This window comes from Streptomyces sp. NPDC059832, from assembly GCF_042731715.1.
Classification (GTDB): domain Bacteria; phylum Actinomycetota; class Actinomycetes; order Streptomycetales; family Streptomycetaceae; genus Streptomyces.
Map to the genome: position 1 here is coordinate 1 of NZ_JBHWIY010000033.1, position 57,008 is coordinate 57,008.

Here is a 57,008-nt window from a genome sequence, read left to right on the forward strand (position 1 = left end):
CGGTCAGGGTGTCCCCCTTGACCGGCGCACTCGGAGCCAGGGTGTTCAGGGACACGTCGACCGTTTCGGACCCGGTGGGGGCCTTGCCGGTCCCGGCGGCCTGCGCCGCGGGTGCGGTCGGGCCGGCCAGCAGAGCTGCGACGAGCGGCGCCCCGATGATCAGGGCGGCTGTGCGCCGCAGCCACCGGCGGGCAGGAGAGGGATCGATCCCCTGAATGTCTGCCGGCTCGGCCACGCGCTTACCCGTCCCTCGTCGTCGTCAGCTGGTGTCGGTTGTTGCGTCCACGCATGGTAACGATGTGCGCGGGTGCCAAGTGCTGGGGAGTTCGCTACATGATCGGAAGAGTCTTGCAGGGCGGGACGAAACCAGGGCGACCGGGCCGGTCCGGGCACGTACCCTTTTCTGTTGTGTCGAACGCCAATGAAGACAGCTCCCGTGCCCTGACCCAGGTGCAGCACCGCGCAGTCAGTGAACTGCTGCGGGTGTCCCCGGTCGCCGACGACCTTGCTCGCCGTTTCCAGGACGCCGGGTTCGGTCTCGCCCTGGTCGGAGGCTCGGTCCGGGACGCGCTTCTCGGCAGGCTCGGGAACGACCTGGACTTCACGACGGACGCCCGCCCCGAGGCCGTACTGAAGATCGTCCGGCCCTGGGCCGACTCGGTGTGGGAGGTCGGGATCGCCTTCGGCACCGTGGGCGCCCAGAAGGACGGCTACCAGATCGAGGTCACCACATACAGGTCGGAGGCGTACGACAGGACCTCGCGCAAGCCCGAGGTGTCCTACGGCGACTCCATCGAGGAAGACCTCGTCCGCCGTGACTTCACGGTCAACGCGATGGCCGTCGCACTTCCGCAGAAGGAATTCATCGATCCGCACGGTGGTCTTGAGGACCTGGCGGAGCGCGTTCTGCGTACCCCCGGAACACCCGAGGAGTCGTTCTCCGACGATCCGCTGCGCATGCTGCGCGCTGCCCGTTTCGCGGCTCAGCTGGACTTCGATGTCGCCCCCGATGTGGTCACCGCGATGAGGGAGATGGCCGGGCGGATCGAGATCGTCTCCGCCGAGCGGGTCAGGGAGGAGCTCAACAAGCTGCTGCTCTCCACCCACCCCCGCAAGGGGCTGGCGCTGCTCGTCGACACGGGGCTGGCGCAGCAGGTGCTGCCGGAGCTTCCCGCGCTGCGTCTGGAAAGTGACGAGCATCACCGTCACAAGGACGTCTACGAGCATTCGCTGACCGTCCTGGAGCAGGCGATCGACCTGGAGGAGGACGGCCCCGATCTGGTTCTGCGCCTTGCCGCCCTCCTCCATGACATCGGCAAGCCGAGGACGCGACGCTTCGAGAAGGACGGGCGCGTCTCGTTCCACCACCATGAGGTGGTGGGCGCCAAGATGGTCAAGAAGCGGATGACCGAGCTCAAGTACTCCAACGACATGGTCAAGGACGTCTCGAAGCTGGTGGAGCTTCATCTGCGCTTCCACGGCTACGGCGACGGCGAGTGGACGGACTCCGCGGTCCGTCGGTATGTACGCGACGCCGGCCCCCTGCTGGAGCGGCTGCACAAGCTGACCCGCTCGGACTGCACCACGCGGAACAAGCGCAAGGCCGCCGCCCTCTCCCGGACCTATGACGGGCTGGAGGAGCGCATCGCGCAGTTGCAGGAGCAGGAGGAGCTGGATGCCATCCGCCCCGACCTGGACGGCAACGAGATCATGAAGACCCTGGGCGTCGGTCCCGGGCCGGTCATCGGCAAGGCGTACGCGTTCCTGCTGGAGCTGCGCCTGGAGCATGGCCCGATGGAGCACGACAGGGCGGTCGAGAAGCTCAAGGAGTGGTGGGCCGCGCAGGGCTGAGGCTGCTGGAGGCCAGCTCTGCCGACAGGGAAACGCGCTCATGTTTCACGTGAAACATGACCACCCTCCGGTACCGCGCTCCGAACTGACGAGGGGCGCTGTTTCACGTGAAACAGCGCCCCTCGCTTTGCTGAGCCTCCGGCGCTAGCGAGCCTCTCCGATGCGGTCCCATCGGAACAGCAGAACGGCGACGACCGCGTAGAGAACCGCCACTCCGATCACCACCACGGTCGACCGCCCGTCGGGAGGCAGCAGCAGCGCGGAGATCGCGGCGGCTCCCACGAAAGCAACGTTGAACAGCACGTCGTAGAGGGAGAAGACCCGGCCGCGGAAGGAATCCTCCACCGACGTCTGCACTACCGTGTCGGTCGCGATCTTTGCCCCCTGGGTGACCAGCCCGAGAACGAACGCCGCGACCAGCATCGGTACGGGGACGAACCACAGCCCCAGTGCGGGTTCGAGGACGGCGGCCCCCGCCGCGCACACCGCCATCCAGCGGAACCGGCCGAGCCGTCCCGCTGCCCAGGGCGTCAGCACGGCCGCCGCGAAGAACCCCGCACCGGAGACCCCCACGGCCAGTCCGAGAAGAGCCAGGCCTTCGGATTCGCTGTCGGTCCAGGCGTACCGGCACAGCATCAGCACCGTCACGGTCAGCGCTCCGTAGCAGAAGCGCATCACGGTCATGGCGGTCAGCACCCGGGTGGCCTGCTTCCGCTCCGCCAGATGGCGCAACCCGTCGGCCAGCCCCCGCGCGGTGGCGGCCAGGGCCTCCCTCAGTCCGATCCGGTGTCCGTCCGGATCCGGCCCGAGGAGTCCGGTGGCAAGGGTCAGGGAGGCCAGCGCCGAAGCGAGATAGAGCGTCGCGCCCAGCAGTACCACCGCGGCATCGGATTCCGCGAGCAGCAGTCGTACGGCGAAGGCGAGGCCGCCGCCCGCCGTGGCCGCGAGCGTCCCGGCAGTCGGCGAGAGCGAATTGGCCAGCACCAGCCGGTCGCTGTCGACGACACGCGGCAGCGCGGCCGAGAGGCCGGCCAGGACGAAGCGGTTGACCGCGGTGACACACAGCGCCGAGGCGTAGAAGAGCCAGTCGGGTACGGAACCGAGGATGAGGAGCGCCGTGCAGCAGGCGAGCGCGGCACGCAGCAGGTTTCCGTACAGAAAGACCTGGCGGCGCGGCCAGCGGTCCAGCAGAACGCCGGCAAAGGGGCCGATGAGCGAGTAGGGCAGCAGCAGCACCGCCATCGCGGAGGCGATGGCACCTGCCGAAGCCTGTTTCTCCGGCGAGAAGACGACGTGAGTCGCCAACGCCACCTGGAAAACACCGTCGGCCGACTGGGAGAGGAGTCGTACGGCCAGCAGACGACGGAAGTTCCGAAGGCGCAGAAGAACGCGCAGATCACCCACGACGGCCATGCGATCAAGAGTCACATACGTTGAGGGTCCCCGGGCAGATTGCCCGGGGACCCTCAACAGCGCGGGGAGGAAGGAGCGTTGCCGCTCAGTGCTCGGCCGCGTGGACGCACCGTGTCCGGCTGCGTCAGTTGGAGACCTCGCCCCTGATGAACTTCTCGACGTTCTCGCGGGCCTCGTCGTCGAAGTACTGGACCGGCGGGGACTTCATGAAGTACGAGGAAGCGGAGAGGATCGGGCCACCGATGCCGCGGTCCTTGGCGATCTTCGCGGCGCGGACGGCGTCGATGATGACACCGGCGGAGTTCGGGGAGTCCCAGACCTCGAGCTTGTACTCCAGGTTCAGCGGAACGTCACCGAAGGCGCGGCCCTCAAGACGCACGTACGCCCACTTGCGGTCGTCCAGCCAGGCCACGTAGTCCGACGGGCCGATGTGGACGTTGTCCGCACCGAGCTCGCGGTCACGGATCTGGGAGGTGACGGCCTGCGTCTTGGAGATCTTCTTGGACTCCAGGCGCTCACGCTCGAGCATGTTCTTGAAGTCCATGTTGCCGCCGACGTTCAGCTGCATCGTGCGGTCCAGGATGACGCCCCGGTCCTCGAAGAGCTTCGCCATCACGCGGTGCGTGATGGTGGCGCCGACCTGCGACTTGATGTCGTCGCCGACGATCGGGACACCGGCCTCGGTGAACTTGTCCGCCCACTCCTTGGTGCCGGCGATGAAGACCGGGAGAGCGTTGACGAACGCGACCTTGGCGTCGATGGCGCACTGCGCGTAGAACTTCGCAGCGACCTCGGAGCCGACCGGCAGGTAGCAGACGAGAACGTCGACCTTGCGGTCCTTCAGGATCTGGACGATGTCGACCGGGGCCTCGGCCGACTCCTCGATGGTCTGGCGGTAGTACTTGCCGAGACCGTCGTGGGTGTGGCCGCGCTGGACCGTGACGCCGGCGTTCGGCACGTCGCAGAGCTTGATGGTGTTGTTCTCGCTGGCACCGATGGCGTCCGCGAGGTCGAGACCGACCTTCTTCGCGTCGACGTCGAAGGCGGCGACGAACTCGACGTCCCGCACGTGGTACTCGCCGAACTGGACGTGCATCAGACCGGGCACCTTGCCGGCCGGATCGGCGTCCTTGTAGTACTCGACGCCCTGGACCAGCGAGGCGGCGCAGTTGCCCACGCCGACGATGGCTACGCGAACCGAACCCATTCCGGTTGCTCCCTGTGTGTTTTGGATGTTCCCGATGAAGGCCCCGCGGATCTGCGGGGACCTCACTTTGCGGTGTCGTCGGACGGATCCGGCGGGGTGTCACCCCTGCGCCGGGGCAGGCCGCCCGTCTCTCCTGCTGTGTTCTGCTGAGCTTCGCTCCCGGGCGAGGATCGTCGCTGATCCCGTCCCGACCGCTCGCTCTCGATGAGCTCGTTCAGCCAGCGCACTTCGCGCTCCACGGACTCCATGCCGTGTCGCTGCAGCTCAAGTGTGTAGTCGTCGAGGCGTTCGCGGGTGCGGGCCAGAGAGGCCCGCATCTTCTCCAGCCGCTCCTCCAGCCGGCTCCGCCGGCCTTCCAGCACGCGCATCCGCACCTCGTGCTCCGTCTGCCCGAAGAAGGCGAAGCGGGCTGCGAAGTGCTCGTCCTCCCAGGAGTCGGGGCCGGTGTGCGAGAGCAGCTCCTCGAAGTGCTCCTTACCTTCCGCTGTCAGCCGGTAGACGATCTTGGCGCGGCGCCCGGCCAGTGAGGAGGCGGGGGCGACCGCACGGCCGGGGGTGGGCGGAAGGTCGGCGGGGGCGGCCCCCGGCTCCTCGATCAACCAGCCGTTGGCGACCAGCGTCTTGAGGCAGGGATAGAGAGTGCCGTAGCTGAAGGCGCGGAAGATCCCCAACGAGGTGTTGAGGCGCTTGCGCAGCTCGTAGCCGTGCATCGGGGACTCGCGGAGCAGGCCGAGAACGGCGAATTCGAGGATGCCGGAGCGTCTGCTCAACTTCGCCTCCTCCTTCTCCGAGTGCTCCTGCGGGGCCCTGTGCCGGGCTGATGTACCGAGCTGATGTATCGACTCGATACATCACGACGATAGATCGGTCGTCGCGATGCGACAAGGGGGGCCATCGTGAACGGCGTCACATCGTGAATTCGTAGGCACCGACTTGCGTTGTTTGGGGTGAAGTTCGGCCCAAGGAGGGTTTTGACCGTGCGTAGTCTGTGCGGCATGCAGACCACCGGGAACCGTGCGACGCCCGCGCGCGTCAGTCTTCGCGGACCAGCCGGACGCATGGCGGACGAGCCTGTCGCAAGGCTTGTCCGTAATTCGGGGGGACCGGATCTCAACTGCCGCTTCCAGGCGCTCTCGCCTGCCCGAGGAGTAGTCGTTCGATGAGCGAGCACCGTCGCAAAACGCCGCAACCGCAAGGTGGTGGGCGCGCAGCGGCCAGACGAGCCGCCCAGCAGTCCTCAGGACGCCGCGCCGCTCCGTCACGCGGAGTAACTTCTGAGTCACCTTCCGGATCGCATGGTGGGGACAGCCCGTACGGCGGGCGTGCCGAGGCCAGACGAGCCGCCCAGCGCGGTGGCGCGGGCCGCGGCGGCGGTGCCGGTGGACGTCGCCGCGGTGGTGGTGGTGGCGACGGCGGTCAGGAGGGGCCTGGCAGGGGGCGGGGCCGCGCAGGCAAGCGCCCCGCGAAGAAGCGCTTCATCGACTACCCGAGGGCCGGGAAGTACGGCGTGCGGCGCTGGGTGCCGTCGTGGAAGCTGGTCTCCAGCCTCTGCATCGGCTTCCTCGGCCTGCTCATGGGCATCGCCGGCATCGCGTACGCGATGGTCGGCAAGCCCACGGTGAAGGATGCCGCGGAGGCTCAGAACAACGTCTACCTCTGGGACGACGGCTCGCAGATGGTCGCCACGGGCGGTGCGGTCAACCGCCAGATCATCAGCTTCGAGCAGATCCCCGAGGCGATGCGGAACGCCGTCATCTCGGCCGAGAACAAGTCCTTCGAGCACGACCGGGGCATCGACCCCATGGGTATCGCCCGAGCCCTGTTCAACATGGCGACCGGAGGCGAGACACAGGGTGGTTCGACGATCACCCAGCAGTACGTGAAGAACTCGCGTCTGTCCCAGGAACAGACCCTGAGCAGGAAGTTCCAGGAACTCTTCATCACGCTCAAGGTCAGCAATGACATGAAGAAGAACGACATCATCGCGGGCTACCTCAACGTCTCGTACTACGGACGAGGTGCTTCGGGGCTCCAGGCGGCGGCCCGTACGTACTACGGCAAGGACGCTGTCGATCTGAATCCGAGCGAGTGCGCGTTCCTGGCCACGCTGCTCAAGGGCGCGTCCTACTACGACCCGGCGGGTGCTACCGATGTCGACCCCAAGCAGGCGACGCCGAAGCTGAACACCGAGCGGGCCATCAAGCGCTGGCGGTGGATCCTCGACGAAGAGGTGAAGGACGGGCGCCTCGCGAAAGCGGAGCGCGACAAGTACACCAAGTTCCCGATGCCCCTCCAGCCGAAGAAGAACGCCCAGCTGAGCGGTCAGACCGGTTACCTGGTCGAACTCGCCAGGCAGTACTTCCTCAGCAACAACACCCAGGGCGTCACGGCGGAGATGCTGGCCCGGGGCGGCTACCAGATCCGCACCACCTTCAACAAGAAGAAGGTCAAGGAGCTCAACGCCGCGGTCAAGAAGGTCTACGACAGCAAGATCGAGCCGAAGCAGCGCCCCGAGACGGACACCCACGTCCAGTTCGGCGGCGGGTCGGTGGATCCCAAGACCGGGGCCATCGTGGCGATCTACGGCGGCCAGGACGCGACCAAGCACTTCACCAACAACGCCAACCCCACCGGTGCGCAGGTCGGTTCGACCTTCAAGCCGTTCGTGCTGGCGGCGGCGATGGAGTACGGCAAGCGGAACCCCGCGCTCGAGGAGGACCAGGAACCGTCGGAGCGCACCAAGGTCTCGCCGCTCAGCATCTACAACGCCGACGACAAGCTGAAGATCAAGAAGTACAACGGCGAGATCTGGACCGACGAGAACGGCAAGGAGTGGCTGCAGGCCAACGACGGCCATGAGTCGAAGGGCAACATCACCCTTCGCGAGGCGATGCAGTGGTCCGCCAACTCCCCGTACGTACAGCTCGGCATGGACGTCGGCACCGACAAGGTGAAGAAGATCGCCATGGCCGCGGGGCTCAAGGACGACGAACAGATGGCGGATTCGCATGTGCCGTCGTTCTCCATCGGTACGTCCTCGCCCAGCGCGATCCGCATGGCCGGCGCGTACGCGACCTTCGCCGCCAGCGGTATGCAGCGCGAGCCCTACTCGGTCTCCGAGGCGAAGAAGGGCGGCAAGACGATCTACCGGCACAAGGACGCCCCCAAGCGTGCCTTCGATTCCGCGATCGCCGACAACGTCACCGATGTCCTGAAGAACGTCGTCGAGAAGGGGACCGGTACCCCCGCGCAGCTCCCCGGCCGGGACGTGGCGGGCAAGACGGGTACGACGGACGACAACAAGTCGGCCTGGTTCGTCGGCTACACGCCGCAGCTGTCCACGGCCATCAGCATGTACCGGCTCGACGACGATGCGACGAACAAGAACCGCAAGTTCGAAAAGATGTACGGCACGGGTGGCGAGAAGACGATCCACGGTGCGTCGTTCCCGGCCCAGATCTGGCACGACTACATGCTGGGCGCGCTGAAGGGGAAGCCGGCCCTGACGTTCCCGGAGCCCGGCCCGATCGGTGACACGGTCTACGGCGGCGGTGCGCAGAGCCCCAGGCCGACGCCCACCGCGCCGACGACGCCGGCGCCGTCCAAGTCGGTGACCGAGTCGCCCTCGACGAGCACCACCCCGTCGCCGCCCGACCCCGGCGAGACCTGCGGCACGTGGGACTGGGACTGCCAGCACAACAACGGCGGGACCAGCACCGGCGCGAACGGCGGAGACACCGGTGGTGGCACCCCTCCGCCGACGACCCCCGACCCACCGACCGGAGGGAACGCGAACGGCGGCAACGGGAACGGCGGGAACAGCAACGGCGGGAACGGCAACGGCGGGAACGGCAACGGCGGATTCCTCGGCGGGCCGGGAGGATAGCGTCCGCACGGCCCGGTGGGCCGACCGGTCATGAGGGCCGCCGCACCACACGGTGCGGCGGCCCTCGTCGTTTCCACAACCCTGTACGGCAGGATGAGCGCATGCCAAGCGCAGAAGACACGAGTGTGCACCAGCAGCAGGAACGGTCCGTCGTGCGGCCCACGCACCAGGACGAGGTCGCCGCGGCCGGCAGCGAGCTGATCGGCGGGCGGTCGGGACGCTGGACACGGCTCGGCAGCACGGCGCTCACACCCGTGGCCGTTGTCGCGCTGGTGGCCCTCGGGATGTTCGCGCTGGGCATGGTGCAGAAGCTGCCCTGCTACAACTGGGCGTGGTTCAGGGGCGCGGGTTCGCAGTACACGCACGCCTGTTACTCGGACATTCCGCATCTCTTCGCCGCACGTGGCTTCTCCGACGGCCTCGTGCCGTACTTCGACCGGCTGCCCGGTGACATGCAGTACCTGGAGTACCCCGTCCTGACGGGGGTGTTCATGCAGGTCGCCTCCTGGCTGACGCCGGGCGGGTCCATTCAGCACCGCGAGCAGATGTACTGGATGGTCAACGCGGGCATGCTGATGATCTGCGCCGTGATCATCGCCGTCTGCGTCGCCCGTACGCACCGGCGCCGCCCCTGGGACGGACTGCTGGTCGCCCTCGCGCCGGCCTTCGCGCTCACCGCGACGATCAACTGGGACCTGCTGGCCGTCGCGCTGACGGCCGCGGCGATGCTCATGTGGTCCCGGGGGCGGGCACTGGCGTTCGGCGTCCTCATCGGACTCGCCACGGCCGCCAAGCTCTACCCCGTGTTCCTGCTGGGGCCGGTGTTCGTCCTGTGCTGGCGGGCGGGCAAATGGCGGGAGTTCGGCATGGCGACGCTCGGGGCCGTGGTGTCCTGGCTGGTGGTCAATCTGCCGGTGATGGCCTTGGCACCCGAGGGCTGGAAGAAGTTCTACACATTCAGCGAGGAACGGGGCATCGACTTCGGCTCCTTCTGGCTGATCATCACCCAGCGCACCGGCGAGAGCATCGAGGTGTCGACCGTCAACACCGTCTCGACCCTGACGACGGTCCTGCTGTGCGCGGGCATCGGCGCGCTCACCCTGATGGCGCCGCGCAGGCCGCGCTTCGCACAGCTCGCCCTGCTCGTCGTCGCGGCGTTCATCCTCGTCAACAAGGTCTACTCGCCGCAGTACGTGCTGTGGCTGATCCCCCTGGCCGCCCTGGCCAGGCCGCGCTGGCGCGACTTCCTGATCTGGCAGGCGTGCGAGGTCATGTACTTCCTGGGGATCTGGATGTACCTCGCGTACACGACGAGCGGGGACAAGCACCAGGGGCTGCCCACGGAGGGGTATCAGCTGGCGATCGCCCTTCATCTGCTGGGCACGCTGTACCTCTGCGCCGTGGTCGTACGGGACATCCTCATGCCGGAGCGGGACGTCGTACGGCGCGACGGGTCGGACGATCCGTCCGGCGGGGTGCTCGACGGGGCCCCGGACGTGTTCGTGCTGGGGCGGGCGGCGCATCCGTCGCAGCATGCCCACCCCGCGGTGGAAGGGCCGCGGGTGGAATGGGGCGCGGCGCGCGGACCGGTCGCCGACTGAGACCGGGGTCTCTCCCGTCCGGAGAGACCCCGACCCGCCGGAGGGGACCTAACGGTCGACGAGGCGGTCGAACTGGGTGGTCGTGTGGCGCAGATGGGCCACCAGCTCGTCGCCGACCTTCGGCTCCTGGGCGTCCGACGGGACGAACAGGATCGACACCTGCATGTGCGGCGGCTCGGCGAACCAGCGCTGCTTGCCCGCCCAGACGAACGGGGACAGGTTGCGGTTGACGGTGGCCAGGCCCGCGCGGGCGACCCCCTTGGCGCGCGGCATCACACCGTGCAGGGCCTTCGGGGCCTCCAGGCCCACGCCGTGCGACGTACCGCCGGCGACGACCACCAGCCAGCCGTCCGAGGCGGCCTTCTGCTGGCGGTAGCCGAAGCGGTCGCCCTTGGCCACGCGCGTGACGTCCAGGACGGCACCCCGGTACTCCGTCGCCTCGTGGTCGCCGAGCCACAGGCGGGTACCGATGCGGGCCCGGAAACGGGTCTGCGGGAACTGCTGCTGGAGCCGGCCCAGCTCCTCGGCGCGCAGATGGCTGACGAACATGGTGTGCAGCGGCAGCCGGGCCGCACGCAGCCGGTCCATCCAGCCGATGACCTCCTCGACCGCGTCCGAGCCGTCCGTGCGGTCCAGCGGCAGGTGCAGGGCGAAGCCTTCGAGCCGTACGTCCTCGATGGCGGCGTGCAGCTGCCCGAGCTCCTCCTCCTTGACGCCGTGGCGCTTCATCGAGCTCATGCACTCGATGACGACCCGTGCGCCCACCAGGGCGTGCACGCCGTCCACGGAGGACACGGAGCGGATGACCCGGTCGGGCAGCGGCACGGGCTCCTCGCCCCGGCGGAACGGGGTGAGGACCAGGAGGTCGCCGCTGAACCAGTCCTTGATGCGGGCCGCCTCGTAGGTGGTTCCGACGGCGAGCATGTCGGAGCCGAAGCGGATGGCCTCGTCGGCCAGCCGCTCGTGGCCGAAGCCGTAGCCGTTGCCCTTGCAGACCGGGACGAGGCCGGGGAACTGGTCGAGGACGGATTTCTGGTGCGCCCGCCAGCGCGCGGTGTCGACGTACAGGGAGAGCGCCATGGCCGGTCCGGAACCCTTCTGGTGGCTGCTGTGTGGGAGGTGTGTGGAGCCGAAGTCCCCATTGAAACCAATGAAGCCGGTTTCGTCAGCGGGGCGGTGCGTATCGGACTGCGTGTATCAGCGGCGCGACATGTAGATGTCGAGCGCCTTGTGCAGCAGCTTGTTGAGCGGGAAGTCCCACTCCCCGACGTACTCGGCCGCCTGCCCGCCGGTGCCGACCTTGAACTGGATCAGACCGAAGAGGTGGTCGGTCTCGTCCAGCGAGTCGGAGATGCCGCGCAGGTCGTAGACGGTGGCCCCCATGGCGTACGCGTCGCGCAGCATCCGCCACTGCATCGCGTTCGAGGGCCGGACCTCGCGCTTGTGGTTGGCGGACGCGCCGTAGGAGTACCAGACGTGCCCGCCGACGATCAGCATGGTCGCGGCCGCGACGTTCTCGCCCTCGTGCCGGGCGAAGTAGAGCCGCATCCGGTTGGGGTCCTCGTTGTTGAGGGCCGTCCACATGCGCTGGAAGTAGCCCAGCGGACGCGGCCGGAAGTGGTCGCGCTCCGCCGTGATCTCGTACAGCCGCTGCCACTCGTCGAGCTCGGCGTAACTTCCCTGGACGACCTCGACGCCGGCCTTCTCGGCCTTCTTGATGTTGCGTCGCCACAGCTGGTTGAAGCCCTTGTGGACGTCTTCGAGCGACCGGTTCGCCAGCGGCACCTGGTAGACGTAGCGGGGCTGTACGTCACCGAATCCGGCGCCGCCGTCCTCGCCCTGCTGCCAGCCCATCTTCCGCAGCCGGTCCGCCACTTCGAAGGCACGCGGCTCGATGTGGGTGGCCTCGACGTCGCGCAGGCGCTTCACTTCCGGGTCCTGGATGCCCGACTTGATGGCGGCCGCGTCCCAGCGACGGATGATGACCGGCGGGCCCATCTTCACGGAGAAGGCGCCCTGCTGCTTGAGATGCGCCAGCATCGGCCGCAGCCAGTCGTCCAGGTTCGGGGCGTACCAGTTGATGACCGGGCCCTCGGGCAGATAGGCGAGGTACCGCTTGATCTTGGGCAACTGCCGGTAGAGCACCAGGCCGGCGCCGACGAGCTGTCCGTTCCTGTCGAACCAGCCGAGGCTCTCCGAGCGCCACTCCGCCTTCACGTCCGCCCATGCCGGGACCTGCATGTGACTCGCCGCGGGCAGGCTCTGGATGTATGCCAGATGCTGCTCTCGGCTGATGGTCCTCAGGGTCAGGCTCATGCGGGGCGCTCCTCGGCAGGTGTGTCCCCATCGGTCAGGGGCTCCGGCTCTCGCGCCGAAGCCTACTGTGACCGACGAGCGGGCCGTCTGGCCCTATGGGACCTGGCGGCTCCGCCGCCGTCGCGACCCGGGGCGACGGGTCCTTGTACGAGGAACGGCGCGAGGCCCCTGTGTGGTTCCTCGCGCCGTCCGTCTGTCGTGTGCCGGTCGTGGATCACCTGCTGTCTGCAGTGCTCAGCCCACCACGCCGCCGAAGAGGCCGCCGTGGGCCATGCCCAGGAAGAAGCCGATGGCGGCTGCGCCCATGCCGATGATCAGCGGGAACCGTTCGCGCGTGGTCACCGAGATGTACTGCCCGTACGCACCCGTGAGGATCCCGATGAGTCCGGCCCACGAGCTGATCAGATGCAGGTTGTGGAACATCGCCGTCACGAAGGCAAGCACGCCGAGGATCAGCGTCACCGCGACCAGGGTCTCCTGGAGCGGGTGGGTCTTGCCGTCCGTGGCGAGAAGGGAAACGGGGGGACGGGGTCGTATTGCCTGTGCCATGGAGTACCTCCTGGCCGAAAGGGGCGCGCCGTGGCGCCGGTCACACCCGATGTGTCCAGATTGCGTCTCCTGGGCACCGGATTTCAACCGGAAGCCGGTGTGCGGGTACTCTGTACGGTCTGCACCGGTGTCTGCCCAGGCCAGCACATCAGCCCCCTCTCGATGGAGGGCGTTGTCAGTGGCGGCTGTTTTACTCGGAGACACTGTTGCTTACGCATCACGACCCTCCTGCCACGGAACGACCGTGGCCGCTGAGTCCAAAGGAGGTGGGTTCCACATGCGTCACTACGAGGTGATGGTCATCCTCGACCCCGATCTCGAGGAGCGCGCTGTCTCCCCGCTGATCGAGAACTTCCTCTCCGTCGTCCGTGAGGGCAACGGAAAGGTTGAGAAGGTCGACACCTGGGGCCGTCGTCGTCTCGCTTACGAGATCAAGAAGAAGCCCGAGGGCATCTACTCGGTCATCGATCTGCAGGCCGAGCCTGCGATCGTCAAGGAGCTCGACCGCCAGATGAACCTGAACGAGTCGGTCCTCCGGACCAAGGTCCTCCGTCCCGAGTCCCACTGAGCATCTAGCTCAGTGGTCATCGGGTTCGAGTAGCAGCAAGCAGCCAGAAGCAATCCCCGCCGAGAGGTTCATCCATGGCAGGCGAGACCGTCATCACGGTCGTCGGCAATCTCGTCGACGACCCCGAGCTGCGCTTCACCCCGTCCGGTGCGGCGGTCGCGAAGTTCCGTGTCGCGTCCACTCCCCGCATCTTCGACCGGCAGACCAATGAGTGGAAGGACGGCGAAGGCCTGTTCCTCACCTGCTCGGTCTGGCGGCAGGCGGCGGAGAACGTCGCCGAGTCGCTCCAGCGAGGCATGCGCGTCGTCGTGCAGGGCCGGCTGAAGCAGCGGTCGTACGAAGACCGCGAGGGCGTCAAGCGCACGGTCTACGAGCTGGATGTCGAGGAAGTCGGCCCCAGCCTGAAGAACGCCACGGCCAAGGTCACCAAGACCACCGGTCGCGGTGGTCAGGGCGGCCAGGGTGGATACGGCGGTGGCCAGCAGGGCGGCGGTAACTGGGGCGGCGGTCCCGGTGGCGGTGGCCAGCAGGGTGGTGGCGGCGCTCCCGCCGACGACCCGTGGGCCACGAGCGCGCCGTCCGGCGGTCAGCAGGGCGGGGGCCAGCAGGGCGGCGGAGGCGGCTGGGGCGGAAGCTCCGGCGGCTCCGGCGGCTCCGGCGGCGGCTACTCGGACGAGCCTCCCTTCTAGGGCAGCTCGTACCCCCACTTCTTGATCACACAGGAGAAACACCATGGCGAAGCCGCCTGTGCGCAAGCCTAAGAAGAAGGTCTGCGCGTTCTGCAAGGACAAGACCCAGTACGTGGACTACAAGGACACGAACATGCTGCGGAAGTTCATTTCCGACCGCGGCAAGATCCGTGCCCGCCGCGTGACCGGCAACTGCACGCAGCACCAGCGTGACGTCGCCACGGCAGTCAAGAACAGCCGTGAGATGGCGCTGCTGCCCTACACGTCCACCGCGCGATAAGGGAAGGGTGACCGAATCATGAAGATCATCCTCACCCACGAGGTCTCCGGCCTCGGTGCTGCGGGCGACGTCGTCGACGTCAAGGACGGGTACGCCCGTAACTACCTGGTTCCGCGTGGCTTTGCCATCCGCTGGACCAAGGGTGGCGAGAAGGACGTGGCGCAGATCCGCCGCGCCCGCAAGATCCACGAGATCGCCACGATCGAGCAGGCCAACGAGATCAAGACCAAGCTCGAGGCCGTGAAGGTCCGTCTGGCTGTTCGCTCCGGCGACGCCGGCCGTCTCTTCGGCTCCGTGACTCCGGCCGACATCGCCTCGGCGATCAAGGCCGCCGGTGGCCCCGACGTCGACAAGCGTCGCGTCGAGCTCGGCTCGCCGATCAAGACGCTCGGCGGACACCAGGTGTCCGTGCGTCTGCACCCCGAGGTCGCTGCGAACCTCGGCATCGAGGTCGTTGCTGCCTAAGGGCACAGCTCACCTGAGCAGCTGAAGGGCCGCACCCCGCGGGGTGCGGCCCTTCATCGTTTCGGGCTCCGCCGTCCTGGTCCGGCTTCCCGTGGCCCCGTTTCACGGTTTCACTGTTTCACGTGAAACGGGACCACGGCCGGTGGCCCGGCGAACGGATCACGGCCGGTGGCTCAACGGGTGGCACCGGTGACGATCCACTTGCCGGAGCGGGTGCGCAGCCAGAGCGTCACCATGCGGACGGTCATCGTCAGAGCCATTGCCCACCACAGTGTCGTCAGGCCGCCACCGATCACCGGCACCAGCAGAGCGACCGGGGCGAAGACCGCGAGAGTGACGAGCATGGCCCACGCCAGGTACCGCCCGTCTCCGGCTCCCATCAGCACTCCGTCCAGGACGAAGACCACGCCGGCGATCGGCTGGGACAGCGCCACCACCAGCAGCGCCGGGAGCAGAGTGTCCTGCACGGTCCGGTCGCTGGTGAACAAGGGCACGAACAGTGGGCGGGCAAGCACGATCAGCGCCCCGAACACCACCCCGGAAACGATGCCCCACTGCACCATGCGGCGGCATGCCTCGCGCGCGCCCTTGGCGTCATCGGCTCCCAGATAGCGGCCGATGATCGCCTGACCGGCGATGGCGATGGCGTCGAGAGCGAAGGCCATCAGGCTCCAGAGGGAGAGGATGATCTGGTGCGCGGCGATCTCGGTGTCGCCGAGGCGGGCGGCGACGGCTGTGGCGATCATCAGGACGGCACGGAGCGACAGCGTACGGACCAGCAGTGGAACGCCTGCCTGGGCGCTGGCCCTGATGCCGGCGGCATCGAGACGCAACGAGGCGCCGTGCCGTCGCGCCCCCCGTACCACCACGATCAGGTAGGCGACGGCCATCGAGATCTGCGCGATCACGGTGCCCCAGGCCGATCCGGCGATACCGAGACCGGCGCCGTAGACCAGTCCCGCGTTGAGGGCTCCGTTGGCCGCGAAGCCTCCGACGGCGACGTACAACGGTGTCCTGGTGTCCTGCAGGCCGCGGAGGACTCCGGTCGCGGCCATCACCACGAGCATGGCCGGGATGCCGAGGCTGGAGATCCTCAGATACGTGGTCGCGTAGGGGGCTGCCGTGTCGGAGGCTCCGAAGATGTCCACCAGCCAGGGGGCCGTGGGAAGAGCGACGGCGATGACGGCGATGCCCAGCAGGAGCGCCAGCCAGATGCCGTCCATGCCCTGTCGGATCGCGGAGGCCGGATCGCCCGCCCCGACCCGACGTGCCACCGCCGCGGTGGTGGCGTAGGCGAGGAAGACGAAGACGCTGACGGCGGTGGTCAGCAGAGCCGCGGCGACGGCCAGGCCGGCCAGCTGCGGGGTGCCGAGATGGCCGACGATCGCACTGTCGACCATCACGAAGAGCGGCTCGGCAACGAGCGCGCCGAAGGCAGGGACGGCGAGCGAGATGATCTCGCGGTCGTGCCGTCGGCGACTGGGCGGCGGGGGTGCCGGGGCCTGGATCATGGGGGTCAATCTAATCTTCCACAGGTAATGGATGCAATGGCCTAGTAGTCCTTACATTTACTGAGGGTCGGCGTTCTCCCGTGTGCCGTTTGTCGTGATCTTGTGCTGACTCGGAAAGTTTTTCTCCCCCACAGCCCGTGGATGGGGAAAGTCCAGGTCAGCGCGCTGATGATGTAGGTGCTATGAGTTTGTCCACAGTGCTGTCCCCTGCTCCGTGCACAGGTTCTGCAGAGTTCTCCACAGCATCTGGTCGGTCGTCCACATGCCCTGTGGATAACCAGATTGGCTGACGGTGCCGAGCGGCCTACCGTGGACCGGCGCCCGCACCCCGTTCTCGCCTTGGAACCAGCAGAACTCGACGCGCCGGAACCGGAGTCGGGCGTCTTGTTTGTCGGTGCTGTGCCGTAAGAAAGAGTGGCATGGCGAGGTCCGCGGAGCGGACGGGAGGAGGTGCCCGGTGAGCATTCCCGAGCCTTTGGACGACCCCTGGGCCGAGACCGGTCCCAGCGACCGTCTGCCCGTTTCCCGGCAGCGCCGCGGTGAAGGCCGGGACCGCGGCGAGCAGCACGATCGCGGCAGGGAGAGCGGCGGTTGGGAGGGCGGCTCTCCCGGTTTCGAGCGGGTGCCGCCCCAGGACCTCGATGCCGAGCAGTCGGTCCTCGGTGGCATGCTCCTGTCCAAGGACGCCATCGCCGATGTCGTGGAGATCATCAAGGGCCACGACTTCTACCGTCCCGCGCACGAGACCGTCTACCAGGCGATCCTCGACCTCTACGCCAAGGGCGAGCCGGCCGACCCGATCACGGTGGCTGCCGAGCTGGTCAAGCGCGGTGAGATCACCAAGGTGGGCGGAGCGCCGTATCTGCACACCCTCGTCCAGTCCGTGCCGACCGCGGCCAACGCTTCGTACTACGCGGAGATCGTCCACGAGCGGGCGGTCCTGAGGCGGCTCGTCGAAGCCGGTACGAAGATCACGCAGATGGGATACGCGGCCGACGGCGATGTCGACGACATCGTGAACTCCGCGCAGGCCGAGATCTACGCCGTCACCGAGCAGCGCACCAGCGAGGACTACCTCCCGCTCGGCGACATCATGGAGGGCGCGCTCGACGAGATCGAGGCGATCGGTTCGCGCAGCGGCGAGATGACCGGGGTGCCGACCGGCTTCACCGACCTCGACGCGCTGACGAACGGCCTGCACCCGGGCCAGATGGTCGTCATCGCCGCCCGTCCCGCCATGGGTAAGTCCACGCTGGCCCTCGACTTCGCGCGGGCCTGTTCGATCAAGAGCAACCTGCCCAGCGTGATCTTCTCCCTCGAAATGGGGCGCAACGAGATCGCGATGCGTCTGCTCTCCGCCGAGGCACGGGTGGCGCTGCACCACATGCGCTCCGGCACCATGACCGACGAGGACTGGACGCGGCTGGCCCGCCGCATGCCGGATGTCTCGGCCGCCCCGCTCTATATCGACGACTCCCCGAACCTCTCCATGATGGAGATCCGGGCGAAGTGCCGTCGTCTCAAGCAGCGCAACGACCTCAAGCTCGTGGTCATCGACTATCTGCAGCTGATGCAGTCCGGCGGCTCGAAGCGTGCCGAGAGCCGTCAGCAGGAAGTTTCGGACATGTCCCGAAACCTCAAGCTGCTGGCGAAGGAGCTTCAGCTCCCGGTCATCGCGCTCTCCCAGCTGAACCGTGGTCCAGAGCAGCGCACGGACAAGAAGCCGATGGTCTCCGACCTGCGTGAATCCGGATCCATCGAGCAGGACGCCGACATGGTGATCCTGCTGCACCGCGAGGACGCGTACGAGAAGGAGTCCCCCCGCGCCGGTGAGGCCGACCTGATCGTGGCCAAGCACCGTAACGGTCCGACGGCGACGATCACAGTGGCCTTCCAGGGCCACTACTCGCGCTTCGTGGACATGGCGCAGACCTGACGGCACCTTGTGTAGGTTCTCAAATCCCGTGTCATTTTCTCAGTCGCCGTGTCATCTGGATGTCAGGCCGTGAGAACGCCCAGGTCAGCGGCTTGCAACCTGCCGGGCCAGCAGAGGAAATGACACGGATCTGAGAACGCCGGCGGATGACAGGGCGTGAGACAGCGGAAGAACGCCCAGGTCACAGCGTCGGCAGATGACACCGGGATTGAGAACCTACACCTTGTAGGTTCTCAAATCCCGTGTCATTTTCTCGGTCGCTATGTCATGTGACTGACCGATCTGACACGGGATTGAGAATCGCTGGCCAATCCCATCACTCGTTCGGGTGACCTTGCTTCAGGTCCGGCGTGGGCGCCTCGCGCGGATGCGAACGTAGCGTTCGCAAAGGAGGCTGCCGACGATCCGGGGGTGACTCATGGTGGCAGGGCTGAGCGCGGCATCGATCACCGTGAGCCTGCGGAACGCGAACGGCGGCCTGGTCGAGAACCGGGAGTGGACCGCGTCATCGATCGACGGGCTTGCGGCAGCGGCACCCTGGCGGACCTTCCGCTGGTACAGGGGTCAGCGGCACTATTCGGGTACTTACTGGTCCGCCACGACGTGCGACCACATCATCTACGAGTCGCGCCTTGAACTGGCGCGGCTCCTCTTCGCTGATTTCGAGCCGTCCGTCCGTTCCATCGTGGCCCAGCCCTTTCTGCTCAAGGCCGAAGTGGACGGCGTTGTGCGCAAGCACATCCCGGACTACCTCCTGGTTACCGACGACGGGCCCGTGGTCGTGGATGTGAAGCCACTGCATCGGTTGTTCAAGTCGGAGGTGGCTTTCACATTCGACTGGACCCGTGAGGCTGTGGAGGTTCGTGGTTGGAGGTACGAGGTCTGGAGCGAGCCACCTTCGGTTGAGCTGGAGAACGTCCGGTTCCTGTCGGGCTACCGCACGGACTGGCTGTTCGGTCGTGGGCTCGTCGACGAGCTCCGAAGCGCTCAGCTCGACGGAGTCTCCTTGCGTCGTGCTGCGGGCAGCCTTCCCGAATATCCGGAGGAGCAAGTCCGGGCCGCGATCTATCACTTGCTGTGGACACAAGAGTTCACGATTGATCTCGGCCGACCGTTCAGCCCGGCGCACGTGCTGAGGAGGGCGGCGTGAGCAGGGCAGGGGCGCGGGTTGGCGTCGGTACACACTTCCGCTACGACGGGGAGACCGTCGAGGTGGTCGAGATGGCCGCCACCACGGCCGGCAACGAGGTCGTCCTCAAGGACCACCACGGCAGGATCTTGCGGCTGTCTTTGCGGGAACTGTTGTTTTCCGACCGAGCCACCCTTATCCCCGAGGGACCTGGACCGTCCTCGGACGATGCCGAGGAAATCGCCTCGGTGGTGCTGGGGCAGTTGGACGAGGACGACAGACGGCAGCTCCTGGAGCGGGCCGAGCACGTTCGGGAGCTTCTCACCGGATATCGGTCCGGCACTGCTGAAGTCGCGAGTGAAGGCGAACCGCAGGATCCGTACACGCCGACGCTGCCGCTGGAGGCACGCTATGCGGCGAAGGCTGCGGAACTCGGAGTCACCGATCGCACCATCCGACGGTGGGTTGCCGACTACCGCCGACACGGTGAGGCCGGTCTCATCCAGCGGACAAGTTCCCAGGCACGACCCTTCGGCAGGGCCGATGACCAATGGGTGGAGACCGCACTGGAAGTCATGGTCGAGCACACCGGTCAGTCGAAGCCGTCACGCAAGATGGTCATCGACCGGACCCAGGCCCGACTGATCGCACGGTTCGGTCCCGATGTCGTACCTCAGCCCAGCCAAGCCACGGCCTATCGGGTACTCACGGAGCTGGAGAGGCGGCACCCCCTGTTCCGGCTCAGCACCAAGCGGAACCGTGACATCGCCGATCGGCCGGACAGCGCTTATGGCAAGCTGCGGCCGACCAGGCCAGGCGAATACCTGCTGATGGACTCCACCCGGTTGGACGTCTTCGCGTTCGACCCGTTCACGCTGCGGTGGGTGCAGGCCGAGCTCTCGGTCGGTATGGACTGGTACACCCGTTGCATCACCGGGATCCGTGTCACGCCGGTGTCGACGAAGGCGGTGGATGTCAGCGCGGTGCTCTACCAGTCGTTCCGGCCTCGACCGGCGGGGGAGGACTGGCCGAGGCATGCGGTCTGGCCCGAGCACGGGATCCCCAGGACGGTACTGGTGGACGTCGGTGGGGCCAAAGGCCCAGGGCTCGCCTCGCCGGTGTTGGTCCCGGAGACGCTGGTGGTCGACCACGGCAAGGTCTATGTCTCGGAGCACTTGACCAGCGTCTGCCGCCGGATGGGCATCTCGATCCAGCCGGCGCGGCTGCGGACGGGCCGGGACAAGGGACCGGTCGAGCGGTTCTTCCGGACCATCCGGGAGGACCTCCTGCAGGCCCTGCCCGGCTACAAGGGGCCCGACATCCACTCTCGGGGCGAGAGGCCGGAGGGCGACGCGTTCTTCTTCCTCGACGAGTTGGAGGCGATCATCCGCGAGTGGACTGCGGTGGTCTACCACTGCCGGCCCCACTCGGGTCTCCTCGATCCGGGTCTGCCCGGGATGAGGATGTCCCCGGCGAAGATGTTCGAGCACGGCATGGCGCGGGCCGGCTATATCGAGGCCCCGCGGGATCCGAACCTCGCCTTCGAGTTCCTGCAGACCAAGTGGCGCACGATCCAGCACTACGGCGTCGAAATCGACCGCCGCCGCTACAACGGCGCTGCGCTCGACCCCTATCGCAACATCAAGAGCCCGTACAACAGCCCCGCCAAGGACGGCTGGCCGTTCCAGGTCGACCCCGACGACATCACCAGGATCTACTTCCGCGACCCTGACAGCCGCCACTGGCACACCTTGGTCTGGGAGCACGCTCCTGCCGCTCACATGCCGCTGAGCGAGGACGCCCTGGTCTTCGCACGGAAGCTGGCCGTCTCGAAGTACCGCTACCCGGACGACCGGCTCGCCGTCGCCGACCTGCTGGAACGGTGGAACCTCGGACTGGGCACGACGCTGGCCGAACGGCGCATGGCCCTGCGCCTCTCCCGTGAACAGGCAGCCATCGAACTGCCGGAGACCGAGGCCGAGACGGTCATCTCGCTTCCGTCCGTACGCCAGGCACTCGGAGCCGGCTCGGACCCGGTAGAGCCCGAGCGGCCGGAGCCTGGCGAAGTCGGCGATGACGACGAAGTCGATCTGGAAGACCTCGCCGGCGAGGACGACTTCTACGCGGACGCCCTGGAGGACGTGTGACGGGCACAACCAGCCTGCCCAGCCCGGCGAACCTGGCACTGTCCCGGAAGGAGGACTTCAAGGCATTCGCCGATGGTCCCCGCCGCACCCAACCCGAAGCGATGACACGCGCCCAGCACAAGGCCCTGGGCCGGCAGGAGCGTGCCGACCGTGACCTTCGCAGGCGTGAGTGGCACGCCAACCTGGGGCCGCTCCGGACGCCACAACTGGCCGAGCTGCACGAGGACTTGTGGGACATCATCGACAGCAACCTCCAGGACGGCGACAAGGCCAAGGGCGCCGTCGCAGTCGATGCCTTTCCCGGCCTGGGCAAGACCACCTCGGTGCTCGCATTCGCCCGTGAGTTCTACCGACGGGAGATAGCCGAGCAGGGGGAGTTCACCGCCCAGGGCGACGAACGGGTCCCTGTCTGCCGGGTCGGCCTGACCGGCAACACAGGAATGAAGGACCTCAACCGGGCCATGCTGGAGTTCTTCGGCCACCCGGGACGCAACCGCGGGACCACTGCCCAACTCGGCCAGCGAGCGTTGGACTGCGTCCTGTCCTGCGAGGTGCGTCTGCTCGTGCTGGACGATCTCCACTTCCTCAAATGGCGCCGGACCAACGGCATCGAGGTCAGCAACCACCTCAAGTGGATCGCCAACGAGTTCCCGGTGACGCTGCTGATGGTCGGCGTCGGGCTCGCTGACAAAGGGTTGTTCAGCGAGGGCGGGACAAGGGGCGGTGCGGTCATGGCCCAGACGGGGCGCCGCACCACACGGCTCGGCATGCGGCCCTTCACGATCGAGACCGAGAAGAATCGCCAGGAGTGGCGGAAGATGCTGCTGGCCCTCGAACAGCGCCTGGTCCTGGCCGACAAGCACCCGGGCATGCTCGCGGACGACCTGTCCGACTACCTCTTCGCCCGGAGCACCGGACACATCGGCTCCCTGATGACGCTGATCAACCGCGGCTGCCAGCGGGCCGTCCGGAACGGGGAGGAGAGGCTCAGCCGGAGCCTGTTGGACGAGGTGAAGAACGACGAAGCGTCGGAGAAGGCGCGTCAGGAACTCGAAGCCGCTCTGGAGAAGCGGCGCTTGACCAGCCGGCCCCAGCGTGCAGTCAGGCAATCCGCGTGACACGCCTCCCGAGGATGCTGCCGATCCGGCTCGATCCCCTGCCCGGCGAGGCCCTCGACTCGTGGCTGGAGGCACTCGCCCACCGGTTGTGCACGCCGTTGGGTGATGTGACGTCCCATCTCGGCTTCCCGGTCCGGGCGCGCTCCGGAAACCACCTCCACGACATCCCGTCGGACTGGACCATCGCGTTGCGCGAGCACGAAGCCGCAGCCGTCGCATACGCGAGCGGCGTACCGCCGGCGGTCATCACGGCCATGACACTGGCCCACTACGACCAGCGTGCCCTTCGCATCGACCCGGTCCGTCGGCACGTCGACCGCCGGGTGCTCTGGGGTCGTGGAAGGGGATCGCGGTTCTGCCCGGACTGCCTGACCGACTCAGGCGGCCGCTGGCAGCTTTTCTGGCGTCTGGGGTGGGCCTTCGCCTGCACCCGGCATCAGCGTCTGCTCGCCGACTGCTGTCCGAACTGCGGACGTGTCCAACGACAGAGGCCCCACTCCGGACGCGTCACACCCCAACCGTCCCTCTGCGGCAATCCACCCTCCCAGCCCGGCAGGCCCCCCTTCGGGGGCTGCGGTTTCGACCTGGCCGGCACCAAGACACTGCGACTTCCGGGCGGTCACCCGGCTTTGACGGCCCAGCACCGTCTTCTGGAAACCATCGAGTCGGACATCACGTCCTTCGGCGCCTACGCTGCTCTTCCTCAGCCGAGACTTGGCGCCCTCACAGATATCCGAGCCATCGCCGGCAGGGTTCTGGCCGATCTTCCCGCCGCCTTCATCAACGACATGCTGCCTGCCGATCTCGTCGCTGAGCACCTGTCGCCCGACAAGGACTCCCCGCTCGCCACCCGGGCTGCGGAACGCCCCGGATTCATGGCGCCACCCCGGGCCGCGAGCGCCGCGGTCGGGGTGGCCATCGCGCTTCGCGTGCTTGAGCACCAAGACCTGCAACGGGCAGGCGAGGTGATGCGAGGACTCCTGGAGGCAATGCGGGAGGACCTCTGGCAGATCAGCGCCACCAGCATCGACAGCTGGGGACGCGGCCTGACCCCCGCCCTGAACGCCCTCTACCTGGCCGCCCTCGGCCCGTCCCTCCGGCCCAGCGACCAACTGCGCTTCCGCACAGCGACCCCCATGCCCAGCAGGCCCGACCTCACCGACACCGAGGTGCTCCAACGGGCCCGGAAGGTGCCCAGCATGTTCTGGCCGGCATGGGCACTGCGACTCAGCCCTTCCAACGAGGTCTACCCCCGAGTCCTCACCCCCGCCCTGGCCTGCGTGCTCCTGGTCGTCGGCAGCAGAACCAGCCTCGACGGAGCATCCCGGCACCTCGGCGGGGCCGTCGACGGCATCACGGTCTCCCGCACGCTCCAGATGCTGAACGGTCAGCCGTCCTGGCCGGACGTGACCACAGCCCTGGTCCGTCTTGCCGACCACCTCGACTCCAACAGCGTCCCCATCGACTACCAGCGTCGACGCAACCTCGACTACCGCGACCTGCTGCCCCACGAGCTCTGGGTGGACATCTGCCGCCGCACCGGCACACCTCCCGGCCAAGGCCGACGCGAGCAGATCTTCCGCTGCCGGCTGTTCCAACGCATCAGCGGGCTCCCGGCCGAAGCCGCACCGGGCTACCGCCAGGAGGACGAGGCGCCCTTCAGGGCCGAGACCGCCCGCGCTGCGATCCATCAGACCCCCGAACTCGCCGCGGAACTCGACCGTGCGGCCCGAGAGTTCCTGACAGCCAGTGGCATCGAAGCCGAACCTGTGACCTGGCAGCCACCTATCACTCTGCTCGACGGACTGGACCTTCCGGGCCTCGATCCCGCCCCCATCGATGTCCCGGACCTGCATGACCTCATCCGTCGGCAGAAGAAGTCGGTGCAGCACGCAGCCGCAGTCTTCGGCACCGGCATCGAGGCGATCCGCTACGTCCTGGACGAGCACCCCGCCCCCGCCCTTCCACAGGACCAGGCCACTGCCCGGGCGACAGGGGCGACCCGTCGCAGGGCTCGTCGGGAGCTGGCGAAGGAGGACTTCGCGCGCCTCTACTCGGACGAATACCAGTCCCTCAACCAGATCAGCGCCGTCACCGGTTTCTCCCGCAAAGTGCTGGCCGCTCTCGCGCACGACTACGACATCCCGCTCCGCGACGGACCCCAGGACTACCAGCCCCGCGGGACAGTCGACCGGGACTGGCTGATCGAGCAGTACGTCCACTGCCACCGCACACTCCCCGACCTCGCACGCGAGAAGGGCATGAGCACCTCGAACATGGCGCGCTGGGCCAAGACCCACAGCATCCCCTTGCGACCACGCGGAAGCGCCAGCCACAACCAGGCACTCCGAGCCGCCGACGAGGCTGGCCGAGCACCGCGCATCCTCCGGCCCGCACTCACCGGCCGAGGCGCCGACGAACGCCTGAGCCGATTCGCCGCCGCGTCCGCCCACCCCAGCCTCAGCGCGGCGGCAGCAGCCCTCGGCCTCAACACCTTCACCCTCGTCGCACAGATCAACCGGATCGAACGAGAACTCGGTGGACCACTCCTGGTCCGGGCGGAACGCGGAAGGCCCATGACGCTCACTCCCCTGGGGAAGAAGGTGCTCAAGGCCATTCGAAAGATGCAGGACAACACGATGCCCTGAGACGCGGCATGATCATTCCGGGTCGGCAATGCGCCGAAACACCCCGTCGAACTCGCCTGGTGCCACCAGCCCGGCAATCACGCGCACCATGCTGCCGATGCCGGGATTCCGCACGATCAGCCCGTCCGCGCAGAAGAAGCACTGCCCGGAGACCGCCTCTCCGCTCGCCTCCCAGCTCCGCATGAGCCGATCCACCTCGGCGAGAGTGAAGATCGTGGAACTCCAGCGCGACCCGTCGGCAAGATGAACCTCGGCATCGACGTTGCAGACCTCCTCGATCGCCTCGTCCGGTTCCACGAGGAAGAGCACCTGGAAGTCGGCGGCCCGAACCCGGTAGTAGGGAGCCTCCCAGCCGGCATCAGAAGCCCGACCCTCAGACGCCGGGCCCGCCTGTTGCGGCATCGACGCCGTCACTGAAGCTCCTCACCCGGCGGTATGAAGGCGTCGGCGCTGTCGGCGTCCTCCACATGCCCCTGAGCATCGACCGTGATGGCAGTCGCCCGGCCCTGCGAAGTGATCAACCAGGCCAGCACCTGCTCCGTGAGAGGTGATCCACCCGGCCCTTCATCCGTCCAGTGTGCCCGCCATCCCCCACCGGGTATCGCGGCAACGACCTGATCGGCCCGCTCCAAGTGGGAGAAGTCCACGTAGTCCGTGACCTGGCGCAGTGCCCCTCGCTGCGGGTCGACCACCAAGGCTGTCCCGGTTGCGGGATCCCATCCCTCCACACGCACCATGCGACCGATCTCGGTCTCAGTGCCATTGAAGATGGCGGTCCATCCGGTCTGATTGAAGTATCGGAGTTGCATGGCGTCATGATCCCGGAGGTCCGGCGACCTGCTCGACCTCCGTGTCGTGGAAGCCGTGGTTATCAAGAAACCGGCAGGCCGGTGATGCTGATGTCAAAGACCCGACGGACTGTGGAAGCGGACCCAGACATTCCTGTAGGGCTCACGGAGCTTGTGGCCGACCGGCGGGCAGCCGGGCCAGTGTTGCTGCCACAGATCCGTCAGAAGCACCCGCACATCTCCAGTCAGTGGAGCCGCGACTGGCTCCCCAAGCAGGGGAGGCCGCCGAGTAGGCGGGAGAGAGCGCGGTCAGTGGATTGATGCTTTTCTATGCTGGTGCCCACGTTCACTCGTTGGGGGACTCCGTTGCCAGTGGGATACCGCACCGCCAGCAGTCGTTCACGTGGTCGTCCTGGCAGACGTAGCGGATGGCACCATCCACGCACCATTCGGCGGCCTCCTCGGACAGCAGGTCGGGCCCGGCAAGGAGCAGCCGACGAAATTCCGTGGTGTCCGCAATGTCGGCCGGGCGGTTGGTGAACCATTCGTCGAACCAAGGCTTGTCCCGGTGCATGCGCCAGTGCGCATTCTCCCGGTCGTTGACAGCCGTAAGGAACCGATCGACGATGCGCCCCCAACTGGGTGCTCCGAACCAGCCGTTGTCGGACGCACAGAAGGATTCGATCAGGGTTCGCAGGCCGAACTCCTTCTCGCGAAGGCAGTACCTTCGCCCCCATGAGATCGCGGCCTGTGCCATCTCCGCGAGTTCTTCTCGTGGATCATCCTCGTGCGCCGGGTCGTCAGCGTTGTGGCAGGCCAGCCCGAGCTCGAGCACGGACTGCCCTGTCGGTAGAACCCGAGACGGGTTGACGATCGCGAGACCGACAGCGATCCAGTCGACATGGTCGAACGACAGCATCGAGCGCACGAGTCGGGTGGTTGCCACGTTGATCCGCATCATCGTGCCGTCGTGGAGCGGACTCTTACCGGCATGCCAGTTCTCGACGGGTGTGTTGCGCCACACGGCGAGCGTGATGCGGGTGGCAGCCAGCCACAGCAGGGCGTCGTCGTCAAGGTGCCCGAACCGCTTGGCACACTCCTGGGCCCCGTAGGGGATCAACTCTCCCGGTTTCGGGCACCTGTGGCTGTCAGGCCCTTCAGGCGCGTACTCGTAGTCGCCGGCGTACTCGTCGAGGATTTCGCTCAACTCGGCTGCGCTGTAAGCCTCGCTGTACTCGGAGCCGTCCGGCCCTTCGACGGTGTACATGTCGTGGTCCCATGACACATACACGTCGCCCCAGAGCACGACGTCGTCGCACTCGATGGCGTTATCCGTCACAACCGGCCTGATGGTGATCGGCGCAGTACGCCCGTCGGTTCGCTCGCCGTCCTTCTTGGCGGCCCATGCGGTGATGATCCCGAGCGGCTTCGGAAGGAGAGGGCCGACCTCGGTGATGCTGAACGGCTCGTCGTCGTCATCGGTGTCGAACCGGCTGTTGACGAACGCGACCGCCTCGGAGGGCGTGCTGACGATGGACTGGGTACCACTCTCGTTGTCAACCACTCGCCACAACGGGCTGTTCTTCACGATGCTCTCCGATCGCGGTGAGCGCACCCGGGGCGGGTGCGATGCGCCGGGTCGCTCGGCACTGACTCCAATTATGGGCTGATCAACCCATCTGTAGTCCCGAAGACGCTTGTCGGCGATAACGTTCGGTACGTTCGCGTGCAACCTGCTTTTCGCGACCGCGGCGACACAGCAGAGTCCAACGGCGGATGAGGCGAAGATGGCGCTGAACAAGAAGGGTTCCCGGCGCATAACCGTTGACGGGATCGAGTACCGCTGGCGGATCCGCAGGAAGCCCTCCTACATGCAGGGACTCTGCTGGACACCACTGACCTATGCGGTTGAAGCGGCCAGCGGCAGCCAGCCGGGCACGACCTTGATCGTCACCAGCGGCCAGGTGCATCCCAGCAACTGGGTGGGCGTCGAGACGGAGCCCATTCGTCCGGCTCACGTTGCTGCCAGCATTCGAGAGGCACGGGATCAAGGCTGGGATCCAACCCGGGTCGGTTCTCCTTTCCAGCTCGACCGATCCACAGGATTCATCGCCCAGCCATGAGGTAGAGCGGAGTAGGGGGCGCATCTGGCCCGGCATCATGGTCTGGTGACCACATGGATGCGCTGCTACTGGGACGAGGAAGAAATCTGGTTCTACTTCGAGGTCGACGCTGAAGGCTGGGTGATCCGACAGGTCGAACTCGAAGGGCCTGAGCTGATCCCGATCGCGGCTGCTTCCCTCGCTGAGTGGCAGCGGGCCCGCGACGCAGGCCGCCTCGGTGATTACGACAGCAGATTCGGGATCACCGCCGAGCTGCCCGTCTCGGATTGGGAAGGTCAAGACCCCGAACAACTCACCTCCGAGGAGTTCGAGGAAGTCTGGGGTCCTGCCCGTCGCCAGCTCGCATCCCGGCCCAGCTGACCTCTCGGCGCCCGCACAGGCTTCTTGGCATCATCGCGACATGACCCCGACCCTTCCCCGCACCGTCCGAGCCGTCGACACCGCTCAGCTCCTGGACCTGGCCCAGGAGGCCGCCGTGCACGGCTTCAGCCAGCGGCTCCCGGTCGACTGGCTACGAGAGCACCTCGCCACAGAAGCGACGCACTACCTGTTCCCGACACTCGTGCAGAGGCTCACGCACCGGATCGACGTACCGGTGCAGTGGCGGTGCCAGCAACTGTTGACCGTCAGCACCGGCGAACAGATCTGGGGCCTGCTCGACATCCTCCCCGGCACCTTCGACAAGATCCCGGAAACCTTGGACACAGCCTCCAAGAAGAACATCGTCAGCCGCATCGGGCGAGCACTGACAGTGCGCGAGTGGGTGGAACGGATGGCCGGCGCCGCAGATCTGTAACGACATGGATTGCTGTCCGGTCAGTCAGACGACCTGAGGAAATGACATCGATCTGAGACGGCCGCTGTCTGACACGTCATGAGACTGAGTGAAAAGGTGCAGGTCACAGCATCGGCGTATGACATCAAAGCTGAGAACCTACACCTGTTGCAGGGGCTCAGATTTTCTGTCCTGACCTCACGCGCGACGTTCAGCTGGAGTCCTGCAGGACACGATCCTGAGACCGGCAGGTTGCGGGCAGGCACTCGGCGCCTCAAGCGCAGTTGACGTAGGGGAGTTGGTGACCATGACACGTTCCTCGATCTCGTTCAGCCTGCGGCCGGTACAGCTCCGATGAGCGAGTGGGGGTACGCGGGCTCGCCGACGGAATGCGCTCCGCCATCGCCGGGCACGGTCCGGGTGCGGTGAAATGGACTCGCCACTGCCTCGTTCTGCGGGTAGTTGTTTGAGCATGACCTTCTCACCCGAACAGTTGCTCCCCGGGACGCAGCGTGCTCTGCTGCACCGCATCGCCACCGCGCAGTCGGAGGGCCGCGCGCCCTCGCTCGTCGCCGCGGTACAGAGGCAGGGACAGACCGTCTGGAACGGCTCCCGCAGTTGCGTGGACGGGCATGCCCCGGACGCGGACACGCAGTTCAGGATCGGGTCCCTCACCAAGACCTTCACCGCGGTGCTGGTCCTGCGTCTGCGCGACGAGGGCCTTCTGGACCTGGACGATCCGCTGGAGAAGCATCTGCCCGGCACCGGCGTCGGTGGCGTGACCATCCACCAACTGCTGGGACACAGTGCGGGACTTGGTGCCGAGTCACCCGAGCCCTGGTGGGAGCGGACCCCGGGCACGCTGCGGCCCGAGTTGGCCGACGTACTCGGCGAGCAGACGCGGATGCACCGTCCGGGTCACCGTCACCACTACTCGAACCCCGGGTACACGCTGCTGGGCGCGCTGGTCGAGCAGGTGCGCGGGGCGAGCTGGGCGGAGGTGCTGCGACGCGAGATCCTGGAACCGCTCGGCATGCACCGCACCGGCCCCCACCCGCAGTCGCCGCACGCAGGCGGCTGGGCCGTGCATCCCTGGGCCGATGTCATGCTGCCCGAACCGGCCGAGGATCTCGGGCTGATGGCTCCGGCCGGTCAGCTCTGGTCCACCACCGATGACCTCCTGCGCTTCGCGACCCTCCTGGCCGAGGGGGACGACCGGGTGCTCTGTGCCGCCTCCGTGGAGCAGATGCGTGAGCCGTCCGCGCCGACCGAGTCCGGCGACTGGCAGTCCAACTACGGTCTGGGCCTCCAGGTGGTGCGCAGCGGCAGCCGCACGCTCTTCGGACATACGGGCTCGCTGCCCGGCTTCCTGGCCGCCCTGTGGATCAGCATCGAGGACGACGTGGTGGCGGTCGCGCTCACCAACGCGACGTCGGGACCGCTGATCGGTGGTGTTGCCGCCGACCTCGTGGACATCGTGGCCGAGGCCGAGCCCCGTATTCCGGAGCCCTGGCGCCCGCTGCCGGAGGTGGATGCCGAGCTTCTCGCGCTGACCGGTCCCTGGTACTGGGGCACGCGCCCGAACGTCCTGCGGATGGCCCCGGACGGTGGGCTGGAGCTCGGGCCCCTGCAGGGCGCCGGCCGCGGTGCCCGGTTCACCGCACAGTCCGATGGCACCTGGATCGGCCTTGACGGCTACTACTCGGGGGAGACGCTGCGTGTGGTCCGGAACAGTGACGGCAGCGTGAACCATCTCGATCTGGGTTCGTTCGTCTTCACTCGGGAGCCGTACGACCCGGCAGCGGCCGTTCCCGGCGGTGTGGACGAGGGCGGATGGCGGGGCCTGGGGACCTGAGCATCACGTTTCACGTGAAACGGGAGGGGGCGGGCCGGTTCAGGACGTCAACTCCCTTTCCGGCGGGGTGCGGAGGCGCGGCGTGACCCGTGCCTGCCCCGCCCATCGCGAAAGCCGGGATGCTGCCGTTCCGGTCGCGGCGGAGGCATCCCGGCCGACATCGGACAGCAGTCGCCGGACCGGCTCACCATCGGCTCGCTGGGCCCAGCCGCACGATGATCGCGTCGGCCACGGGCACCGGGGATGCGGCTCGTACGGACGGGGCCGGGAGGCGGCGCCGACCGAGCCTGGTCCTGCGCTGTCCGTCGCTGACGCGGTGCCCGGACGACCTCCCGGATTCCGGACGGGGGTCAGAGCGCGAGCTTGAAGCCCACATGGCTGGCGGTGAATCCGAGCCGCTCGTAGAAACGATGGGCATCGGTCCGGGTCGCATCGGACGTCAGCTGGACCAACTGGCAGTCCTGGCGCCGGGATTCGTCCACGGCCCACTCGATCAGCAGGGTGCCGAGGCCGCTGCCGCGCTCGTCGGCGTGGATGCGTACGCCCTCGATGACCGAGCGGGTCGAGCCGCGCCGGGAAAGCCCGGGAATCACGGTCAGCTGAAGGGTTCCGACGACGCGGCCCTCGCGCACCGCGACAACCAGATGCTGGTTCGGATCGTCCACCAACCGCCGGAACGCGGCGTGGTACGGGGTGAGGTCATCCGGCGACTCACGCTGTGCACCCAGCGGATCGTCGGCGAGCATGGCCACGATCGCGGGGATGTCGTCGAGGGCGGCCGGACGTATTTCGAGATCGCTCATGATCGGCAGGGTACGCAGATCATTCGGGCGGTGCGGGATTTCATCGGGCCTCGTGGGCCCCTCGCGACCACGCGGTGACTCACGCGGTCTGCACGGGGGCCTTCAGCTCCTCGACCGCCCTGACCAGCGGAGCCAGTTCGGGGCTCTTCGCGGCTTCGTCCAACGCGGCACGGAGCGCGCTGTCATTGGTCGGCCGGGCCTCGGCGAGCAGGGTGAGGCCGGCCTCGGTGACATCGGTGTAGATGCCGCGGCGATCGGTGTCGCAGAGATACCGCGTCAGCAGTCCGCGGTCCTCCAGGCGGGTGACCAGGCGGGTGGTGGCGCTCTGGCTGAGTACGACGGCGTCCGCGACCTGCTTCATCTGGAGATGCCCGCCGGGGCCGTTGTGCTGCCTGCTCAGGACGCCGAGCAGGGAGAACTCCCGCACGCTGAGTCCGTGCCCGGACTGCAGTGCCCGCTCGATACGGGCCTCGATCTTTCCGTGGAGCAAGGAGAGAGCGCACCAGCCCTGGGAGAGGGCGGTCAGTGCGGGGTCTGTCGCTGTCATGGGGTCTCTCCTCCGTGTCGGAGCCGCTTGCCACCAGGATAGGCGACTACCGCAATAGCCCGCGCTTGCAATTAATCGTCGTCTGCAATTATTGTGGACGCTCGTAAGGCGCAGACGCAATCTTCAGGGAAGGTGAAACCCATGCCGCTCGCGCTCCTAGCCCTCGCCATCGGGGCTTTCGGTATCGGGACCACCGAGTTCGTGATCATGGGGTTGCTCCCCGAGGTTGCTGCGGACTTCCAGGTCTCGATCCCGACCGCGGGATTCCTCGTCACGGGATACGCCCTCGGCGTCGTCCTCGGTGCCCCGGTGATGACGGCCCTCGGCACCCGGGTCACCCGCAAACGCATGCTGATGCTGCTCATGGGGCTGTTCGTGGTGGGCAATGTCGTCTCCGCGGTCGCCCCGGTCCTCGCTGTGATGGTCGTCGGCCGGGTGATCGCCTCACTCGCCCACGGCGCCTTCTTCGGCATCGGAACGGTCGTCGCGGCCGATCTGGTCGCTCCCCGGAAGAAGGCCGGCGCGATCGCCATGATGTTCACCGGCCTCACCGTGGCCAATGTCGTCGGTGTACCGCTGGGCACCTACATCGGACAGAGCGTCGGCTGGCGGACCACGTTCTTCGCCGTCGCCGCGATCGGCGTCATCGGTCTTCTCGGCGTCGCCAGGCTCGTCCCCGAACAGCCGCGGAACGAAGGCGTACGGCTCCGCGACGAACTGGCCGCGTTCCGCAATGTGCAGGTCCTGCTCGCCATGGCGATGACCGTGCTGGGCTTCGGCGGGGTCTTCGCCGCGATCACCTACATCACCCCGATGATGACCGAGATCGCCGGATACTCCACGTCGTCCGTCACCTGGCTGCTGGTCCTGCTCGGACTGGGCATGGTGGGCGGCAATCTGATCGGCGGCAAGTTCGCCGACCGTCGTCTGATGCCCCTGCTGTACGTGTCGCTGGGCGCGCTCTCCGTGGTGCTTGCCCTGTTCACCCTGACCGCTCACAACAAGATCGCCTCGGCCGTCACCATCGTGCTGATCGGCGGCCTGGGCTTCGCGACCGTACCGCCGCTGCAGAAGCGGGTGCTCGACCAGGCGGCCGATGCTCCGACCCTCGCCTCCGCGGCCAACATCGGTGCCTTCAACCTCGGCAACGCGCTCTCGGCGTGGCTCGGTGGCATCGCCATCGCGGCAGGCCTCGGCTACACCGCTCCCAACTGGGTCGGCGCGGCTCTGGCGGCCTCCGCCCTGGCCCTCGCGGTCGTCTCCGGTGTGCTGGAACGCCGCACGGTCACGCCCAGCCGACTGGTCGCCCGGCACAGCCCTGAGCCGGCCCTGGCCCCCGCGTCCCGGAGCTGATGCCCCCTCCCGCAGAGCACAGCGCCACACCGCGCCGCATCATTTCGCACCACCTCGCACCACCTCGCACCACCTCGTACCACCTCGCACCACCTCGTACCACATCGCACCACCTCGTACCAAGGAGTCACCCCATGAGCACCACCGTCGCCGTCGCCCCGCTGACGACCCCGGACGCCGAAGCACTGATCGACGCGGCCCGGACCGCCGCCGAGGCCGCCGGCGTCGCGGTCGCCGTCACCGTCCTCGACGCGGGTGGCCACCTGCTGGCCTTCCGGCGGGACGACCGGGCCGTCCTCATCGCCGGCGAGACCAGCACCCGCAAGGCGTACACGGCCCTCCAGCTCAACGCCCCCACGGCCGACCTCGTCGACGCGGTCCAGCCCGGCGGGCCCTTCCACACACTGCCCACCGCCCTCGACCGGCCGCTGCTCTTCATCGCCGGCGGCGTTCCGGTGCACCGCGGCGGCCGGCTCATCGGTGCCATCGGCGTCGGCGGAGGTGCTCCCGACCAGGACCACGGCTTCGCGACGGCCGCCGTGAGGGATCTCGCCCGACGCATCGCCTGACACATCGTCTGACGCACTCGCCGGGCCCATGGCCGCCGATGACGGCATCCGGCCGCGCGGGTGCCGGCGGTCAGCCCGTCGCCACGGTCAGCGGGGCGTAGCGACGGGTCCAGTCGCCCGGCAGGTCCGGGGCCCCGAGCGCCATCACCGTGGTCGAGGAGCCGGGCCGCAGACCGCACTCCTCGAACCAGTCGAGCAGCTCGGTATGGCGCGCGTCGACGTCCACGCGCAGAGGCAGATCCGTCGCCTCCGCGAGAGAGGCGACGAGCGCCTGAGCCGTGGCGGTGTCGCGCGCGATCAGCGGACCGACCACATGTGTCCGTTCGCTCGGCCAAGCCGCCGCGTAACCGATCAGACGTCCCTCGTCCTGGGCGACCCGGATGTGGTCGGCGTACGCGGGCAGCCGGGCGAGGACATGGGTCCGGTCGGTACCGAAGACGTCCGAGTCCAGCCGGACCATGGCGCGCAGGTCCTCCGCCGTGGCCGGGCGGACGGTCACGGCGGAGGACCTGTCGCCGGCCGGCCGGAAGGAGCCGGTGACCCGCTGGGAGCGGCCCACGACCGAGAAGCCGATCTGCTCGTAGAGCGGTTGCCCCGCGGCTGTCGCGTAGAGGCTGAGCGGTGTGCCTCCGGACTCGGCGATCACATGGTTCATCAGATGCCGCGCGATGCCCTGCCGCGCGTATCGCTCCGCGACGAGCAGCATGCCTATGGCGGCCAGCCGTGGCCCGTAGGAGGTCACCACGCAACTGGCCATCAGCCCCTTGCCCCCGGGGTCGTCCACGCCGTAGCCGGTCCCGGCGGTGAGAAGCAGGCCCCACCTGTGTTCATCGCGTGGCCAGCCACGGTCTTCGCAGAGATCGGCGCAGGCGACCAGGTCATCCGGGGTGAGGCGCCGGACAGGCAGTTCGGCGATCGGACGGGGCAGTGAGCTCGGCATGGGGGTCAGGCTGTCCGACGAGGTGTTCGCTCGTCCACTCCTTTACCGGCTCCTTTACCGGCTCCGGCCGAGCGGCGCAGCCGGCGGCCGCGCCGGGTGGGCCCCCAGGGCTTCAGCACCGATATCGCGGTGATGAAGAGGTACGTCGCCGTTGCCACTGCCGGAGCGACCACCAGGTCGATATCGACGGAGCCACGTGCCGCGGCCTCGTCGATGCCGGGCCGCAGGGAGAAGACGGACAGTGCCACGGTGATCAGGGTGAGCCAGAACTTCGTCCAGACCCACCGGTGCCTGGCCAGCCCCCATGGCGTGCCGAGTGCCAGGACGAGACCGCTGAACAGCGAGAAGAGGGCGACCGGTACGACCAGCCAGTCCCCGAAGATCTTCATGGCGCGGGTGGCGGCCTGTGCGGTGGCGGGGTCCGCGGTGGAGAAGGCCGTGATGCCGAGCGCCAGCAGTCCGACGGTCAGTCCCAGCCAGCCCACGGATACCGCGACATGCGCCACCAGGAGGCTGCGGCGGGCGGAGCGTTTGAGTGGTTTCACGTGAAACACGGTGCCGGGAGCGGAGCGATCGGGCGTCTGACCGCGGGAGTAATCGCGCGTACTAGCCTCGGCGTACAGCAGGCACTTCTTTGCTGCCGTCTCCGGCAGGTGAGTTGCCGCCTCGTCGGGTGCTGACGCGTTCATGGGTGGCTGTCATGGGTTCACGGCCCGCCCGTGTCCGTCGCAAGGCATCCTGGGCCGAGGGACCAAGGGCAGTGGCCGACCGGCGATCGTCAGCAGGACCCGAGTGCGTCCGCGGGCAAGGGGCTGCGGGCCGCGCTGGTGCGTAAGGCGATCACGAGACGTACGAGGCGAGGCACAGCATGGATGCTCCGGCCACCGGGTGGACCGAAGACGGAACGGACAGATCTCCCGACGCGGCCCTGATCCATCGCACCCTGACCGAGATATCTCCCGTCGCGGATCAGGCGACCTCGTACTTCTACGCGCTGCTCTTCGTGCGGCACCCGGAGCTGCGTGACCTGTTCCCGGTCGCGATGGACGTCCAGCGCGACCGTCTTCTCCGCGCGATCCTCACCGCGGCCGACCGGCTGGACGATCCACGTGCGCTGGCCGAGTACCTCGGCGAACTGGGCCGGGGGCACCGCAAGTACGGCACGTCGCCCATGCACTATCCCGCAGTGGGGGAGGCGCTCATGGGCGCCCTGAGCCGCTACGCGACCACTACGTGGGACGGGAAGACCGAAGCGGCATGGGTGCGCGCCTACACCGCGATATCGCAGATCATGATCGACGCCGCCGCCGAGGACGAGCAGCAGGCCCCTGCCTGGTGGCACGCGGAAGTGGTGTCCCACGACCTCAGGACCCGTGACATAGCGGTGCTCAGGCTCCGCCCCGACCAGGCCTACCCCTTCCTCGCAGGCCAGTACACGGCCGTGGAGACCCCGTGGTGGCCCCGGAACTGGCGGCACTATTCCTTCGCCTCGGCACCCCGCCCCGACGGTCTGCTCACCTTCCACATCAAGGCGGTCCCGGCCGGCTGGGTCTCCAACGCCCTGGTGCACCGGGCCCGGCCCGGGGACATCCTGCGACTCGGCCCGCCCACGGGATCGATGACGGTCGACCACTCCACCCACAACGGTCTGCTCTGTCTGGGCGGAGGCACGGGCATCGCACCCATCAAGGCGCTCGTCGAGGATGTCGCGGAGCATGGCGACCGGCGTCCCGTGGAGGTCTTCTACGGGGCACGCAGCGATCACGACCTGTACGACATCGACACGATGATGCGGCTCCAGAGCACCTATCCCTGGCTCGCGGTGCGGCCGGTGGTCTCCACCGGACCGCGAACGGGAGGGGGCCTGATGAGAGGACTGCTGCCCGAAGCGGTGCGGGAGTGCGGCCCGTGGCACGAGTACGACGCCTATCTCTCGGGCCCGCCCGGCATGATCCGCAGCGGCGTCGACACGCTCAGAGGCATCGGCATGCCGGCCGAGCGCATCCGGCACGACTTCGTGGAGGACCTGGCCGCGACCGGCCCCGCCTGACCGCGGCGGCTGTCATCGGCCCCGGAGCGGCGGCGGTCAGCCCAGGTCGGGCGCGTGCATCGCGCGTACGCCCTCGATGTTGCCGTCCAGGTAGTGCCGCAGCGACAGCGGCACGAGGTGGACGGCGGCGATGCCCATCCGGCTGAACGGCACCCGCACGATGTCGTACTCCCCGCAGGGATCGTCGATCTCGGGGCCGTGCCGCCGGGACGGGTCCATCGAGTCCAGCCGGCAGACGAAGAAGTGCTGCACCTTCACGCCCTTCACCCCGCCGCCCTCGATGTGCTCCACGGTGTCGACGAAGCAGGGGACCACATCGGTGATCTTGGCGCCGAGCTCCTCGTCCACCTCGCGGTGCAGGGCGTCGACCACGGTCGTGTCCTCGGGCTCGACCCCGCCACCGGGCGTGAGCCAGTAGGGATCCACCCCGGGCTTGGTGCGCTTGATGAGGATCAGGTCGTCGCCGTCGAGCAGGATGGCACGTGCGGTGCGCTTGACCACAGGACGTTCGGTCATGGCAAGAGCGTGGCCCGCGGGACCGGTTCTGAAACACCGGACAGGTGCCGGGCCGTCCTGCGCTCACCAGTCGGCGGCGGCGCGCAGCAGCCACTCGTGCGCCCGCGCGATGTGGGGCAGCGCGAGCGTGCCGGTCCGCACGGCCAGGAAGTAGGTGCGCAGGGGAGGCACGGGAGGATCCAGGAGGGCCACGACCTCACCCCGCTCCAGCGCCCTCTCGCACAGATAGCGCGGCAGCACGGCGAGCCCGCCGCCCGCCGCGGTGCACTCCAGGACCGCCCGGAGGTCCGGCACGACGACGGTCCCCGCGACGGCGGGCCGGCTCTCGAAGACGGCGGCCCAGTAGCGGGAGACGAGCGGCAGGCTCTCGTGGACCTCCACGATCGGCAGCTGGTCCAGTACCACGGGCCCCTTGTGCCGCAGGGTCCCGGGCCCGAGGCGCCCGGCCCAGCGTGGCGCGGCGACCAGGATGTGTTCCTCGTCGCAGAGCGGAGTCGCGGTGAGCAGCCCACCGCGCGGGCGGGTCGTCGCGATGGCCAGATCATGGTGACCGGCGGCCAGCCCGTCCAGCGTCTCCTCGGCACCGGCGAAGAACGAACTGCGCAGAGCCAGGCCCTGGCCGACGAGCGGGGTGAGCGCGGGCAGGGCGCGCATCGAGGTGAACTCGGGAGGTCCGGCCAGATGCAGGGTCCGTACGCCCGACTCCTCGTCGAGCTCCGTCTCGGTGATCTCGATCAGCGCGTCCAGATGCGGCGCCGCCCGGTGCGCGAGTTCGTCGCCGATGGTCGTCGGGGTCACGCCGCGGGCCCTGCGCAGGAAGAGGGGGCGGCCCAGCTGCCGCTCCAGGGTCCGGATCTGCGAGGTGACCGCGGGCTGGGAGAGGCCGAGCAGGGCAGCGGCCCGGGTGAAGGAGCCGGCCCGGTGCACCGTGACGAACGTGCGCAGCAGGGCCAGGTCCATGTCCTGTCCTCCCACCCTCGCGACGCTTCGGACCCGTACAACTATAAATATGTCGATAGGTCGCTGTCGCTACCGTGATTGGACACTGACGGAGAGTCAACTAGCCTGGTTCAGGCGGTTCTTCGCAGGAGGAACCGGGGCGGTCCGAGCCACGAGGGGGGAGGCTCGGACCGCCCGTACCGGGTCGTTCAGTGCTCGCCCAGCGCCGCGTCCAGCGCCCGTTCCACATCCGCCACCAGGTCCGCCGGACTTTCCGCACCGACCGAGAGGCGGATGAAGCCCTCGGGTACCGCGTCACCGCCCCAGCGCGCCCGGCGCTCGGCGGTGGAGCGCACACCACCGAAGCTCGTCGCGTCGTCGACCAACCGCAGCCCGGTCAGGAAGCGCTCGGCACGTTCGCGGTCGGGCAGGACGAACGACACCACGGAGCCGAAGCGCCGCATCTGCCGCACGGCCTTCGGATACGAGGGGTCGGTGGGCAGCCCGGGATACCGCAGCCCGGTCACCTCCGGCCGCTTGCCGAGTGCCTCCGCCAGCGTCAGGGCGGTGGCGCACTGCCGGTCGATCCGCAGCTCCAGCGTGGCCAGCGACCGGTGCGCGAGCCAGGCCTCCATGGGGCCCGGGATGGCGCCGACCACCTTGCGCCAGCGCCGTACTCCCGCTGCCAGCTCCGGATCACGGCAGGTCACATGGCCGAGCAGGATGTCCCCGTGTCCGGTCAGGCCCTTGGTGTCACTGGCCACCGAGCAGTCGGCCCCCAGCTCCAGTGGGCGCTGTCCGAGTGGTGTGGCGAGGGTGTTGTCGACGGCCACCAGAGTGCCGGCCGAGTGCGCCGCCTCGACGAGCCGGCGCACGTCGCAGACGTCGAGCCCCGGATTGGACGGGGTCTCGATCCACAGCAGCTTCGCGCCTTCGAGGACCGCGAGCTGGGCATCGCCACCGGTCGGCGCGGTCCGCACCTCGACGCCGTACGCCTCCAGCTGCGCACGCACCAGCGGCAGGGCCTGATAGCCGTCGTCGGGCAGCACGACCACGTCGCCAGCACGTGCCTGGGACAGCAGCACGGCCGAGATCGCCGCCATCCCGGAGGCGAAGACCGTGGTCTCGACGGGCTCCCCCGGTGCCTCCAGTTCACCGATGGCGCGTTCCAGAAGGGTCCAGGTCGGATTGGTGTCCCGGCCGTAGGTGTACGGACCGGTCGGTTCGCCGGAGAGGTGGAAGTGCGCGGCGAAGACCGGACCGGGCAGGGTGGGCTCGAACTGCTCCGGTTCGGGCAGCCCGGCCCGTACCGCCCGGGTTCCGTCACCCATGGTGCTCATACCGCTTCCTCACTTCTCTCCGGTGTGCCACCGGTCCTGCCCGCACTGTTCCAGTAGGTGCCGGGTCAGTCCTCGTCGGGCAGGACCACGTTCAGGGCCCACGACACGATCGAGATGATCAGGCCGCCGAGCACGGCGGTCCAGAAGCCCTCGACATGGAAGCTCAGGTCGAACAGCCCGGCCAGCCAGGAGGTCAGCAGCAGCATGAGCGCGTTGACCACCAGCGTGATCAGCCCGAGCGTGAGGATGAAGATCGGCAGGGTCAGCAGCTTCACGATCGGCTTGACCACGGAGTTCACCAGGCCGAAGAGCAGGGCGACCACGACCAGCGTGAGCGCCTTGCGTCCGGTGCTGCCACCGGTCAGCGTGATGTCCTGGATCAGCCAGATGGCCACGGCCAGCGCACCTGCGTTGGCGATCGTCTTGACTACGAAATTCTTCATGTGTCTGATCGTGGCAGACGTGATCGGTGGCGGACACCGGCAGTACAGAGGCAAGGGGCGGACAGGCCATGAAGGCATTCAGACTGGACGAGCTGGAGGCGGAACGGGCCGCCAACGACGGCGCGTATCTGCAGTTCGTGAAGGAACGGAACATGTCCGTCGGCCTGTACGCGCTGGACGCCGGTGAACTCGACCCGCAGCAGCCGCACAACCAGGACGAGGTCTACCTCGTCGTCAGCGGCCGCGCCTCGATCACGGTAGGCATGGAAACCACGCAGGTGGGCAGAGGAAGCGTGGTGTACGTACCGGCCGGTGTCGCCCACAAGTTCCACCACATCACCGAGGACCTGCGGGTGATGGTGGTCTTCTCCCCGCCGGAGAGCTGAGCCGAACCGCCGGAGGGCGGGGGCCGCTCTCAGGGATCCCTCAGGGGTCGATCAGGGGACTTCAAGGGCTGCGCGGCCCCCGTCGGCCCCCTCCGCAGCTCTAGCATCGAAGCAGGAACTCAAGGAGAAGAGGTAGCGACGATGGCCGTGCGGGAGATATTCGCTGGGATGCCCTGGTGGGTGAAGTGGATCGCGGTGCCGGTCATCGCGATCGTCGTGTTCGGAGGTCTGATCGCCAGCGTGATCGGGTTCGTGATCGGACTGCTCTTCAAGGTCCTGATCTTCGTGATCCTGGTCGGCGGGCTCGTCTTCGTCATACGCAAGTTCATGTCGTCGTCCTCTTCGCGCAGCGACTGGTAGGACGATCGGAGACCGGCCGGGGCATTAGCCCAGCTGAGCTAAGCGGAAGGCGAAACGGCACCCCTCGCGGACCCGGCCGATACAGTGGCAGTTCGCTGCCACCACCTGGGAATTAACAGTCCGTCACCACGCTGACCAGTGGTTTGTACGGCGTTCGGTCTCCGGACCCCAGCCATGCGGCAGCCCGTGGGGGCGGCCCCCACAGGCGGGCTGACCACCCGTCACCATGCCTGGGGGTGACTGTTGACCACGGCATCGAGCACTGCTGCCCCGACGCTGATCGGTTCGGTGCAGCGAGCGCTGAGGCTGCTGGAAGCCGTGGTCGCCCATCGCGACGGGGCGCCCGCGAAGCAACTGGCCAGGGAGGCGGGCCTTCCTCTTCCCACGGCCTACCATCTGCTGCGCACCCTGACGCATGAGGGCTATCTGCGTCGGGAGAACGGCGTCTTCCTCATCGGGACCGCGGCTGAACGCCTGGTCGGCGAGGGGACGCTGCAGAGTCGCCGCGGCAGAATGGCGGAGTCGCTCGGCCGCTGGCGCGACATCATCGGCGCACCGGTGTACTGCGCCGTCTACCGCGAGGGCGAGATCGAACTCATCGCGGTCGCCGACACCCCCGCCAACCCCGCCGTCGACGAGTGGGCGTCCTTCCGGGAGACCGGACATGCCCACGCGATCGGCCAGTGCCTGCTGAGCCAACTCGACGAGAAGGCCCGCGAGGACCACCTGGACCGTCACCCTGTGCGTCCGCTTACCCGCTACTCGGTGAAGGACCGTGCGGCGCTCCTGGAACGACTGCGCTCGATGAAACGGATGGAACCCGTCATCGAGCGCCAGGAGTACGCCCTGGGCACGGTCTGCGCGGCCATCCCGATCACAGCCGGATTCACCGCCGCCGCGATGGCGATTTCCGTACCCCTGGAGCAGGAAAGTCGGTTGCTCCCCGCAGTCGAACAACTACGTGGCGAAGTGGCCAACCTCTTGCGTTCGCTCGTGTTCTCTATCAGTATCTGAAAAATCACTCCTTGTGATCTGCTATCGCGTGCACCACGATGGCGTCAATAGGGCCACGGGGGATCATTCCTGGCCAGATTCATCTACTGCGGGGTTGAACGATGCGCGAGTCGGTTCAAGCTGAGGTCATGATGAGCTTCCTCGTTTCCGAGGAACTCTCTTTCCGGATCCCGGTGGAGCTCCGGTACGAGGTCTGCGATCCGTATGCGATCCGGATGACCTTCCATCTGCCCGGTGACGCCCCCGTCACCTGGGCATTCGGCCGTGAGCTGCTGCTCGACGGCCTCAACAGCCCCAGTGGTGACGGTGATGTGCACATCGGACCCACCGAGCCCGAGGGGCTTTCCGACGTACATATCCGGCTCCAGGTCGGCGAGGACCGGGCCCTCTTCAGGGCCGGTACGGCACCACTTGTGGCGTTTCTCGACCGGACCGACAAGCTTGTGCCGCTCGGGCAGGAGTGCACGCTGGGTGACTTCGAGGGCAACCTGGAGGACGCCCTGGGCCGGATCCTTGCCGAGGAACAGAACGCCGGCTGACAAGAACGGCGCCGCCGACCGGCTCGCCGGTCGAACACGGCACCTGCCGAATGGGTGAATTGTTCACCTGGCGGGGACGTTCAAGGCTTCGTCCTACGACGACGGCCTTTCCCGGCCCGTACGGGTGCCGAAGCTCCGGCTTCCGCGCCGAGCCCTGTGCGGTCCGCGGAGACGACCAGCGCAGCGAGCACCGTCGTCACCGGCACCGAGGCGACCAGTCCGATCGAGCCGACCAGCGTTCGTACGATCTCCTCCGCCACCAGCTCGCTGTTGGCCACCGTCCCCACGCTGCTCTGCGCGATGGAGAACAGCAGCAGCAACGGCATTGCGGCGCCCGCGTAGGCGAGCACCAGCGTATTGACGACCGAGGCGATGTGGTCGCGTCCGATCCTGATGCCTGCCCGGTAGAGGCCCCGCACACCCAACGTCGGGTTCGCCTGGTGCAGTTCCCAGACCGCCGATGTCTGGGTCACGGTCACATCGTCGAGGACGCCGAGCGAACCGATGATGACACCGGCCAGCAGCAGACCGCTCATGTCGATGTGCGGGTACAGGCCATGGATGAGGCCGGTGTTGTCGTCGGTGTTGCCGGTCAGGCTCGCCCAGCCGATGAAGAGCGAGCCGAGCAGCCCGATCAGCAGCAGCGAGATCAGCGTGCCGATCACCGCGACCGAGGTGCGGGCGGTCAGGCCGTGGCACATGTAGAGGGCGATCAGCATGATCGCACTGGCCCCGACCACCGCGACGAGCAGCGGATTCGAGCCCTGAAGAATGGCCGGGAGGATGAACAGGGTCAGCACGGCGAAGGACACGGCGAGCGCGACCAGCGCCATCACCCCGCGCATGCGGCCCACCGCGACCACGACCAGGGCGAAGATCCCGGCCAGCAGGGCCATCGGGAACTTCCGGTTCACGTCCGTCACCGAATACTGCAGATCATGGGGTGCGTCGGGGGCGTACGCCACGACCACGCCCTGACCCTTGCGCAACTGACGCGGCGCGTCGGGCGGGACGACCTCGGTGAAGGTCCGGCCCTTGTCGTGACCGGTAGTCACCTCGATCGTGGACTTCTTGCACAGTGCCTTTCCGCTTCCCGAGGGCGGTGTGGTGTCCCCGCCGACAGGCGTCTGGACCACGTTCACGGCCTTGCAGTCCACCATGTCGACATTCACCACCTTTCCCTGCTGGGTCTGCCGGTCGAATCCGACGCCGGTCCGCTCGTGCGGCGGCGCACCACCCGGCCAGAGCGCCACCAGACCGACGACGACGACGGTGGCGAACGGGATCAGTACGGCCGCGATGACTTTGCGCAGATGTTTGGAGACGGGCGCGGCAGGGCCGTGGCTGTGCGAGTGGCCGTGCTGATGGCCCTGCGGTTCGTGGTCGATATGGGGGGACGTCACCGGCCGATCATCGCAAGAAGGGACGGGCCCTCTGTTCATTACGCCGGACGGGGCGCTAGCGTGGAGGGACCTTTGCACACGCGGGAGCTCGGAGCACCGGGCTGAGAGGGCGCTGATATCCGTACGTCCGTACGGGACAGGCTGCGCCGACCGCCGAACCTGTTACCGGGTAATGCCGGCGTAGGGAGTAGGTCTCATGACCACAGCGGACGCACGCACGCCTGCCTCGAACCAGAGCGACGAGGCCGGGAAGTCCATCGGCTGGCACAAGGGGTACGTCCAGGGCTCGCGCCCGGACCTCCGGGTGCCGGTCCGTCAGGTGCACCTCACCAACGGCAAGGACGTGACGCTGTACGACACGTCGGGGCCGTACACCGATCCCACCGTCGAGACCGATGTCCGCCGCGGGCTCGCACCGCTGCGGGAGAACTGGATCGTCGCCCGCGGCGACACCGAGGAGTATCCGGGCCGCCCCGCCCGTCCCGAGGACGACGGGCTCAAGCACACCTCGCCGCGAATGGGGTCTCCCCTGCTCGACGGAAGCCGAGAACTCGGGGAAGGACTGCGCAACCTCGACGCGGTCTTCCCCGGCCGCCCGCGCCTGCCGCGCCGCAGCCGGGACGGGCAGCCGGTGACCCAGCTCGCGTACGCCCGCCGGGGCGAGATCACCCCGGAGATGGAGTACGTGGCCATCCGGGAGAACGTCGAGCCAGAGGTGGTGCGCGAGGAGATCGCGGCCGGCCGGGCCGTGCTGCCGGCCAACGTCAACCACCCCGAGATCGAGCCGATGATCATCGGCAAGCGGTTCCTGGTGAAGGTAAATGCCAACATCGGCAACTCCGCGGTGACGTCCTCCATCGAGGAGGAGGTGGAGAAGATGACGTGGGCGACGCGCTGGGGCGCCGACACCGTCATGGATCTGTCCACCGGCCGCAACATTCACACCACCCGTGAGTGGGTTCTGCGCAATTCCCCCGTGCCGATCGGCACGGTTCCGCTCTACCAGGCCCTCGAAAAGGTCGACGGCCGGGCGGAGGAACTGACGTGGGAGATCTACAAGGACACCGTCATCGAACAGGCCGAGCAGGGCGTCGACTACATGACGGTCCACGCCGGCGTGCGCCTGCCGTACGTACCGCTGACCGCCCGCCGCAAGACCGGCATCGTCTCCCGCGGCGGCTCGATCATGGCGGCGTGGTGCCTCGCGCACCACAAGGAGTCGTTCCTGTACGAGCACTTCGAGGAGCTCTGCGAGATCCTCGCGACCTACGACGTGACGTACTCGCTGGGCGACGGGCTGCGTCCCGGCTCGATCGCCGATGCCAATGACGAGGCCCAGTTCGCCGAACTGCGCACGCTCGGCGAGCTGAACACGGTCGCCAAGCGGTTCGGCGTCCAGACCATGATCGAGGGGCCGGGCCATGTCCCGATGCACAAGATCAAGGAGAACATCGACCTTCAGCAGGAGATCTGCGAGGAGGCGCCGTTCTACACGCTCGGCCCGCTGACCACCGATGTCGCACCGGCGTACGACCACATCACCTCGGGCATCGGCGCGGCGATGATCGCGTGGTGGGGGACGGCGATGCTCTGCTACGTCACGCCGAAGGAGCACCTCGGCCTGCCCAACCGGGACGATGTGAAGACCGGCGTCATCACGTACAAGATCGCGGCGCATGCGGCGGACCTCGCCAAGGGGCACCCGGGGGCGCAGGACTGGGACGACGCGCTCTCCGACGCCCGTTTCGAGTTCCGCTGGGAGGACCAGTTCAATCTGGCTCTCGATCCGGACACCGCACGGGAGTTCCACGACGAGACGCTGCCCGCCGAGCCGGCGAAGACGGCGCACTTCTGCTCGATGTGTGGTCCGAAGTTCTGTTCGATGAAGATCTCCCAGGACATCCGGCGCGAGCACGGCGGTTCGCAGACGGAGATCGAGGCGGGTATGGCGGAGAAGTCCAAGGAGTTCGCGGCGGCCGGCAACCGGGTCTATCTGCCGATCACGGACTGACCGTATCCGGGAGGAGGAATCGCCCCGGGGACTCCTGTCTCCGGGGCGACCGCTCCTGCCGTCCGGCCGGTGTGCGGGCCCGGTCAGTCCAGTTCGTGCTCGGGGCCGCCGAAGTCGGGGCTGGTGAAGTCGGGTGAGGTGAAGGTCGGGCGGGGGCCCGCCGGGCCGTCGTCCGGGCTGGAGAAGTCCGGCCGGCTGTAGCCGATCTTCGGGATGCGGTTCGCCGAGCGGAGCGGTGTGCGGGAGGCGGGAGCGGCTTCGGGATCGGCGAGCGCATCCCGCAGGAACGGCAGTATGCCGCGCTCCAGCAGGGCGTGGCGCCACGCCTCCCTGGCCCGTGCCACGTCCTCCGGCAATTCGTCCTCGGGGTCCTCGACGGGCTGCGACGTCGACCCGTTGCGCAGTGCGGTGATGAGCAGCCCGGCGGCGGCGACCAGGATGGCGGCGGCCGTGACCGCCGCGAAGAACCAGCCCACGGAGACCATGGCGGAGGCGAAGGACGGCGGCGGGTCGAGCAGCTTCAGCAGGTAGCCCGCCAGCAGGAATATGAACGCGGCGGTTCCGGCGAGCACGGGTGCCAGGACCGTGATGACGGCTCCTATGCCGGCGCCCGACTGATGCGGACGGGCGGTGCCGGACCCGGGGCCCGTGTCCTGGTCCGCCTCTTCGGCGGGGCCGCGCAGTTCCTCGCGGGCCTGCACGTAGTGCTTGTACTCGGTGGCGGCCGTCGAGGTGATCAGCTCCGTGGCGTCCAGCGCCATGGTGCGCAGCTGTACGGCGTTGAGCCGCTCGCCGACCGCGGCCAGATCCGGCCGTTCATGGGCATGGCGCAGTGCGTCGTCGAGGATCCGCTCGTACTCGGGGCGGTCCTCGGCCAGCAGGTGCGGAGCGCTGTTCATGTGCATCCCCCGATGCTCCGTAGGGCCTGAATGCCTGCTCGGAACGGGCAGTTGGGCGGAAACGGAGGAGAGCCTGCTACTGATACGCCGATGGTAGAGCGCCCACGGCACGGGGTGACAGGGGGTTTCCGGAAATAGGCCCAGTGGACGGCGTGGTCGGTTCCTGGATGCGTCTGCCCAGAAGAACGTCAGTCATGCAGGGGCAGTTGGACGACCAGCAGCTTTCCGGCCATGGTCACTCCGCCGTCCATGGCGATGGCGAGCCCGTCCGCGTACACGTGCGGACCTTCGACCACGGGGCCGGAGCCATCCTCGCCGTCCTCCGAACCGACCTCTCCGAGGAGGTAAGGAATGGGGCTGTGACCATGGACGATGCGCTGTCCGCCGTAGGCCGACATCAGCTCCCGGACCGCCTGCGGACCCGACTCGTCACGGAAGGCGAACCGCTTGGTGAGTTTCCGGAAGAGGTCCCAGCACTCATCGGCGTCGTTACGCGTGAGGATGGCGTGCACGGTGTCGTTGACGTCCTCGATGGTGGTGCCGTATTCGAGGTAGGCCGTCGTGTCGGAGTGCATCAGCAGATGCCCGTCCTCCTCGACGATCGCGTCGAGCCGGGACATCCACTGGAGGTGGACGTCCTGGAGCCGCTCCATGTCGTTCTTCTGGCCGCCGTTGAGCAGCCAGGCCGCCTGGAAAGTGGCGGTGCCCGCCCCGGAGTTGACCGGGGTGTCGCTGAACCGCTTCGCGCCGAGGAGCAGCAGTTCGTGATTGCCCATCAGGGCCTTGCAGTAGCCGCCGGCGGCGGCGGCCTCGGCGGACAGGCGCATCACGAGGTCGATGACCCCGATGCCGTCGGGGCCCCGGTCGGTGAAGTCGCCGAGGAACCAGAGCCGGGCATTGCCCGCCGACCATTTGCCGTCGGCGTCGATGAGGCCCTGTTCGGTGAGGGCGGCGTGGAGCTCGTCCAGATAGCCGTGGACGTCGCCGACGACGTACAGCGGTCCGAGGCCCTGGTCCGGGACGGGCCGGGGGTCGGGGACGGCCGCGACCTGCAGGGTGTCACCGCGGTTGATCACGGGAAGATCGCGCGCGGTGGGGGTGTACCCCTCCGGCGGCTCGGCACCGGGGACGGCGTTGCCCGGGTGCGGTGCCGATGGCGGCACCGGGTTCTGGGCATAGGGCGGTACGCGGAAGTCGCGCAACGTCGCAGTCCGCACCACGGGTTCCTGACCGGCCCCCTGTGTCATCGACCCCTCCACCACCGTCGCGCCGCCGTACACCTGACGGGCCCTGCTGGTCGGGGCGGTCCGCGGTGTCGTGCGCCCATCATAGGAATGCGGATCGTGCTCTGTGACGCACCAGGGGTGGTGAATCCGGACGCACGTCGGGTTCACCGGCCGATTGGTCCGAAATCGCCTGATCAATCCCCTGCCGGAGAGCGGGGTGCGCTGACCGTGGTGCGGGGTGGACGGCGTTGCGAGGAGGTCCGCACGATGAGTTCGGTCGGTATGACCTGCTCCACCGGTCCGTCCTGATCCACGCCCTCGATGGCGTCGATCAGGAGCTGGACGACCGCCGTGCCGATTCTGCGCGGCTTGAGCGAGAGGGTGGTGATGGGGGGCTCGGTCGTCGCGTACACGGTGGACTCGCTGCAGCAGACCAGCAGCAGGTCCTCGGGGACGCGCAGGCCGTACCGGCGGGCCGCCGCCAGCAGGTCGGTGCCGTTGGGGTCGAAGAGCCCGTAGACGGCGTCGGGCCGGTCCGGGCGGGCGAGCAGGCGGTCGGCGGCGACCGCGCCCGCGCACGGGTCGTGGGCGGGGTACGACTCGTACACCGGGTCCTGTCCCACGCGCTCGCACCAGTGGAGGTACGCGGTGGTGGAGAGGCGGGTGTACGTGTCGGTGGTGGTGCCGGTGAGCAGGCCGATGCGGCGGGCTCCGGCGGCGGCGAGATGGTCGAGCAGATCGAGCACGGCGGCCCGGTGGTCGTTGTCGACCCAGGCGGTGACCGGGAGGGTGCCGGCCGGACGTCCGTCCGAGACGACGGGCAGCCCCTGGCGTACGAGTTCCGTGACGACCGGGTCCTGGTCGGAGGGGTCGATCACGACGGTGCCGTCGAGGGCGACGTTCGACCAGACGTCGTGGCGTGAGGTGGCGGGCAGGATGACGAGGGCGTAGCCGCGGGCGAGCGCGGCGGAGGTGGCCGCTCTGGCCATCTCGGCGAAGTACGCGAATTCGGTGAAGGTGAAGGGTTCGTCCCCGTAGGTCGTCACGGTCAGGCCGATGAGGCCGGACTTGCCGGTACGGAGGGTTCGGGCCGCGGCGGAAGGGCGGTAGCCCAGGCGCTCTGCGACCTCGCGGACATGGCGGCGGGTGGCGTCCGGGAGCCTGCCCTTGCCGTTGAGCGCGTCGGAGACGGTCGTGATGGAGACTCCGGCGGCGGCGGCCACGTCCCGGATTCCCGCTCGTCCCTGCCGGCCGCCGCGCCGGGGTGTGTCCGTCCGGCTCACCTGGTGCTTCCCTGCTGCTGTCATGGCGAGCCGATAGTAGGGCTCGGAAGGGCGGTTGACCTGGTCGCATATTCACTCGTTGACAGGCACGTTTTTGCATGATCATTCAGAGGCAAATGCCTTGCAAACCAAGGATGTTGAGGGGCCTGGCCGTAGTGTGTCATGTGTCGAAGTCGATGGGCCTACTAAATGGTCGATGTCTCGAAGAGGTCTCATCTCACCTCTTCGAGGGATGCGCGCCACGGAGTGAGCCACCGGCGCGCGCCGGAGCGGATAGCGCTCCCCCCATTCCTGGTCGCACCGGACGATTGGGCCGCTTTGGCCATTCGCAGCAGCGCCCAATCCTCATAAGGTGAGCAGTATTGATGTGTACGGACGGTCGAGGAGGACCTGCGGTGAGCGAGACGAGCCCCAAGCTGCGCGCCGAGCTGGACGGCGTTCCCGCCTATGTACCGGGCAAGCCGGCCGCGGCCGGTGGACCGGTCGCGTTCAAGCTGTCCTCCAACGAGAACCCGTATCCGCCGCTGCACGGGGTGATGGAGTCCGCCCTGGCCGCGGCTGCGAACTTCAACCGCTACCCGGACATGGCCTGCACCGGCCTGATGAACGAACTGGCCGAGCGTTTCGGTGTGCCCGTCTCGCACCTCGCCACCGGAACCGGCTCCGTCGGCGTCGCGCAGCAGCTGCTCCAGGCCACGTCGGGCCCGGGTGACGAGGTCATCTACGCCTGGCGCTCCTTCGAGGCGTACCCGATCATCACGCAGGTCAGCGGTGCGACCTCGGTGAAGGTCCCGCTGACCGACGGTGACGTGCACGATCTCGACGCGATGGCGGACGCGATCACGGACCGCACCCGGATGATCTTCGTCTGCAACCCGAACAACCCGACCGGCACCGTGGTGCGCCGGGACGCGCTGGAGCGGTTCCTGGACCGGGTGCCGGGCGATGTCCTCGTGGTGCTCGACGAGGCGTACCGGGAGTTCATCCGGGACGTCGAGGTGCCGGACGGCATCGAGATCTACCGGGACCGGCCCAATGTGGCGGTGCTGCGGACCTTCTCCAAGGCGTACGGCCTGGCGGGTCTGCGGGTCGGTTTCGCCGTGGCCCACGAGCCGGTGGCGGCCGCGCTGCGCAAGACGGCGGTGCCCTTCGGGGTCAGCCAGCTCGCGCAGGACGCGGCGGTCGCCTCGCTGCGTGCCGAGGACGAACTCCTGGGACGGGTGGGCTCGTTGGTGTGCGAGCGCCAGCGTGTGCAGCGGGCCCTGGCCGGCCAGGGGTGGACCGTGCCGGATTCCCAGGCGAATTTCGTCTGGCTGCGGCTCGGGGACCGTACCGCCGACTTCGCCGCGGCATGTGAGCGGGCCGGAGTGGTGGTCAGGCCGTTCGCGGGCGAGGGCGTGCGGGTCACGATCGGGGAGGACGAGGCGAACGACCTGTTCCTGAGGGTGGCGGAGTCGTACCGCAAGGAGCTGTAGGGCGGTCGCGCAGGCCGCCTGCGCGACTCGGGGACCGGGCCCCGCACCTCGTTCGACGTTCGACGAGGTGCGGGGCCTTCTCGCTGTCGGGGTCCGTGTTGCTCCCGGGGCGTCTGGTTCGGGCAGATTGATCGGAACGTCCCGAGAGGGGTACCCCGCCCGAACGTCCCGAAAGTCTGTGCGCCATAATGCTTGTGAATGTGAACGCGTTCACAAGCGTGTCCTGTTCCTCCCGTGATTAGTCGGATTTAAAGGGCAAACTGCCGGTGTGATTACGGCGACGTAAGGAGAAGACGACGTGGAGCTAGCTCTGGCGCCGGAAACCCTGGCGCGATGGCAGTTCGGTATCACTACCGTCTATCACTTCCTGTTCGTCCCCCTGACGATCTCTCTCGCCGCGCTCACCGCCGGCCTGCAGACCGCCTGGGTCCGGACGAACAACGAGAAGTACCTCAGGGCGACGAAGTTCTGGGGCAAACTCTTCCTGATCAACATCGCCATGGGCGTCGTCACCGGCATCGTCCAGGAGTTCCAGTTCGGCATGAACTGGTCCGACTACTCGCGGTTCGTCGGCGACATCTTCGGTGCCCCGCTCGCGTTCGAGGCACTGATCGCGTTCTTCTTCGAGTCCACCTTCATCGGCCTGTGGATCTTCGGCTGGGACAAGTTGCCGAAGAAGATCCATCTCGCCTGCATCTGGATGGTCTCCATCGGAACCATCCTGTCCGCGTACTTCATCCTGGCGGCCAACTCCTGGATGCAGCACCCGGTCGGCTACCGGATCAACAAGGAACGCGGCCGGGCCGAGCTCACCGACTTCTGGCACGTGCTCACCCAGAACACCGCGCTCGCCCAGTTCTTCCACACCATCACCGCGGCCTTCCTGGTCGGCGGCGCGTTCATGGTCGGCATCGCCGCCTTCCACCTGGCGCGCAAGAAGCACATCCCGGTGATGCGGACCTCGCTGCGGCTCGGCCTGGTCACCGTGGTCATCGCCGGACTGCTCACCGCCATCAGCGGCGACCAGCTCGGCAAGGTCATGTTCAAGCAGCAGCCGATGAAGATGGCCGCCGCCGAGGCGCTCTGGGAGGGGCAGGACTCGGCGCCCTTCTCGATCTTCGCGGTCGGCGACGTGGCCAAGGGCCACAACACCGTGGAGATCTCCATCCCGGGGATACTGTCCTTCCTCGCGGACGACAGCTTCACTTCGTACGTCCCCGGCATCAACGACATCAACAAGGCCGAGCAGGAGAAGTTCGGACCCGGCGACTACCGGCCCAACATCCCGGTCGCGTTCTGGAGCTTCCGCTGGATGATCGGCTTCGGGATGGCCTCCTTCGCCCTCGGCATCCTCGGACTGTGGCTGACCCGGAAGAAGTTCATGCTGCCGCCGGGGCTGCGGACCGGTGAGGACGAAGTGCCCCACCTGGTCCTCTTCAAGAACAAGGCCCTCAGCCCGAAGCTCGCCAAGTGCTACTGGATCGTCGCGCTCTGGACGCTGCTCTTCCCGCTGATCGCCAACTCCTGGGGCTGGATCTTCACCGAGATGGGCCGCCAGCCCTGGGTCGTCTACGGCGTGCTCCAGACCCGCGACGCGGTCTCCCCCGGCGTCTCGCAGGGCGAGGTGCTCACCTCGATGATCGGCTTCACCCTGCTCTACGCCGTGCTCGCGGTCGTCGAGGTCAAGCTGCTCGTGAAGTACATCAAGGCAGGTCCGCCGGAGCTCACGGAGGCAGACCTCAACCCGCCCACCAAGATCGGCGGCGACCATGACGACGCCGACCGGCCGATGGCCTTCTCCTACTGAGAGCAGAGGAGCTGAGAGATGGAACTCCACGACGTCTGGTTCGTACTCATCGCCGTCCTCTGGACCGGCTACTTCTTCCTGGAGGGATTCGACTTCGGGATCGGTGTCCTCACCAAGCTGCTGGCCCGCGACCGCAAGGAACGACGAGTCCTGATCAACACGATCGGGCCCGTCTGGGACGGCAACGAGGTATGGCTGCTCTCCGCGGGCGGTGCGACCTTCGCCGCCTTCCCCGAGTGGTACGCCACCCTGTTCTCCGGCTTCTACCTGCCGCTGCTACTGATCCTGGTCTGCCTGATCGTGCGCGGTGTCGCCTTCGAGTACCGGGCGAAGCGGTCCGGCGAGAAGTGGCAGACCAACTGGGAACACGCGATCTTCTGGACCTCGCTGCTCCCGGCCCTGCTCTGGGGCGTGGCCTTCGGGAACATCGTGCGCGGCGTGAAGATCGACGCCGACATGGAGTACGTGGGCAACTTCTGGGACCTGCTCAACCCGTACGCCATCCTCGGCGGACTGGTCACGCTCTCCCTCTTCACCTTCCACGGCGCCGTGTTCGCGGGGCTCAAGACGGCCGGGGACATCCGGGAGCGGGCGGGCAGGCTGGCGCTGAAGCTGGGGATCGTCACCGCGGTGCTCGCGCTCGGCTTCCTGATCTGGACCCAGCTCGACAACGGGGACGGCTGGAGCCTGCTGGCGATGATCGTCGCTGTGGTGGCACTGGTCGGCGCGGTCGCCATGATCGCGGCGGGACGCGAGGGATGGTCGTTCGCGTTCTCCGGCGTGACCGTCGCGGCGGTGGTCGCCATGCTCTTCCTGACACTCTTCCCGAACGTCATGCCGTCCTCGCTGAACGACGCCTGGAGCCTCACGGTCACCAACGCCTCGTCCACCCCGTACACACTGAAGATCATGACCTGGTGTGCGGGGATCGCCACCCCCGTCGTCCTGCTGTACCAGGGCTGGACGTACTGGGTGTTCCGCAAGCGCATCGGCACGCAGCACATCGCCGAGGCGCACTGAACGCACCTGAAGCCGGTCCGGCGGATCGCGGCCGGGGCACGACACCGACCCCGATCCGCCGGACCGGCCCTGATCCACCGACCGAGCTTGCCTAGGGGCTGTTTCACGTGAAACCGATCGACCCGCGTCTGCTCCGTTACGCCCGCGCCACCCGCCTCTTCCTGGCGGCCGTGGTGGCGCTCGGAGTTGTCGGGGCAGCGCTGGTCATCGCCCAGGCCATGCTCATCGCCGAAGTGGTGGTGGGCGGGTTCGAGGACGGACTGACGGTCTCCGCTCTGCGGACCCCGCTGATCCTGCTCGCCGCGGTCGCGCTCGGCCGGGGGCTGGTCTCCTGGCTGACCGAACTGGCCGCGTACCGGGCCAGCGCGGCGGTCAAGTCCGAACTCCGCGGCCGGCTGCTGGCGCGGGCCGCGGCGCTCGGTCCCGGCTGGCTGAACGGACAGCGCACCGGCTCCCTGGTGGCGCTCGCGACCCGTGGCGTCGACGCGCTCGACGACTACTTCGCGCGCTATCTGCCGCAGCTCGGCCTCGCGGTCGTCGTGCCGGTGGCGGTCCTTGCCAGGATCGTCACCGAGGACTGGGTCTCGGCAGCGATCATCGTGGTCACGCTGCCGCTCATCCCGCTCTTCATGATCCTCATCGGCTGGGCCACCCAGTCACGGATGGACCGCCAGTGGCGGCTGCTGTCCCGGCTCTCCGGCCACTTCCTCGACGTGGTCGCCGGACTGCCGACGCTGAAGGTCTTCGGCCGCGCCAAGGCGCAGGCCGAGTCCATCCGCACGATCACCTCGCAGTACCGCCGGGCCACGCTGCGGACCCTGCGGATCGCGTTCCTGTCGTCCTTCGCCCTGGAACTGCTGGCCACGTTGTCGGTGGCCCTCGTCGCCGTCACCATCGGCATGCGGCTGGTGCACGGCGAACTCGACCTCTACACCGGCCTGGTGGTGCTGATCCTGGCGCCCGAGGCCTATCTGCCGATCCGCCAGGTCGGAGCGCAGTACCACGCCGCTGCCGAGGGGCTCTCGGCCGCGGAGGAGATCTTCGCTGTCCTGGAGACCGAGCTCCGGCAGGACGGCACGGCGGACGTGCCCGGTTCACTGCGGCTGGAGCTGGAGCGGGTGACCGTGCGGCACGAGGGCCGTGCCGAACCCTCGCTGGACGGGGCCTCATTGGTGGTGGACGAAGGGGAGACCGTGGCCCTGGTCGGCCCCAGCGGTGTCGGGAAGTCCACCCTGCTCGACGTGGTCCTCGGCTTCACACACCCTGACGAGGGGCGGGTACGCGTCGGCGGTGTCGACCTGACGACGCTCGCGCCCGAGCGATGGCGGGAACGGATCGCCTGGGTGCCGCAGCGCCCGCACCTCTTCGCGGGCACCATCGCGGAGAACGTACGACTGGCCCGGCCGGACGCCGACGACAGCGCGGTGACGGCCGCGCTGCGGGACGCCGGGGCCTTTGACTTCGTGGCGGAACTGCCGGACGGGGTACGGACGCTCATCGGCGAGGACGGCGCGGGCCTCTCCGCCGGACAGCGGCAGCGGCTCGCCCTCGCGCGGGCCTTCCTCGCCGACCGCCCGCTGCTGCTGCTCGACGAGCCGACCGCGAGCCTGGACGGCGAGACGGAGGCGGGGATCGTCGAGGCGGTACGGCGGCTGGCGGTGGGACGGACCGTGCTGCTGGTCGTGCACCGCCCGGCGCTGCTCTCGATGGCCGACCGGGTGGTGACCCTCGAACCGGGCGCGACGGCGCGGTCGGCGATGACCGAGGCGTCCGCGGTCGTGCCGCGGCCGACGAGCGCTGCCGCCGACCGGATGGAGACGAGCGCTCCCACCGACCGGATCGACGAGGCAGCGGAGCCCGAGGTGCTGAGGGACACCGCGGCCCGCTCCGGCCGGGTCCTGGCACGGGTCAGGGAGGCCGCAGGGGCACAGCGCGGCCGGCTGGCACTCGCGCTGCTGCTGGGAAGCCTCGCCCTGGGCTCGGCCGTCGGGCTCATGGCCGTCTCCGGCTGGCTGATCTCGCGCGCCTCCGAACAGCCCCCGGTGCTCTATCTGATGGTCGCCGTGACCGCGACCCGCGCCTTCGGACTCGGGCGGGCCGTCTTCCGCTACGCCGAGCGTCTGGTGTCGCACGACGCGGTGCTCAAGATGCTCGCCGAACTGCGCGTCGCGGTCTACCGGGGCCTGGAGCGCGTCGCGCCCGCCGGACTGCGCCGGACCCGGCGCGGGGACCTGCTCTCCCGGCTCGTCGCCGATGTCGACGCCCTGCAGGACTACTGGCTGCGCTGGATGCTGCCCGCCGGGACCGCCGTGGTCGTCGGAACGGCGGCTGCCGGATTCATCGGCCGCCTGCTGCCGGCAGCAGGCGCCGTGCTGGCCGCCGGACTGCTGCTGGCCGGAGTGGGAGTGCCGCTGGTGAGCAGTGCCTGCTCCCGTCACACGGAACGCCGGCTCGCCCCCGCGCGCGCCGATCTGGCCACCCGGGTCACGGACCTGCTCGGCGGAACCGCCGAACTGACCGTCGCGGGTGCCCTGCCCGCCCGCGCGGAACGGACCCGGGACGCCGACGGCGTACTGACCCGCATCGCCGCCCGCGCGGCGACCGCCACCGCGCTCGGCGGCGGCCTCATCGCCCTGGTCGCCGGCCTCACCGTCGTCGCCACCGCGCTCGTCGCCCTTCCCGCCGTGCACGACGGCCGGCTCGCGGGTGTGGAACTCGCGGTGGTGGTGCTCACCCCGCTGGCCGCCTTCGAGGCCGTGACCGGTCTGCCGCTCGCCGTGCAGTACCGCCGGCGGGTCGAGCGGAGCGCGGAGCGGGTGTACGAGGTGCTGGACGCCCCGCTGCCGGTACGCGAACCCGGCAGCCCGGCCGAGGCACCCGCATCGCCCTTCCCGCTGGAGGTACGGGGGCTGTCGGCCCGGTACCCGGGAGCAGGCCGGGACGCCCTCGGCGCCGTCGATCTGACGTTGACGGCCGGCCGGCGTATCGCCGTCGTCGGACCCTCCGGCTCCGGGAAGACGACCCTCGCGCAGGTCCTGGTCCGCTTCCTGGACGAGCGGGCCGGTACGTACCGGATCGGCGGTGTCGAGGCCCGTGCGCTGGAGGGGGACACGGTCCGGCGGTTCGTCGGGCTGTGTGCTCAGGACGCCCATGTCTTCGACAGCTCCATCCGGGAGAATCTACGGCTGGCCCGAACCGGTGCGACGGACGAGGAGCTGCGGTCCGCCCTC

The 57,008-nt window shown here is 68.1% G+C and carries 50 protein-coding genes, 1 pseudogene and 1 riboswitch (1 of these 52 running past the window's edge); of the genes and pseudogenes, 28 read left to right on the forward strand and 23 right to left on the reverse strand.

Annotated elements, in window-relative coordinates; genetic code table 11:
- A pseudogene (locus ACFV8T_RS36455) lies at window positions 1-235 on the reverse strand (hypothetical protein); the annotation flags it as partial.
- A gap of 173 nt (window positions 236-408) precedes the next feature.
- Between ACFV8T_RS36455 and ACFV8T_RS36460 the strand changes: the two are divergent.
- Complete coding sequence (locus ACFV8T_RS36460) at window positions 409-1,851, forward strand: CCA tRNA nucleotidyltransferase (protein ID WP_385335955.1); 1,443 nt, start codon at window positions 409-411, stop codon at window positions 1,849-1,851.
- 144 nt (window positions 1,852-1,995) lie between these two features.
- Here ACFV8T_RS36460 and ACFV8T_RS36465 read toward each other — a convergent pair whose 3' ends face one another.
- From ACFV8T_RS36465 to ACFV8T_RS36475, 3 genes are all read right to left on the reverse strand, one after another.
- On the reverse strand, window positions 1,996-3,264 hold the full coding sequence (locus ACFV8T_RS36465) for an MFS transporter (protein ID WP_385335957.1): 1,269 nt from the start codon (window positions 3,262-3,264) through the stop codon (window positions 1,996-1,998).
- 124 nt (window positions 3,265-3,388) lie between these two features.
- On the reverse strand, window positions 3,389-4,471 hold the full coding sequence (locus ACFV8T_RS36470) for an inositol-3-phosphate synthase (protein WP_385335959.1): 1,083 nt from the start codon (window positions 4,469-4,471) through the stop codon (window positions 3,389-3,391).
- A 62-nt stretch (window positions 4,472-4,533) separates the two neighbouring features.
- A complete protein-coding gene (locus ACFV8T_RS36475) occupies window positions 4,534-5,241 on the reverse strand; it encodes a helix-turn-helix transcriptional regulator (RefSeq protein ID WP_385335961.1) in 708 nt (235 codons plus the stop codon).
- Between the two features lie 389 nt (window positions 5,242-5,630).
- Between ACFV8T_RS36475 and ACFV8T_RS36480 the strand changes: the two genes are divergently transcribed.
- Both ACFV8T_RS36480 and ACFV8T_RS36485 read left to right on the forward strand, forming a co-directional pair.
- Window positions 5,631-8,357, forward strand: a complete 2,727-nt coding sequence (locus ACFV8T_RS36480; protein ID WP_385335963.1) for a transglycosylase domain-containing protein — start codon at window positions 5,631-5,633, stop codon at window positions 8,355-8,357.
- Window positions 8,358-8,458: 101 nt separating this feature from the next.
- On the forward strand, window positions 8,459-9,958 hold the full coding sequence (locus ACFV8T_RS36485; protein WP_385335965.1) for a glycosyltransferase family 87 protein: 1,500 nt from the start codon (window positions 8,459-8,461) through the stop codon (window positions 9,956-9,958).
- A gap of 48 nt (window positions 9,959-10,006) precedes the next feature.
- Here the strand turns inward: ACFV8T_RS36485 and ACFV8T_RS36490 are convergent, their stop codons facing one another.
- From ACFV8T_RS36490 to ACFV8T_RS36500, 3 genes are all read right to left on the reverse strand, one after another.
- Window positions 10,007-11,038 (reverse strand): alanine racemase, encoded by a 1,032-nt coding sequence (locus tag ACFV8T_RS36490; RefSeq protein WP_124719891.1) that lies wholly within the window; start codon window positions 11,036-11,038, stop codon window positions 10,007-10,009.
- A gap of 117 nt (window positions 11,039-11,155) precedes the next feature.
- On the reverse strand, window positions 11,156-12,274 hold the full coding sequence (locus ACFV8T_RS36495; protein WP_385335967.1) for a lipid II:glycine glycyltransferase FemX: 1,119 nt from the start codon (window positions 12,272-12,274) through the stop codon (window positions 11,156-11,158).
- A gap of 234 nt (window positions 12,275-12,508) precedes the next feature.
- Window positions 12,509-12,823, reverse strand: a complete 315-nt coding sequence (locus tag ACFV8T_RS36500) for a hypothetical protein (RefSeq protein ID WP_365464192.1) — start codon at window positions 12,821-12,823, stop codon at window positions 12,509-12,511.
- A 277-nt stretch (window positions 12,824-13,100) separates the two neighbouring features.
- On the opposite strand from ACFV8T_RS36500, the gene rpsF reads away from it, so the two are divergent.
- From rpsF to rplI, 4 genes are all read left to right on the forward strand, one after another.
- On the forward strand, window positions 13,101-13,391 hold the full coding sequence (gene rpsF, locus ACFV8T_RS36505; RefSeq protein WP_266416788.1) for a 30S ribosomal protein S6: 291 nt from the start codon (window positions 13,101-13,103) through the stop codon (window positions 13,389-13,391).
- Window positions 13,392-13,465: 74 nt separating this feature from the next.
- On the forward strand, window positions 13,466-14,080 hold the full coding sequence (locus ACFV8T_RS36510; protein ID WP_266416786.1) for a single-stranded DNA-binding protein: 615 nt from the start codon (window positions 13,466-13,468) through the stop codon (window positions 14,078-14,080).
- 43 nt (window positions 14,081-14,123) lie between these two features.
- Window positions 14,124-14,360, forward strand: coding sequence for a 30S ribosomal protein S18 (gene rpsR / locus ACFV8T_RS36515; protein ID WP_003967857.1), 237 nt, complete (start codon window positions 14,124-14,126; stop codon window positions 14,358-14,360).
- 18 nt (window positions 14,361-14,378) lie between these two features.
- Window positions 14,379-14,825, forward strand: coding sequence for a 50S ribosomal protein L9 (gene rplI, locus ACFV8T_RS36520; protein WP_072487612.1), 447 nt, complete (start codon window positions 14,379-14,381; stop codon window positions 14,823-14,825).
- A gap of 173 nt (window positions 14,826-14,998) precedes the next feature.
- Here the strand turns inward: rplI and ACFV8T_RS36525 are convergent, their stop codons facing one another.
- Window positions 14,999-16,336 carry an MATE family efflux transporter gene (locus tag ACFV8T_RS36525; protein WP_385335970.1) on the reverse strand — a complete coding sequence of 446 codons (1,338 nt, stop codon included), beginning with the start codon at window positions 16,334-16,336 and terminating at the stop codon, window positions 14,999-15,001.
- A gap of 475 nt (window positions 16,337-16,811) precedes the next feature.
- On the opposite strand from ACFV8T_RS36525, the gene dnaB reads away from it, so the two are divergent.
- The 5 genes from dnaB to ACFV8T_RS36550 all read left to right on the forward strand — a co-directional run bounded on the left by dnaB (window position 16,812) and on the right by ACFV8T_RS36550 (window position 25,314).
- On the forward strand, window positions 16,812-18,272 hold the full coding sequence (dnaB, locus tag ACFV8T_RS36530) for a replicative DNA helicase (RefSeq protein WP_266425630.1): 1,461 nt from the start codon (window positions 16,812-16,814) through the stop codon (window positions 18,270-18,272).
- 418 nt (window positions 18,273-18,690) lie between these two features.
- Entirely contained in the window at window positions 18,691-19,422 is a 732-nt protein-coding gene (locus ACFV8T_RS36535; RefSeq protein WP_385335972.1) for a TnsA-like heteromeric transposase endonuclease subunit, read from the forward strand.
- Entirely contained in the window at window positions 19,419-21,548 is a 2,130-nt protein-coding gene (locus tag ACFV8T_RS36540; RefSeq protein WP_385335974.1) for a helix-turn-helix domain-containing protein, read from the forward strand. Before ACFV8T_RS36535 ends, ACFV8T_RS36540 begins: the two co-directional genes overlap by 4 nt.
- The gene (locus tag ACFV8T_RS36545; RefSeq protein WP_385335976.1) at window positions 21,545-22,666 is read left to right on the forward strand and encodes an AAA family ATPase; all 1,122 of its coding nucleotides are present in this window, start codon (window positions 21,545-21,547) and stop codon (window positions 22,664-22,666) included. The genes ACFV8T_RS36540 and ACFV8T_RS36545 overlap by 4 nt, the downstream gene beginning before the upstream one ends.
- Complete coding sequence (locus ACFV8T_RS36550; RefSeq protein ID WP_385335978.1) at window positions 22,663-25,314, forward strand: TniQ family protein; 2,652 nt, start codon at window positions 22,663-22,665, stop codon at window positions 25,312-25,314. The genes ACFV8T_RS36545 and ACFV8T_RS36550 overlap by 4 nt, the downstream gene beginning before the upstream one ends.
- 12 nt (window positions 25,315-25,326) lie before the next feature.
- On the opposite strand, the gene ACFV8T_RS36555 is transcribed toward ACFV8T_RS36550, so the two are convergent.
- From ACFV8T_RS36555 to ACFV8T_RS36565, 3 genes are all read right to left on the reverse strand, one after another.
- On the reverse strand, window positions 25,327-25,728 hold the full coding sequence (locus ACFV8T_RS36555; RefSeq protein WP_385335980.1) for a hypothetical protein: 402 nt from the start codon (window positions 25,726-25,728) through the stop codon (window positions 25,327-25,329).
- Window positions 25,725-26,123, reverse strand: a complete 399-nt coding sequence (locus tag ACFV8T_RS36560; protein WP_055592324.1) for a hypothetical protein — start codon at window positions 26,121-26,123, stop codon at window positions 25,725-25,727. The genes ACFV8T_RS36555 and ACFV8T_RS36560 overlap by 4 nt, the downstream gene beginning before the upstream one ends.
- A 325-nt stretch (window positions 26,124-26,448) precedes the next feature.
- Window positions 26,449-27,690: a hypothetical protein gene (locus ACFV8T_RS36565; RefSeq protein WP_385335982.1), complete on the reverse strand. Its 1,242-nt coding sequence runs from the start codon at window positions 27,688-27,690 to the stop codon at window positions 26,449-26,451.
- A 199-nt stretch (window positions 27,691-27,889) separates the two neighbouring features.
- On the opposite strand from ACFV8T_RS36565, the gene ACFV8T_RS36570 reads away from it, so the two are divergent.
- The 4 genes from ACFV8T_RS36570 to ACFV8T_RS36585 all read left to right on the forward strand — a co-directional run bounded on the left by ACFV8T_RS36570 (window position 27,890) and on the right by ACFV8T_RS36585 (window position 30,855).
- On the forward strand, window positions 27,890-28,225 hold the full coding sequence (locus ACFV8T_RS36570) for a hypothetical protein (RefSeq protein ID WP_383969126.1): 336 nt from the start codon (window positions 27,890-27,892) through the stop codon (window positions 28,223-28,225).
- 57 nt (window positions 28,226-28,282) lie between these two features.
- Complete coding sequence (locus ACFV8T_RS36575) at window positions 28,283-28,585, forward strand: hypothetical protein (protein ID WP_385336065.1); 303 nt, start codon at window positions 28,283-28,285, stop codon at window positions 28,583-28,585.
- 40 nt (window positions 28,586-28,625) lie between these two features.
- The gene (locus ACFV8T_RS36580) at window positions 28,626-29,021 is read left to right on the forward strand and encodes a hypothetical protein (RefSeq protein WP_329453537.1); all 396 of its coding nucleotides are present in this window, start codon (window positions 28,626-28,628) and stop codon (window positions 29,019-29,021) included.
- Window positions 29,022-29,472: 451 nt separating this feature from the next.
- Window positions 29,473-30,855 (forward strand): serine hydrolase domain-containing protein, encoded by a 1,383-nt coding sequence (locus tag ACFV8T_RS36585; RefSeq protein WP_385335985.1) that lies wholly within the window; start codon window positions 29,473-29,475, stop codon window positions 30,853-30,855.
- Between the two features lie 350 nt (window positions 30,856-31,205).
- Here ACFV8T_RS36585 and ACFV8T_RS36590 read toward each other — a convergent pair whose 3' ends face one another.
- Window positions 31,206-31,658: a GNAT family N-acetyltransferase gene (locus ACFV8T_RS36590; protein ID WP_266416773.1), complete on the reverse strand. Its 453-nt coding sequence runs from the start codon at window positions 31,656-31,658 to the stop codon at window positions 31,206-31,208.
- 79 nt (window positions 31,659-31,737) lie between these two features.
- Window positions 31,738-32,205: a MarR family winged helix-turn-helix transcriptional regulator gene (locus ACFV8T_RS36595; RefSeq protein ID WP_385335987.1), complete on the reverse strand. Its 468-nt coding sequence runs from the start codon at window positions 32,203-32,205 to the stop codon at window positions 31,738-31,740.
- 141 nt (window positions 32,206-32,346) lie between these two features.
- Between ACFV8T_RS36595 and ACFV8T_RS36600 the strand changes: the two genes are divergently transcribed.
- Both ACFV8T_RS36600 and ACFV8T_RS36605 read left to right on the forward strand, forming a co-directional pair.
- On the forward strand, window positions 32,347-33,558 hold the full coding sequence (locus ACFV8T_RS36600) for an MFS transporter (protein WP_385335989.1): 1,212 nt from the start codon (window positions 32,347-32,349) through the stop codon (window positions 33,556-33,558).
- Window positions 33,559-33,692: 134 nt separating this feature from the next.
- Window positions 33,693-34,127: a heme-binding protein gene (locus ACFV8T_RS36605; protein WP_385335991.1), complete on the forward strand. Its 435-nt coding sequence runs from the start codon at window positions 33,693-33,695 to the stop codon at window positions 34,125-34,127.
- Window positions 34,128-34,197: 70 nt separating this feature from the next.
- On the opposite strand, the gene ACFV8T_RS36610 is transcribed toward ACFV8T_RS36605, so the two are convergent.
- Together ACFV8T_RS36610 and ACFV8T_RS36615 are read right to left on the reverse strand one after the other, a co-directional pair.
- Window positions 34,198-35,067 (reverse strand): GNAT family N-acetyltransferase, encoded by an 870-nt coding sequence (locus ACFV8T_RS36610; protein ID WP_385335993.1) that lies wholly within the window; start codon window positions 35,065-35,067, stop codon window positions 34,198-34,200.
- A gap of 5 nt (window positions 35,068-35,072) precedes the next feature.
- Window positions 35,073-35,612 (reverse strand): DUF2269 domain-containing protein, encoded by a 540-nt coding sequence (locus tag ACFV8T_RS36615; protein ID WP_385335995.1) that lies wholly within the window; start codon window positions 35,610-35,612, stop codon window positions 35,073-35,075.
- A gap of 323 nt (window positions 35,613-35,935) precedes the next feature.
- Here ACFV8T_RS36615 and ACFV8T_RS36620 point away from each other — a divergent pair, with 323 nt between their 5' ends.
- Entirely contained in the window at window positions 35,936-37,117 is a 1,182-nt protein-coding gene (locus ACFV8T_RS36620; protein ID WP_385335997.1) for a globin domain-containing protein, read from the forward strand.
- A 36-nt stretch (window positions 37,118-37,153) separates the two neighbouring features.
- Here the strand turns inward: ACFV8T_RS36620 and ACFV8T_RS36625 are convergent, their stop codons facing one another.
- The 4 genes from ACFV8T_RS36625 to ACFV8T_RS36640 form a co-directional block, all read right to left on the reverse strand.
- Window positions 37,154-37,633: an NUDIX domain-containing protein gene (locus ACFV8T_RS36625; RefSeq protein ID WP_385336000.1), complete on the reverse strand. Its 480-nt coding sequence runs from the start codon at window positions 37,631-37,633 to the stop codon at window positions 37,154-37,156.
- A gap of 63 nt (window positions 37,634-37,696) precedes the next feature.
- On the reverse strand, window positions 37,697-38,593 hold the full coding sequence (locus ACFV8T_RS36630) for a LysR family transcriptional regulator (RefSeq protein ID WP_385336002.1): 897 nt from the start codon (window positions 38,591-38,593) through the stop codon (window positions 37,697-37,699).
- Between the two features lie 188 nt (window positions 38,594-38,781).
- Window positions 38,782-39,912 carry a cystathionine gamma-lyase gene (locus ACFV8T_RS36635; RefSeq protein WP_385336004.1) on the reverse strand — a complete coding sequence of 377 codons (1,131 nt, stop codon included), beginning with the start codon at window positions 39,910-39,912 and terminating at the stop codon, window positions 38,782-38,784.
- A gap of 65 nt (window positions 39,913-39,977) precedes the next feature.
- The gene (locus ACFV8T_RS36640; RefSeq protein ID WP_385336006.1) at window positions 39,978-40,355 is read right to left on the reverse strand and encodes a phage holin family protein; all 378 of its coding nucleotides are present in this window, start codon (window positions 40,353-40,355) and stop codon (window positions 39,978-39,980) included.
- Window positions 40,356-40,423: 68 nt separating this feature from the next.
- Between ACFV8T_RS36640 and ACFV8T_RS36645 the strand changes: the two genes are divergently transcribed.
- From ACFV8T_RS36645 to ACFV8T_RS36660, 4 genes are all read left to right on the forward strand, one after another.
- A complete protein-coding gene (locus tag ACFV8T_RS36645; protein WP_072488196.1) occupies window positions 40,424-40,741 on the forward strand; it encodes a cupin domain-containing protein in 318 nt (105 codons plus the stop codon).
- Window positions 40,742-40,888: 147 nt separating this feature from the next.
- A complete protein-coding gene (locus tag ACFV8T_RS36650) occupies window positions 40,889-41,101 on the forward strand; it encodes a DUF5326 family protein (RefSeq protein ID WP_385336067.1) in 213 nt (70 codons plus the stop codon).
- Between the two features lie 243 nt (window positions 41,102-41,344).
- On the forward strand, window positions 41,345-42,115 hold the full coding sequence (locus ACFV8T_RS36655; RefSeq protein WP_385336008.1) for an IclR family transcriptional regulator: 771 nt from the start codon (window positions 41,345-41,347) through the stop codon (window positions 42,113-42,115).
- Between the two features lie 101 nt (window positions 42,116-42,216).
- Window positions 42,217-42,654: an SsgA family sporulation/cell division regulator gene (locus ACFV8T_RS36660; RefSeq protein WP_072488197.1), complete on the forward strand. Its 438-nt coding sequence runs from the start codon at window positions 42,217-42,219 to the stop codon at window positions 42,652-42,654.
- An 80-nt stretch (window positions 42,655-42,734) separates the two neighbouring features.
- Here the strand turns inward: ACFV8T_RS36660 and ACFV8T_RS36665 are convergent, their stop codons facing one another.
- Entirely contained in the window at window positions 42,735-44,057 is a 1,323-nt protein-coding gene (locus ACFV8T_RS36665; protein WP_385336010.1) for a YibE/F family protein, read from the reverse strand.
- Window positions 44,058-44,127: 70 nt separating this feature from the next.
- A riboswitch (TPP riboswitch) is annotated at window positions 44,128-44,261 on the forward strand.
- Between ACFV8T_RS36665 and thiC the strand changes: the two genes are divergently transcribed.
- Window positions 44,254-46,068: a phosphomethylpyrimidine synthase ThiC gene (gene thiC / locus ACFV8T_RS36670; protein WP_385336012.1), complete on the forward strand. Its 1,815-nt coding sequence runs from the start codon at window positions 44,254-44,256 to the stop codon at window positions 46,066-46,068. (Overlaps the previous riboswitch by 8 nt.)
- A gap of 83 nt (window positions 46,069-46,151) precedes the next feature.
- On the opposite strand, the gene ACFV8T_RS36675 is transcribed toward thiC, so the two are convergent.
- From ACFV8T_RS36675 to ACFV8T_RS36685, 3 genes are all read right to left on the reverse strand, one after another.
- Complete coding sequence (locus ACFV8T_RS36675) at window positions 46,152-46,973, reverse strand: hypothetical protein (protein WP_385336014.1); 822 nt, start codon at window positions 46,971-46,973, stop codon at window positions 46,152-46,154.
- 182 nt (window positions 46,974-47,155) lie between these two features.
- Window positions 47,156-48,214 carry a metallophosphoesterase gene (locus ACFV8T_RS36680; RefSeq protein ID WP_385336016.1) on the reverse strand — a complete coding sequence of 353 codons (1,059 nt, stop codon included), beginning with the start codon at window positions 48,212-48,214 and terminating at the stop codon, window positions 47,156-47,158.
- Window positions 48,215-48,387: 173 nt separating this feature from the next.
- A complete protein-coding gene (locus ACFV8T_RS36685) occupies window positions 48,388-49,500 on the reverse strand; it encodes a LacI family DNA-binding transcriptional regulator (RefSeq protein WP_266416741.1) in 1,113 nt (370 codons plus the stop codon).
- 371 nt (window positions 49,501-49,871) lie between these two features.
- Here ACFV8T_RS36685 and hisC point away from each other — a divergent pair, with 371 nt between their 5' ends.
- The 4 genes from hisC to cydD all read left to right on the forward strand — a co-directional run.
- Window positions 49,872-50,951: a histidinol-phosphate transaminase gene (gene hisC / locus ACFV8T_RS36690; RefSeq protein WP_385336018.1), complete on the forward strand. Its 1,080-nt coding sequence runs from the start codon at window positions 49,872-49,874 to the stop codon at window positions 50,949-50,951.
- 298 nt (window positions 50,952-51,249) lie between these two features.
- Window positions 51,250-52,758, forward strand: coding sequence for a cytochrome ubiquinol oxidase subunit I (locus ACFV8T_RS36695; protein ID WP_385336020.1), 1,509 nt, complete (start codon window positions 51,250-51,252; stop codon window positions 52,756-52,758).
- A gap of 18 nt (window positions 52,759-52,776) precedes the next feature.
- The gene (gene cydB, locus ACFV8T_RS36700) at window positions 52,777-53,778 is read left to right on the forward strand and encodes a cytochrome d ubiquinol oxidase subunit II (protein WP_266416733.1); all 1,002 of its coding nucleotides are present in this window, start codon (window positions 52,777-52,779) and stop codon (window positions 53,776-53,778) included.
- A gap of 107 nt (window positions 53,779-53,885) precedes the next feature.
- Window positions 53,886-57,008, forward strand: partial view of a thiol reductant ABC exporter subunit CydD gene (cydD, locus tag ACFV8T_RS36705; protein WP_385336022.1) — the 5' portion only. 462 nt of this gene lie beyond the right edge of the window; only the first 3,123 of its 3,585 coding nucleotides appear in the window; the start codon lies at window positions 53,886-53,888; the stop codon falls past the right edge of the window.

What these genes read in the sequence shown, in the direction of transcription:
- ACFV8T_RS36500 (WP_365464192.1), bottom strand. Translation starts at nt 12,823, where the DNA reads ATGGCACAGGCAATACGACCCCGTCCCCCCGTTTCCCTTCTCGCCACG.
- thiC (WP_385336012.1), top strand. Translation starts at nt 44,254, where the DNA reads ATGACCACAGCGGACGCACGCACGCCTGCCTCGAACCAGAGCGACGAG.
- ACFV8T_RS36620 (WP_385335997.1), top strand. Translation starts at nt 35,936, where the DNA reads ATGGATGCTCCGGCCACCGGGTGGACCGAAGACGGAACGGACAGATCT.
- rpsR (WP_003967857.1), top strand. Translation starts at nt 14,124, where the DNA reads ATGGCGAAGCCGCCTGTGCGCAAGCCTAAGAAGAAGGTCTGCGCGTTC.
- rpsF (WP_266416788.1), top strand. Translation starts at nt 13,101, where the DNA reads ATGCGTCACTACGAGGTGATGGTCATCCTCGACCCCGATCTCGAGGAG.
- ACFV8T_RS36680 (WP_385336016.1), bottom strand. Translation starts at nt 48,214, where the DNA reads ATGACACAGGGGGCCGGTCAGGAACCCGTGGTGCGGACTGCGACGTTG.
- ACFV8T_RS36575 (WP_385336065.1), top strand. Translation starts at nt 28,283, where the DNA reads ATGCGCTGCTACTGGGACGAGGAAGAAATCTGGTTCTACTTCGAGGTC.
- ACFV8T_RS36470 (WP_385335959.1), bottom strand. Translation starts at nt 4,471, where the DNA reads ATGGGTTCGGTTCGCGTAGCCATCGTCGGCGTGGGCAACTGCGCCGCC.
- ACFV8T_RS36580 (WP_329453537.1), top strand. Translation starts at nt 28,626, where the DNA reads ATGACCCCGACCCTTCCCCGCACCGTCCGAGCCGTCGACACCGCTCAG.
- ACFV8T_RS36495 (WP_385335967.1), bottom strand. Translation starts at nt 12,274, where the DNA reads ATGAGCCTGACCCTGAGGACCATCAGCCGAGAGCAGCATCTGGCATAC.
- ACFV8T_RS36465 (WP_385335957.1), bottom strand. Translation starts at nt 3,264, where the DNA reads ATGGCCGTCGTGGGTGATCTGCGCGTTCTTCTGCGCCTTCGGAACTTC.
- ACFV8T_RS36525 (WP_385335970.1), bottom strand. Translation starts at nt 16,336, where the DNA reads ATGATCCAGGCCCCGGCACCCCCGCCGCCCAGTCGCCGACGGCACGAC.
- ACFV8T_RS36490 (WP_124719891.1), bottom strand. Translation starts at nt 11,038, where the DNA reads ATGGCGCTCTCCCTGTACGTCGACACCGCGCGCTGGCGGGCGCACCAG.
- ACFV8T_RS36660 (WP_072488197.1), top strand. Translation starts at nt 42,217, where the DNA reads ATGCGCGAGTCGGTTCAAGCTGAGGTCATGATGAGCTTCCTCGTTTCC.
- rplI (WP_072487612.1), top strand. Translation starts at nt 14,379, where the DNA reads ATGAAGATCATCCTCACCCACGAGGTCTCCGGCCTCGGTGCTGCGGGC.
- ACFV8T_RS36590 (WP_266416773.1), bottom strand. Translation starts at nt 31,658, where the DNA reads ATGAGCGATCTCGAAATACGTCCGGCCGCCCTCGACGACATCCCCGCG.
- ACFV8T_RS36485 (WP_385335965.1), top strand. Translation starts at nt 8,459, where the DNA reads ATGCCAAGCGCAGAAGACACGAGTGTGCACCAGCAGCAGGAACGGTCC.
- ACFV8T_RS36535 (WP_385335972.1), top strand. Translation starts at nt 18,691, where the DNA reads ATGGTGGCAGGGCTGAGCGCGGCATCGATCACCGTGAGCCTGCGGAAC.
- ACFV8T_RS36625 (WP_385336000.1), bottom strand. Translation starts at nt 37,633, where the DNA reads ATGACCGAACGTCCTGTGGTCAAGCGCACCGCACGTGCCATCCTGCTC.
- ACFV8T_RS36595 (WP_385335987.1), bottom strand. Translation starts at nt 32,205, where the DNA reads ATGACAGCGACAGACCCCGCACTGACCGCCCTCTCCCAGGGCTGGTGC.
- ACFV8T_RS36610 (WP_385335993.1), bottom strand. Translation starts at nt 35,067, where the DNA reads ATGCCGAGCTCACTGCCCCGTCCGATCGCCGAACTGCCTGTCCGGCGC.
- ACFV8T_RS36685 (WP_266416741.1), bottom strand. Translation starts at nt 49,500, where the DNA reads ATGACAGCAGCAGGGAAGCACCAGGTGAGCCGGACGGACACACCCCGG.
- ACFV8T_RS36570 (WP_383969126.1), top strand. Translation starts at nt 27,890, where the DNA reads ATGGCGCTGAACAAGAAGGGTTCCCGGCGCATAACCGTTGACGGGATC.
- ACFV8T_RS36630 (WP_385336002.1), bottom strand. Translation starts at nt 38,593, where the DNA reads ATGGACCTGGCCCTGCTGCGCACGTTCGTCACGGTGCACCGGGCCGGC.
- ACFV8T_RS36640 (WP_385336006.1), bottom strand. Translation starts at nt 40,355, where the DNA reads ATGAAGAATTTCGTAGTCAAGACGATCGCCAACGCAGGTGCGCTGGCC.
- ACFV8T_RS36560 (WP_055592324.1), bottom strand. Translation starts at nt 26,123, where the DNA reads ATGCAACTCCGATACTTCAATCAGACCGGATGGACCGCCATCTTCAAT.
- cydB (WP_266416733.1), top strand. Translation starts at nt 52,777, where the DNA reads ATGGAACTCCACGACGTCTGGTTCGTACTCATCGCCGTCCTCTGGACC.
- ACFV8T_RS36510 (WP_266416786.1), top strand. Translation starts at nt 13,466, where the DNA reads ATGGCAGGCGAGACCGTCATCACGGTCGTCGGCAATCTCGTCGACGAC.
- ACFV8T_RS36480 (WP_385335963.1), top strand. Translation starts at nt 5,631, where the DNA reads ATGAGCGAGCACCGTCGCAAAACGCCGCAACCGCAAGGTGGTGGGCGC.
- ACFV8T_RS36585 (WP_385335985.1), top strand. Translation starts at nt 29,473, where the DNA reads ATGACCTTCTCACCCGAACAGTTGCTCCCCGGGACGCAGCGTGCTCTG.
- ACFV8T_RS36635 (WP_385336004.1), bottom strand. Translation starts at nt 39,912, where the DNA reads ATGAGCACCATGGGTGACGGAACCCGGGCGGTACGGGCCGGGCTGCCC.
- ACFV8T_RS36605 (WP_385335991.1), top strand. Translation starts at nt 33,693, where the DNA reads ATGAGCACCACCGTCGCCGTCGCCCCGCTGACGACCCCGGACGCCGAA.
- ACFV8T_RS36600 (WP_385335989.1), top strand. Translation starts at nt 32,347, where the DNA reads ATGCCGCTCGCGCTCCTAGCCCTCGCCATCGGGGCTTTCGGTATCGGG.
- ACFV8T_RS36675 (WP_385336014.1), bottom strand. Translation starts at nt 46,973, where the DNA reads ATGCACATGAACAGCGCTCCGCACCTGCTGGCCGAGGACCGCCCCGAG.
- ACFV8T_RS36645 (WP_072488196.1), top strand. Translation starts at nt 40,424, where the DNA reads ATGAAGGCATTCAGACTGGACGAGCTGGAGGCGGAACGGGCCGCCAAC.